The sequence below is a fragment of the Sunxiuqinia sp. A32 genome (assembly GCF_052690465.1).
Genome location: NZ_JBQYLI010000002.1, coordinates 1 through 57,671 on the forward strand (window position 1 = coordinate 1; position 57,671 = coordinate 57,671).

The following is a 57,671-nucleotide window of genomic DNA, read 5'->3' on the forward strand; positions in this document are numbered from 1 at the left end:
TGATAACTTTCAATCTTTTTCCCACTCTTCGCTGAAAATAAAAAGAGGCCATCTCTTTTGAGACAGCCTCTTTGTTGGTAGTGAATAAAAGTTCTATCATGCTATAGTAGCCACCAAAACCGCCTTGATGGTATGCATCCGATTTTCAGCTTCATCAAAGACAATGGAGGCGGGGCTTTCAAAAACTTCCTCCGTCACTTCCATAGATTCTATTCCAAATTTAATATAAATTTTTTCACCAACCGTTGTTTTTCTATTATGAAATGCAGGAAGGCAGTGCATGAATTTAACATCAGGATTGTTTGTGAGCTTCATTATTTCCTGGTTAACCTGATATGGCTTCAAGAGTTTAATGCGTTCTTCCCAAACTTCTTCTGCTTCTCCCATTGATACCCAAACATCGGTATACAAGAAATCACAATCTTTCACCGCTTCTGCAACTTTTTCAGTTATCAATATTTTCCCTCCTGACTGTTTTGCAATTTCGTTGCATGTTTCTACCAGTTTCCCATCAGGCTGGCAACTCGAGGGAGCTGCTGCCCTGAAGTCCATTCCTAGTTTTGCAGCACCGACCATTAATGAATTGCCCATGTTATTTTTGGCATCTCCCAAATAGCAAAATTTCACCTCTGAAAGAGGTTTCGCAGAGTGCTCTTTCATTGTCAAAAAATCCGCGAGAATCTGAGTAGGATGAAATTCATTGGTTAAGCCATTCCATACCGGAATGCCAGCATAGTTTGCTAATTCTTCAACAATATCCTGACCAAAACCCCGGTATTGTATTCCATCATACATCCTTCCTAAAACCCTGGCTGTATCTTTCATTGATTCTTTATGCCCTATTTGCGAACCACTGGGACCTAAATAGGTGACATTGGCTCCCTGATCATAGGCGGCAACCTCAAATGCACATCGGGTTCGGGTTGATGACTTTTCAAAAATCAGCGCGATATTTTTGCCTGTCAGGTTTCTTTGTTCTGCACCATTGTATTTATCCCTTTTTAACTTTTCGGAAAGTTCAATTAAATACAAAATTTCATTCTGGCTAAAATCAAGTAGCTTTAGAAAATGTCTATTTTTTAAGTTGATTGACATATTTATCGAATTTTATCTTCGTACTTCATGGTAATTTTAGACCCGAAAGATTTATCTTCCAGTTTTTTGGCTTCTGTAATGATACTTTTTTCGCCTCCTCTCGCTATGAATTTCAAACATGCTCTTATTTTTGGTGCCATACTACCTTCTCCAAAAACTCCTAAATTTAAATATTCCAAGGTGTCATTATAGTCTAGAAATTCAAGTTTTTCCTGAGAAGGAAGGCCAAAGTCCTTATAAACAAAAGGAACATCGGTAAGTATGTAAAATTCATTTGCTTCTATTTCTGAAGCCAGTAATGCAGATGACATATCTTTGTCAATTACTGCATCTGAGGTTCTAATATCGTTATTTTTATCAAAATAAACTGGGATTCCGCCACCTCCAGCAGTAATCACAATATTACCCGCCTGAACTAAATTTTTTATAACATTCTTATTTATGATATCGATTGGATCTGGTGAGGGGACAACTCGTCGCCATCCGCCATTTGTTTTACTTGAGGTCTTAAACAGCCATCCTTTTTTCTTTTGCAATTCTTCAGCTTCCTGTTTACTGTAAGTCTTCCCAATGCGTTTAGATGGATTATTAAAGGCAGGATCGTTTGGATTAACAGTTATCATACTTATCATGGAAATAATATTCTTTTGAATTCCATGTTTATTTAAAATGTTGCGCATCATCCTTTCAATCATGTATCCAATTCCTCCCTGGGAGTCGGCAACACATATATCTAAAGGCATTGGTGCAATATCGTAGACTTGTTCCCCAGCATCATTGCGCATCAAAATATTTCCAACTTGCGGACCATTCCCATGCGTAATAACTAATTCATATCCTTCATTAATTAAATGCACAAGGTTCTCTACTGTCTCCGTTGTATTTTTTTCCTGCTGCTCAATGGTTCCCTGCTCATCTCCCCGAAGAAGAGCGTTTCCGCCTAATGCAATAACTGCTAACTTTTTCATACATTATACAATTTAATGAAAACAGTTTATACAATATCGACTATAGACAAACATAAAAAAATGAAGTGAAAAATATCATGATCAATACGCAAATTGATATCAGTCTAAAATGCTATAAAACAGGTAAATATCGGTGTTTTGATGATTCGAATAAATTTAGATAAATAAAATGTGAATTTATAATATGTTTCGTGGCTTTGATTGTCGAATTAATATTTTTATGTCAGAATAACTAATAGTAGTTAATTTACGACTGATTCACCAAACAAATATTTTAATATAATAATGGTAAATATTTTTATTTTATACTTCCCTTATGACACACAATATCCTATATAAAATTCGTTAACTTTGCAGTCGCAATTAAAATTCCCTATGGCAAAAAAGACCAAAAAGAAACGAACATCAAGATTATCCAGCATATATACTGGCATAAATACGTTTATTAAAAGTGATAAATTCAGATACACACTTGGGTTATTTTTATTTGTATTCAGTCTTTACTTATTGATCGCTTTTGTGTCGTTTTTGATTTATGGACACGCAGATCACAGTAAGCTTGATATCTCATGGAGAAAATTGATTGCTGATTCCAATATCGTCGTTCAGAATAAAGCCGGAAAGACTGGTGCTTATCTTAGTGAAGTTATTATCAATCGCGGTTTTGGTTTATCTTCCTTTTTATTCATTTATGTACTGATAGTTTCAGCTTTTCAACTTTTTGGAAGACCTTTCGTACGCTTCAGCAGAACGATATTCTTTTCATTAGTCCTTTTGTTTTGGGGATCACTCGCCTTAGGATTAATATTCTCAAATATAAATCAAGACGGTTTTATCTATTTAGGAGGGGAAAATGGATATTTCATGGCTGTTTGGCTGAGCTCACTTATTGGCACAGTAGGAGCTTTCTTTTTACTTATTTGTAGCTTGTTTGTGATTTTGTTAGTGGCTTTTGATAATTTCATTAACTGGGTAAGTTCATTATTTAACTGGAACCGAAATGAACAGTCTGAATTGCAGGGAGAATTAGCGTCGGTTACAACCGATAATACAGTAGTTGAAGATGACAATATTTCAAAAGTCATAAATGAGGATGATTTAATAGAGACCATTTTTGATCCGGATGTAGATGGTGATGACACTGTTGATACCAAACAGGTTGAAAAAAGTATGCAACAAAAAGCCACCGAGTCTGATGTCGATGAAGAAGATCTGGAAATGACCGTCGAAAAAATTGAAGAAGAGGAATCTGATGGAGAGGTTCAGTCAGAAGGACAAGAAGATTATGATCCTACGTTGGATTTATCAAATTACCAGTTCCCGTCTGTAGATTTGCTTGATGATCATGCATCTGGAAATGCAGAAGTTAGTAATGAAGAATTGATTTCAAATAAGAACAAGATTGTTGAAACACTTCGTCACTATAAAATTGAAATTACCAAAATCAGGGCGACAATCGGGCCTACAATTACGTTATACGAGATTGTGCCAGCTCCCGGTATTCGTATTGCTAAAATTAAAAATCTGGAAGACGACATAGCATTGAGCCTGGCGGCTTTGGGTATTCGTATTATTGCGCCAATTCCGGGAAGAGGAACAATTGGTATTGAGGTTCCGAATCAAAATCCTGAGGTTGTTTCAATGCGATCGATTATTGCTTCCAAAAAATTTCAGGAAAGTACAGCGGAATTACCAGTGGTTATTGGGAAAACAATTTCCAATGAAACATTTTTGATTGACTTGGCAAAGATGCCACATATTTTGGTAGCAGGTGCGACCGGACAGGGTAAGTCTGTTGGCTTGAATGCCATTATCAGTTCATTGCTCTATAAGAAACATCCTTCTCAATTAAAATTGGTTTTAATTGATCCTAAGAAGGTGGAGTTGAGTCTTTACACAACCATTGAGAATCATTTTCTTGCAAAGCTTCCGGATGACGAAGAGCCTATCATTACTGACATTCAGAAGGTAAAATACACCTTGAATTCCCTTAATCTGGAAATGGATACGCGTTATGATTTACTAAAAAAAGCACACGCTCGGAATATTAAGGAATACAATAAGAAGTTTATTAGTCGACGACTAAATCCTGAAAAAGGACACAGATATCTCCCATATATTGTTGTAATAATCGATGAGTTTGCTGATTTAATTATGACAGCAGGTAAGGAAATTGAACTTCCGATTGCTCGAATTGCACAGCTTGCACGGGCCGTTGGTATTCATATGATTATTGCAACACAACGCCCATCAACCAATATTATTACTGGTGTTATTAAAGCAAACTTCCCAACTCGTATAGCTTTTAAAGTGGCCTCGATGATTGATTCCAGAACCATCTTGGATACTCCTGGAGCTAATCAGTTAATTGGAAAAGGCGATATGCTAATTGCGATGGGAAGTAACATGACTCGTTTGCAGTGTGCTTTTGTTGACACCCCGGAAGTAGAGCGTATTTGTGAACATATTGCCAACCAGCAGGGCTATCCAACAGCTTTCTTACTTCCTGAGTATGCAAGTGAAGAGGATGGGGGACCTTTGGGTACCGATTTAAACAATAGAGATGAATTATTTGATGATGCGGCTCGAATTGTTGTTATGAATCAGATGGGATCAACGTCTATGATCCAACGTAAGTTTTCGATTGGCTACAACAGAGCGGGGCGAATTATGGATCAATTGGAGGCTGCAGGTGTTGTAGGTCCTAGTGAAGGAAGTAAAGCACGTCAGGTCTTGCTGCAGGATGAATATAGTTTGGAACAATTATTGAATAGCTTGTAAAAAATAGAAAAATGAAGAGAATATTCTTTTTAGTGCTGATTGTTTTTTGTTGGAGTATCGTTTCTGCTCAGGAAGACATGAAAGCAAAATCGATATTGGAAAAGGTTAGTGAGACAACTCAATCGTACAGAAGTATCAAAGCTTCTTTCAATTATATTATGGATAATAAGGAAGAGGGTATCCATGATGAAAATAAGGGTGATATCCTTTTGAAGGGGAATAAATATCAGCTGAAATTACCTGTTCTCGGTTTGGAAATATACAGCAATGGACAAACTGTTTGGACATACATGAAAGATGCAAATGAAGTTAGTATTGCTGAGTTTGATGAGGAAATGAATGAAATGATGGATCCTTCTAAATTGTTTACTATTTATCAGCAAGGGTTCAACTATAAGTTTATTGAAGAAACTACAGCAAATGGGAAAGCGGTTTATGTTATCGATTTATTTCCAGATGATGAAGAGGTCGAATATTCTAAAATGCGAATTCAAATTGAAAAAGACCGTATGTTAATTAACAAAGCCACTATGGTGGGACGGGAAGGAAGTAATTACATTGTGCAGGTAAGCTCACTGACGACTGATATTCCCGCAGATGATTCGGAATTTGTTTTCAGTACCGAAAAGTATCCGGACATTGAGATAATTGATTTAAGATAAAAAATAGAAAAAGGAGTGAATATCACTCCTTTTTTTATACTTAGTCTTTCTTTTCTTTCATCGTTAGCTTCTCAACTGTGGATATCTCCATAAATGTCGATCCTCCGCCAATTCCAAAACTTCCTCCAATGTATATAACTACATCTTCTTTTTTGAGATTTCCATTGTCCTCCAATGCAAGCAATGCAGAACGAATCATTTTGTACTTATTCTTTTTGGGCTCAATAGTACTTGCTCTTACTCCATACGAAAGAGAAAGTTGACGAGCAACCCCCGGTTCATAGCATTTAGCATATACCGGATTTTTACCTCTAAAAGCAGCTAAATACCTGGCCGTTCTTCCTGTTTTTGTGTTTGTAACAATAGCGGTTGTATTAAGCTCAACGGACGCCTGAATCGCAGCTTCTGCCAAATAGGCAACAATCTCATTCTCCACAGCTGGGATTGTGATATCATTTCTCTTATCCTTGCTTTGTTCCACCTCTTTAGCGATGCGGCTCATGTACTTCACAGCTTCAACAGGATATTGTCCATAAGCTGTCTCTCCGCTAAGCATTATTGCATCCGCTCTTGAAAATATTGCATTGGCAACATCACTAACTTCAGCACGCGTTGGTCGAGGATTATCGATCATGCTGTGAAGCATTTGAGTTGCAATAATGACTGGTTTTTTACGCTGAACCGACTTTTTAATTAATTGACGTTGGATACCCGGAATCTTCTCAGCAGCAATCTCGATACCTAAATCGCCACGAGCAACCATAATACCATAGGCATGGTCCAGAATTTCATCAATATTATTAACACCATCAAGATTCTCAATTTTTGCGATAATCTTAATTGGACTATTTTGCTCATCGAGGATTTCCTGAACCTTTAGAACGTCGTCTTGATTTCTAACAAATGAGTGAGCAATAAAATCTAGTTTCTGTTCGATAGCAAATCGGATGAAATCCTTATCTTTTTCCGATATAGAAGGTAAGTTAACACTGAACCCAGGAGTGTTTATACTTTTCTTATTTTTGATTGTACCACTATTCTCTACTTTGCAGAGTACAAAATCTTCTTCCTTTTCTTGAACGCTTAACTCCAATTCACCATCATCAATCAAAATCTTCCCGTCAGCAGGAATTTCAATGTGAAATTTGTCGTAAGAAACTTTAAATGCTGCTCTTCCTTTTTCACTTACCCGGTCTAAACCTGATACTTCTACAAACTGTCCAGCTTCAACTTCAATTGATTGGTCCAGGTTTTGAGTTCTAATCTCAGGACCTTTCGTGTCGATTAAGATTCCGATTGACTCGGAAACTGATCGTATGTTATTGATCATCGTCAATGCAGTTCCCTCTGTAATGTGCGCAGTATTTAGGCGTGCGACATTCATGCCTGCATTAAATAGTGATTCGATAAACTCAATATCACAACGTTTATCTGAAATGGTAGCTACAATTTTAGTATGCTTCATAAATAACTTTTATACATTAACGGGCGGCAAAATTAGTTTTTTTCCTGTATGCTCGAACAAATGAAGCTTTCCTTTCCGTTAAATGATTTTAAAGTTAACTTTTGAGAAAACTCTCAATGCCCAACCTGTATGAATCCAGACCAAATCCCATTATACTTCCAACACAAACCGGTCCAATAATCGATTCATGTCTGAAATTTTCACGGGTCAGTATATTTGAAATATGCACCTCGATAACAGGTGCTGTAACAGCTGCAATAGCATCTCTTATGGCTACAGAAGTGTGTGTATATGCACCGGCATTTATTATGATTCCATCATATTCAAAACCTACCTGATGAATTTTATCAATTAATTCACCTTCAATATTTGATTGAAAATATGTGATGTTTATATTAGGATATTTTTCTTGTAATGTTGAATAGTAGTCGTCAAAAGATAAATCACCATAGATAGTTTTCTCTCTCTTTCCCAGTAGATTCAGGTTAGGACCATTAATTAACAATATTTTCATTTTTGTTGTGATTTAGTATTTAAAAATAGTAACTTTACCAAGTCCGGCACGTATTGATAATTATGTAATCTTGGGGAAGAAGCTAAATATCTCTATAAGTGCTGGGTTTTTAGATAATTACAAAACCAAAATTATTTAAAATTGTTGTATCACAAAATTAATCGTTTTAATTATGAAATGGGAAGATAGTAAAAAGGGATTTGAATCCTTCCTTCGGTTGGAAAAATCTTTATCCCAAAACTCAATTGCTGCTTACATCAACGATATTAATAAGTTGGTGGGATTTCTGGATGAAAACTTCAAAAGACTTACACCTGAGAAAGTTAAACTTAATCATCTGAAAAGTTTTGTTGAACACTTGAATGATCGCGGTGTTTCTCCGCGTACTCAAGCTCGTACAATTTCCGGTATAAAATCTTTTTTTAAGTATCTTCTGATGGAGGGTAAAGTTCAAAGTGACCCAACGACCTTGCTTGAGTCACCTAAAATTGGCCGTAAATTGCCAGATGTACTTACAATGGAGGAGATTGACACAATTATTGATGCTGTTGATTTGCAAAAGCCTGAGGGACAGCGCAACAAAGCAATGCTTGAAACTCTTTACAGCTGTGGATTAAGAGTGTCAGAGTTAGTTAATTTAAAAGTAACTAATTTGTTCTTTGAACAAGGATTTATAAAAGTTGAAGGTAAATCAGAAAAAGAAAGACTAGTGCCTGTTAGCGAAAAAGCTATTGAGGAAATTAGTAAATATTTAAGTGGTTACCGGAAAACTTTGAAAATTAGTCCTGAGAGTGAAAATATTCTTTTTCTTAACAGAAGAGGTAAGAAGTTAAGTAGAGTGATGATTTTTACCATTATAAAAAATCTTGCTCAAAAGATTGGAATGAATAAGAAAATTAGTCCTCATACATTCCGCCATTCATTTGCCACTCACTTGATATCTGGAGGAGCTGATTTACGTGCAGTACAGGAAATGTTAGGACATGAGTCAATCCTTACTACTGAAATCTACACACATTTGGATAGGGATTATTTAAAAACTACAATTCACCAATTTCATCCACGTTCATAACGTTCTTGAATTGTGATTAATAATTTCTTAACATGATAAGATTTTAATAATAAATACATCATTGAATTGATAGACAATCTGTTAGTGAACAGATTGTCTTTTTTTTTGTTATCATTTTTAAAAATAACCTTAAATTAAAAACGCTTGCCTGACCCAACGCCGAAAATATTTTATTTTTGTGTGCCGAGAAAAAATTGGTTTTGTTGGAAATATTAAATTTTAATTCTTGACTATGAAAAATTTAGATTTATCAAAGTACGGTATTGTAGATGTAAAAGAGATCGTACATAATCCTTCTTACGAGCAGTTATTTGAAGAAGAAATGAACCCAAACCTCGAAGGGTTCGAGAAAGGGCAATTAACTGAGCTCGATGCAGTAAATGTAATGACAGGTGTGTTTACTGGACGTTCTCCTAAAGACAAGTTCATTGTGATGGATGACGTTACAAAAGACACTATGTGGTGGACTTCAGAAGCTGCAAAAAACGATAATAAACCAATTACTCCAGAAGTTTGGACTGAATTGAAAAGTTTAGTAACAAAACAACTTTCTGACAAAAAACTATTTGTGGTTGATGCGTTCTGTGGTGCTAATGAGGATACTCGTTTGAAAATCCGCTTTATTATGGAAGTGGCTTGGCAAGCTCACTTTGTGACAAATATGTTCATCAAACCAACTGCTGAAGAATTAGCTAACTTTGGTGAACCTGATTTCGTAGTAATGAACGGTTCTAAAACTACCAACCCTAACTGGGAAGCTCAAGGTCTTAATTCTGAAAACTTTACTGTTTTCAATATGACTGAAAAAATGCAAGTTATTGGTGGTACATGGTACGGTGGTGAAATGAAAAAAGGTATGTTCGCAATGATGAACTACTACTTGCCATTGAAAGGTATGGCTTCGATGCACTGTTCTGCTAACGTTGGGGAAGCTGGTGATGTAGCTATTTTCTTTGGTCTTTCTGGTACGGGTAAAACAACTCTTTCAACAGACGCTTCTCGTAAACTTATTGGCGATGATGAGCACGGATGGGATGACGAAGGTATCTTCAACTTCGAAGGTGGATGTTATGCAAAAACTATCGATTTAGATAAAGATTCAGAACCAGAAATTTACGCTGCTATCAAACGTAACGCTTTGTTAGAAAACGTAACTGTTGATGCTGATGGTAAAATTGATTTCACTGACGGTTCTGTTACTCAGAATACTCGTGTATCGTACCCAATCAACCACATTGAGAATATCGCAGTTCCTTCAAAAGCTGGGCACGCGAAAAAAGTTATCTTCTTAAGCGCTGATGCATTTGGTGTATTGCCTCCAGTTTCTAAATTAACTCCAGAGCAAACTCAATACCATTTCTTATCAGGATTTACTGCGAAATTAGCAGGAACCGAGCGTGGAATTACAGAACCAACTCCAACATTCTCTGCTTGTTTTGGCGCTGCTTTCTTGACTTTGCACCCAACAAAATACGGACAAGAGTTAGTGAAAAAAATGGAAGCTAACGGAGCCGAAGCATACTTGGTTAACACAGGATGGAATGGTTCAGGTAAACGTATCTCTATTAAAGATACTCGTGGTATCATCAATGCTATTCTTGATGGTTCTATCGAAAAAGCAGAAACTAAAGTTGTTCCTGTATTCAATTTAGAAGTACCAACTGTATTGCCAGGGGTTGATTCAAATATCCTTGATCCACGTGATACTTACGCTGATGTTGCTGAATGGGAAGCTAAAGCTCAAGATCTTGGTGGTCGTTTTATCAAAAACTTCGTGAAATATACAGATAACGAAGAAGGTAAAGCATTGGTTGCTGCAGGCCCTCAATTGTAATCTAACTTACATTATATATTTAAGAACCTTCCGTCGATTGACGGGAGGTTTTTTTATGCAATTATCTGTCGAATAGCAGAGTCAATTTCTGGGAATTGATAGGAAAATCCCATGTCTTGCAATTGCTTCGGAATTACCTTGGGAGAGGTGACTATCATTTCAGCGGCTTCACCATATACTAATTCCAATGCTTTTGTGGGTACAGAAAAGAAGAGTGGCCTGTTTAGCGCATTTGCCAAACTTTTTGAAAAATCTTTGTTGGTGATCAACTGGGGTGCTACCAAATTAAAAATACCAGAATAGGCTTTTTCTTCAACGGCATCACAAAAAGCCTTTTTTACATCTTCAATATGAATGAATGCAAATGCTTGGAGTCCGTTACCGATCCATCCACCTAATCCCGCTTTGTAGATAGGAAGCAGATATTTCATTATTTGAGAATCTTTTCCGATCACCATGCCTGTCCTAAATATTACCCTGCGAACACTTTTATCCAATTGGAGCGATGCATCTTCCCAATCCATGACAACTCTTCCTGCAAAATTAATAGCAAAATTGGAGCTGGTTTCATCGTGTGTCGCTAATGCCTGATAGATGCCAACGGCTGAAGCTCCAATGTAAGTTTTGGGCCTTTCTTTTGGTGGTAATTGATTAATTGCTGCGCACAGGTTTTTTGTAGTAATGACCCGACTATTATAAATAATTACTTTATTGGTGGTTGTCCATCTTTGTAAGATAGGTGCACCTGCCAGGTTAATAACAACATCCGTATTCTTTATAAAATCTACCAACTCGGTTGGATCTCCATAGAGCATTTGTCGGGTGACTAATCGCAATTCATGGCCTCTCGCGGTTAGCTCATCGGTAATATGTTTACCAATAAATCCGGAACTACCTGTAATTGCAACTTTCATATCATGTTGATAAATAAATGTTTAATTTCATCTACTTATACATATAAACGGTGCAAAAAGTTTTATCGTTTAGATAAAATCAATTGTCTATTTTTGCGTTCTAGTATTATCAGTAAAAAAAAAGAGATTCATGGCCCCTCGAAATACGCCTAAAAAGAAACGCAAGTCAAAAAAGAAAACATCTGGAAAAAGAAATATAATCTTATTTCTACTTCGTTTTTCTGCGATTTGTATTATCCTGTTTTGCTTGTTCTTTCTTACGGTTTATTTAGGATTTACGGGGCATGTGCCAAGTTCAGCACAGCTTCATCAAATAAAGAATCCTCAGGCTTCAGAGGTTTTTTCTTCGGATGGAAAATTATTGGGGAGATATTATGTGGAAAATAGAAGCAATGTAGGCTTTGACGAAATTTCTCCAAACGTTATAAATGCTTTGATTGCAACAGAAGATGCCCGATTTTACGAACACCGGGGAATTGATGAAGTTGCCTTGTTACGAGTGTTGTTTAAAACGATTTTACTGCAGAATAAAAGTGCCGGAGGAGGGAGTACACTCAGTCAGCAGATAGCAAAAAACTTATTTCCTCGAAATGATTTATGGGTTTTTTCAATGCCCGTGAATAAACTACGTGAAGCAATAATTGCGTATCGTCTCGAGCGTATATATTCGAAAAATGAAGTTCTAACTCTCTATCTTAATACGGTTCCCTTTGGCGAAAATATATATGGAATAGAAGTTGCATCAGAACGATTTTTCAGTAAAAGCCCTCGTGATTTGACTGTTGATGAAGCTGCGGTACTGGTAGGTATGCTGAAAGCAAATTATACGTATAATCCACGAATTAATCCCGAGAAATCAAAAGAACGGAGAAATGTTGTTATTCAGCAAATGGTAGTAAATAACTTTCTCTCTTCGGATCAAGGGGAAGTATTTAAAGCAAAGCCACTAAAGCTAAAATACCGGAGGATTTCATACAACGAAGGTCCTGCTCCTTATTTTCTTGAAAAATTAAAGCCTGAATTGTTGAAATGGTGCGAGTCTCATACCAATCAAAAAGGAGATCCATACAATTTGTATACTGATGGTTTGAAAGTTGAAACAACATTGAATTATGATTTTCAATACTATGCTCAACAATCTGTAAAAGAATATATGAAAGACCTTCAAAAGGTTTTTGATGATCATTGGAAAAATAGAGATATATGGAAAGGGAAATCTGAAATTCTAAACCGTGCAATTAAAAGATCGGATCGCTATAAAAAGATGCTCCTCAATGGTAGTAATCATGAGCAAATCATGAAAAGATTTAATCAAAAGATATCAACTACTCTTTTCTCATGGAATGGATTAAAGCATGTTGAGACTACACCTCTAGACTCACTTAAATATCATTTAGCCTTGTTAAATGCAGGTTTTCTTGCAATAGAACCATCTACAGGGGAACTTAAAGCATGGGTTGGAGGAATCGATTATCGCTTTTTTCAGTATGATCACATTAATGCTGCCAGACAGGTCGGATCAACATTTAAGCCATTTGTATACCTGGCAGCTCTTGAAAATGGTCTGAGTCCTTTTGATTACTATACGAACGAGAAAAAAGTATACGAAGATTACCAAGACTGGTCTCCTCGCAACTCGCATGAAAACTATACTGGCTTTTATACGATGGAAGGAGCATTGTCAGAATCATTAAATACAGTTGCAGTTGAAGTGTTAATGGAAACTGGTATAGACGAGACTATTCAACTTTCAAGAGCAGTTGGTATTGAAGCTGATTTGCCAGAATTTCCGTCATTGGCGCTCGGAGTTGCTTCCATTAGTTTGAAGGAACTGATTTATGCATATGCAACCATCTTGAATGACGGGATTCGTGTTGAACCTCATTATTTAGTAGCTATTAAAAATAGCAAAGGTGAGTTGTTGGATCAATTCTTCAGACCACCATCTGCTCCAACCGGAGTGCAGTCGGAAAATTGCCGAATTATTACCCACATGCTGGAGGATGTTGTAAATAATGGTACAGGTGCGGGCATTAGAAATGTTTATAAAATTCCAGGCGACTTTGCTGGAAAAACTGGAACCACACAAGATCAATCAGATGGTTGGTTTGTTGGTATGAGCCCTGATTTGGTTACCGGATGTTGGGTGGGAGCTGATGATCCTGGTATCCACTTTCGAACAACTACCTATGGACAGGGAGCCTACATGGCGTTACCCATTGTCGCTAAATTCTTTAGCAAGGTATATTCAGACCCGAGATACCGCAAGTTAAAATATTCAGAGTTTGCGAAACCATCTTTTGAAACTTTAGCGAAGTTGAACATCCCGCCGTACCAGGAATATTGGGTTCCTGAAGGTGAAAGAACCTTCTTTGATCGCCTTTTCTCTAAGAAGGACGAACGTAAAGATCAGATTGAGAAGAAAAGGGAAACGTCTGATCAACCCAAAAAGAAAATTTGGGAAACAATCAAGGATATTTTCAAAAAGAAAAAATAGTTTCTTAAGCAATACTGTGCTGCTTTTATTAATTTTGCGGCCAGATGGCACAAAAACTACCTTTTATTGTTAGATTTCATCGTTGGCGTTTACGTAGATTGAGTGAACGCCAGTTTATTGTGATTCTAAGTATTATTATTGGAATCATATCCGGTATAGTTGCCACCGTTATTAAAAATGCAGTTTGGCTAACTCAGGGACTAATAAATCGTGCAACCAGCCAGGAAGTTCACAACTATATCTATTTTGGATTACCAATCGTAGGTATTTTTCTGGCGGTATTAGTTGTAAAATATCTTATTAAAAGTCCGGTTCGACATGGAATTCCAAACGTTTTGCATAGCATTTCTAAAAGAGAAGGTGAATTGAGTCGTCATAACATGTTCTCTTCAATTATAACCAGTGCCTTTACTGTTGGTTTTGGTGGATCTGTGGGGTTGGAGGGGCCAACTGTTGCAACGGGAGCTTCATATGGTTCTTGGCTGTCAAGTGTATTTCATCTGAATTACAGAAATACAATATTGATGCTTGCTTGCGCTTGCGCTGGAGCAATGGCCGCAATTTTTAAAGCACCAATTGCTGCAATTGTATTTGCTGTTGAAGTAATTATGATTGATTTAACAACCTTTTCATTGGTGCCATTATTATTATCATCCTCAACTGCAGTTGTTACTTCTTACCTGTTTATGGGGCAAAATGTACTATATCCTTTTGAATTACATACCAGATTCGAAATTGGTGATTTACCTTATTATATATTGCTTGGTATTGTTGCCGGATTAGTATCTGCATATTTCACCAAAATGTACATTTTCATAGAACGTATCTTCGATAACTTGGGAAGTGGAAGAGTGCGGTTACTGGTTGGAGGATTGACTTTAGGTGGGTTGATTTTTCTTTTTCCTGCGTTGTATGGAGAAGGTTATGAGTCCATTAATTCATGTCTTGAAGGTGATATTGATTATTTGTTTAATAATTCAATTTTCTATGGTCTTAAAGATGAGTTTTGGGCAGTGCTAGTATTGATGCTCGCAATAGTATTACTTAAAATTGTAGCGACATCGGTAACCTTTGGAAGTGGCGGTATTGGTGGGATATTCGCACCAACTCTATTTATGGGAGTAAACGTTGGAATGTTGTTTGCAACGGTTGTCAATTTTTCAGGAATACGACAATTGAATGCTCAAAACTTTGCGCTGATTGGTATGTCTGGATTGATAGCCGGGGTGCTTCAGGCGCCATTAACGGGAATCTTCTTAATTGCAGATATTTCCGGAGGCTATAAGTTGTTTGTGCCACTAATGATAACTGCAACTTTTGCATATCTTACGGTTCGAGTGTTTACACCGAACTCGGTCTATCATTTTCAGCTTGCCCGACGCAAAGAATTAATGACCCATGACAAGGATAAGAATGTCCTTCAAATGATGCGGGTAAGTAAATTGATTGAAACTGACTTTGAAATTCTACATCCTGAATCAACATTAGGAGATTTAACCGAAGCAATATCTAAAGCCCACAGAAATCTGTTCCCGATTGTTGATGAAAATGGATATTTAAAAGGAATGGTGAAGATGGACGATGTTCGCCACCTAATATTTAGAAAGGAACTTTACGATAAAGTGCATGTTAGCCATTTAATGTACCATCCGGAGCATTATATTTCAACGGAAGATTCGATGGAGCAGGTGGTGGAGAAGTTTGAAAGCAGTGGTAGGTATAATATTGCTGTTATAGATGATGGTAAATATGTTGGATTTATATCGAGAGCCCGGGTATTTTCGTTTTATCGAAAAACGATGCGGCATTTTTCACATGATTAACAAACAATGATGTCTGATTATTCAAAAACAATACAGCAATTTTCTCAGCACGTTCTAGGAAAGAAAAAATTGTACTGGCTTAGCTTTTTTGTTGGAATAATAAGTGGGGGAGCAGCTTTAATATTGAAAAACCTGATTCATTTTATTGGTGAATCACTGGTTGGGCATTATAAATCCTCTGATGAGAATTTTTGGTTTCTTGCCTTTCCGATCATAGGTATCCTGGCAACAATCTTAATTTTGAAATATATTATCAAAGACGATGTTAGTCACGGAGTTGCAAAAATTCTTTATTCTATTTCAAAGAAAAAAGGGAAAATTAAGAGTCATAATATGTTTTCTTCAATGATCACCAGTAGCTTTACCATTGGCTTTGGGGGATCGGTTGGAGCGGAGGCCCCTATCGTATTAACTGGTGCTTCTATTGGATCAAGCCTTGCACGTTTCTTTAAACTGGAACAGGCAGATGTAATGTTGATGATTGGATGTGGTGCGACTGGTGCCATCGCTGGTATTTTTAAAGCACCAATTGCTGGTATTGTTTTTACTCTGGAGGTGTTGATGTTGGATTTGACGATGGCATCTTTGGTTCCGCTGCTCATTTCAGCAATTACTGCTGCTGTTATGACCTATTTCTTTATGGGTGAAGCAGTTCTGTTTAAATTTAACCTTGTTAATCACTTCGACGCGTCAAATATTCCATTCTATATTTTACTAGGTATTTTTGCTGGATTTGTATCACTATATTTTACTCGAATGGCAATGTTTGTAGAAGGGAACCTTCACGGCATTAAGTCACAAGTGACAAAACTGATTTGGGGCGGAATAATACTCGGAGTACTGATCTTTATTTTTCCACCGCTTTGGGGGGAAGGTTATACATCAATTAATAAAGTTTTCAACGGATTAGGTGCAGAATTGCTGAATAATTCCTTCTTTTTTGATTTTAAATCAAATCCGTGGTTCATAATCGCATTCATGCTTTTATTGGTATTTTTCAAAGTGGTGGCAATGGCCGTTACAACTGCCAGTGGAGGAGTCGGAGGTATTTTTGCGCCTACGCTTTTTGTGGGGGCAATTGGAGGCTATTTTTTGGCTTTGGTAATAAATCAGGTAACAGGCCTGAATCTTCCATTAGATAATTTTGCACTTGCAGGAATGGGAGCCTTAATGGCGGGAGTAATGCATGCTCCATTGTTAGGTATTTTTCTTGCAGCCGAGATCACAGGTGGCTATGATTTGCTTTTCCCTTTAATTATTTCAGCAATTGCTGCCTATTTGACTATCATGCGTTTTGAACCCCATTCAATTTATACCAAACGTTTGGCTCAGAAAGGTGAATTAGTAACTCATCATAAAGATAAAGCAGTGCTTCATTTCATGGAAGTTGCTGGACTCATTGAAACAGACTTTGAAGTCGTTTCTCCAGACGCCAGTCTGGGGGATCTTACCAAAGCAATTTCACGCTCTAAACGAGACTTATTTCCTGTAGTTGATGAAAATGGAATATTGAAGGGAATGGTGAAAATGAATGATATCCGGGAAATTATTTTTGATCAGAGCCTCTATGAGACAAAGCATGTGAAAGAATTTATGTACATGCCAGAGCACTATATTTCGCCAAATGACGATATGCATAAAGTTGCCGAAAAGTTTGAAAATAGTGGTCGTTTCAATTTGGCCGTTATTGATGAGAATGGAAAATATTTTGGATTTATATCCAGAGCAAAAGTTTTCTCAAATTACCGTAAAACCATGCGTCATTTTTCACACGATTAATTCGTATCATTCATGCTGCATCTCTTTATTCTGATTATTTGATAATTAAGGACTATCTATTCTTTTAAAGTTTATTAATTTAGAGACTCATTTTCATCTAAACGACCGAACTATGAGAGGATTTATAGCCTTTTCTGCAATTGCTTCTGCATTTTGTACTTTACCACAAACCACTCAGGCAAAAGACGTAATTCATCCGAATGTTGTACTGATTATTACAGATGATCAGGGATATGGAGACCTTGGAGTAAACGGAAATCCACATGTTATTACGCCGGTTATCGATCATTTTGCCAGTGAAAGTATTCGATTTAATCAATTTTATGTTTCGCCGGTTTGTGCACCAACACGCTCCAGTTTAATGACAGGTAGGTTTTCCCTGAGAACAGGGGTGAGAGATACATACAATGGCGGAGCAACCATGGCATCTGAAGAAGTTACCATTGCTGAGATGCTGAAAGCAGCGGGCTATGCAACCGGTATGTTTGGTAAATGGCATTTGGGGGATAATTATCCTTCTCGCCCCAACGATCAGGGATTTGACGAGTCGTTGAATCACCTGTCGGGAGGAATGGGGCAGGTAGGTGATTTTACAACCTTTTTTAAGAAGGATCGAAGCTATTTTGATCCGGTGCTTTGGCATAATGGAAAACAAGAAGCTTACAATGGTTACTGCTCAGATATTTTTGCAGAAGCAGCTATTTCATTTATTGAAAAGAACAAGGACAACCCATTCTTTTGTTACCTCGCATTTAATGCTCCGCATACTCCTTTACAAGTGCCAGATGAATATTACCAACAGTTTAAAGATATTGATCCATCGTCTGGCTTTACTAATGATAACAGGCCATTCGCAGGGATGAGCGAAAAGGATAAGGAAGATGCACGGAAAGTTTATGCAATGGTGAAAAACATTGACGACAATCTTGAAACCCTTTTTGAAAAGCTTAAAGAACTTAAAATTGATAAGAATACAGTCGTCATCTTTATGACTGACAATGGCCCCCAACAAACCCGATACATTGCCGGTATGAGAGGAAAAAAAGGAGACGTTTACCGAGGTGGGGTAAGGGTGCCTTTTTACCTGAAATACCCTGCTGCATTTTCATCCGATAAAGATATTGAAACAACTGCTGCGCACATTGATATTTTACCCACACTGGCAGACATTTGTCATGCTGACATCCCTGCAGACCGAAAAATTGATGGACACAGCTTACTCCCTTTGATAAAAGGGAATCAAGTTGATTGGGCTGACCGTTCTTTATTTTTTTACTGGACCCGTCGCTATCCTGAATTATACAATAATATTGCCCTTCAAAATGGAAATTATAAGCTGGTAGGAAAGACTGACTATAATGCTCCAATCGAAGATTTTGAGTTGTATGATATACAAAGCGATCCTTACGAACTAAATAATTTGGTGTCCGATAAAGAAACAATAGCCACCCAATTAAAAGAAGAGTTGGATCAATATTATCACGAACTTATCCAATCAAAGAATATCCAAAATCCGCCTTTAGCTATAGTAGGTAGTGAAAATGAGAATCCAATCATTTTGAATCGGAATGATGCTGATGGAGAACGGGGTATTTGGGCTCAGGAAGAGATATATGGCAAATGGAACGTACATGTATTAAAAGGAAAATATAACATTCGCTATAAATTCATCAAACCGGTAGATCCCAACGGCCAACTATATCTGGAGGTAGGGCCAATAGTAAATAAAATGAAAGTTGATGGGGCCGAACCAGTTGATATTATTGAGATGAAAAATGTTGAATTTCCTGAGATGGATTGTGAAATCATTCCATTTTACCAGACGGGTGGAAAGCGTATATTTCCTTTCTGGATGGAGCTTGAAAGAATTGATTAAAGCATGGCTGCAAACCATTTAGAGTTGGAAATGTTTGGTTAGAAAACGTCAAGATTAAAGTATTGCTATGAGAATCGTCTATCTTTTTCTTTTTGCTGTATTGTTTACTTTGGGAACATCTGCATTTGGACAAAACATTGTGAATACGATGCAACTTGATAGCCTTAAAAGCTCTCCAAATGCACAAATAGACCAGGTAAGTTGGATACAGGGGCACTGGCGCGGTAATGCCTTTGGAGGTACGGTGGAAGAAATTTGGTCGCCACCATTAGGCGGTTCTATGATGTTTTCCTTTAAGTTGGTGGCTGATGATATCGTGCAATTTTATGAGTTAGGAGCCATTTCTGAGGAAAACAACACCTTAATATTGCGATTAAGGCATTTTCACGACAATCTTGGAGCGTGGGAAGAGAAAGACCACCCATTGGAATTCAGACTGGTTAAAATCACCGAAAACAAAGCTTATTTCGAAGGTTTCACTTTTGAAAAGGTCAATAACAATGAAATTAACCTGTATGTTCTGATCCACTCTGAAGGAAAAGAAGCCGAAGCCAGATTTAATTACCATCGCTTTCTTCCATAGTTTTAGCTGTTAGTAAACGTTTGACTAAGATTTAATTTCTTAATTGAATAATTAAGAAATTTCTGTTTGTTTGTGTTTTCCAACAAAAAGCTTTCAGCCATCGTATATCTACACACAACTGAGCTTGCCTGGAGAAATAGTTGAGAGCTATTTGATAGTTATTGAAGATGTATCTCTACTAGTTATAAAAACCAAAAATCATCTGTCATGAAACGAATTGCGATTATTTTACTACTAATGTTTTCGTGTTCCATGATAATTCAGGCACAGAAAACCTATTCACAGGAAAATCTGGAAAAACTCTCTCAGGAAGAACTCGATGTTTATTTGAACAAGGCAATGAAACTTCAAAAATCTGGAAAAACGGTCACAATTATTGGCGGCTCCATATTGGGTGCTACTGCATTAACTGCTGTTACTTTTGGTAGCAATATGGATCTGGGAGTAGTAGTTCTTGGTTTTTTCGGAGGGCTGGCAGGAGTTAGCACAATGGCTGTTGGCATCCCCATGAAGTCAACCGGTAAAAAGCGGGTGGAGCGCATAGAAGCAATAAAGGCCAATGCCTTTAATGAATTTAAGCTGGAAATAAAACCAAGCTTGCAGTACAATCCATATAATCAGAAATATACCCCGGGAGTAACCTTGTCTGTTCGTTTCTAAACCAATGAGATAATTATAACGGACAAAAAGAACATTTTTCTGAAATGACTGGTTATAAAACTATAGCTAATTATAAAATGAACATCATGGAAGGAAAAAAAGTAGGAACGATCATGCAGATAGTCAAATTTAAGACCAAATTATCAGAAGAAGAGTTGTTGAAAGTTGCAAAGGAGCGAGAGCCCCAGTTTCAGGCTATAAGCGGAATTGTTCAGAAGTATTATATAAAATTGGGGCCGGGAGAATATGGAGGTGTTTATATTTGGGATTCGGCTGAGTCACTGCAAGAATTCAGACAATCGGAGTTGGCAGCATCCATACCAACGGCTTACCAGGTGATTGGTGCTCCTTCCATCGAGATTGTAGATATTTTGTTTAAGCTGCGAGGCTAACTCGTAACTCTTGGTTGGGAATAGGTACTTTGTTAAGTCTGCCTCCAGATACGTTTTCTAAGTTTGATATTGGTTTAAATTACATTAATCAAAACAGGGAATAGATGAAACCTAAAAAACTTATCATAGGCGTTTTGGCAATGTTCTTTGTATTTCCCTCCTATGCACAGGAATTAAAAACGGAGCTACTTAATTTGAACGGCAACCATGAGAAATTCAGCATTTTACTGACTATCGGTGGTTCATTGTGGGGAACTACTGGGGCTATTGAATCGAATATGGTTTCGTCAGGTTTTGATGACCGAAGTGCTGGTGGCTGGTTTGGAGGCCCGAAAGACCATCCTTTTACGCAAAAATCACCTGTGGTAGATTTAGATGCAACCTACTATTTTAATGAGAGAAAAGGTGCTGGGCTAAACATCGCGATGGCTGAAAATATTGAAACGCACGGATATGAAAATGTTGGTATAGGTAACTATTTGTTTCTTCGAAGTGTCCTATGGTCTTTTTCTCCCTATTATAGCATTCGGTTGCATAATAATCTCAATCATTATGCCATTGGACTCTCGTTGAATATTCATTATGCACATGATTCCAGTGCTGGTGAAAACTCGCCCGACCAAACCAATATGATGCCAGGAGTATATGTCGCTTATTCGTATCGAATGCTTGACAGGAAACGATGGTTCCTGTCGCTAAAAACCAACTTTAGAATCTCTCCACCGTCTGAAATTGGGCCATTTATAGCAGAATACCCTGTAGATGCCCAGAAATCTGTTTTTACGCCTGTAAAGGTAAATACAGCTGTTATTAATATCGGTTTAGGAGTGGGACTGCATTCGCGGCGACAGCCTTAAGCATGATAACCAATTAAACGTGCCCAAATGAAAAAGAAACCAAAGAAATCACGTTTAGCTGAAAACCCGGCATGGGCATTAGCTATTATCGCTATACTTCCGTCATTGTTCTTTTTCCCTTTTATGGTTGATGAGTCTCCAACAGTGAAAAAGTACTCTTTGGCAATTGTTGCCATTTTGCATGATGCCTATATCGCTTTTGCCTGCTTTCTTCCAAATGGAGAAATGAGTTGTTTAAATACATTTCAGGAATTATTACCCAAAAGGGACAACAGTCAATTATTGTTAATGGTGCGGCAGATCATGTTCATGCGTTTATTGGGTTGAAACCATCCATGGCTATTGCCGATTTGGTAAGGGATATTAAAAACAATTCATCTAATTGCATCAATAAGAACAATTGGGTGACTGGAAGATTTTCAGTGCAGGAGGGCTACGGGGCTTTTTCCTATGCTCATTCGCAGATTGATAAGGTGTATCAATATATTTTGAACCAAGAGCAGCATCACAACACGAAATCGTTTAAAGAGGAGTATGTCGGGTTTTTGAGGAAATTCCAGGTGGATTATCATGAGAAATATTTGTTTGATTGGGTTGACAGTTAAATACCAATCCATTCACGGTTAAGGATTAATTAGGATATGATATTGTTAAAGTAGTTGCAACCCTCCAGATTTATCCTTCATTGTACAATTATTGGGAATAAAGTCCCGAAAGGTCTTGTGAATTGCTCATAACTTATAAATTATTTTAGGGCGATTAAACTGATCATAAGTTACAATAGAATATCTATTAAACAAAATTGTGAATAATATATTATTAATATATCAACTAATTAGATACATGAAAAAAGACGAGAGATTGAGCTGAGCTACGAAATACAGTAGTTAACTATATGATAAAATACTAATTTGTCCCCTTTACTTTGATATTGGAAATTACTAATTTTAATAGAAAATGAGGTGCCATGGAATCAAATGATAGTCAAGATTCTCACTTTGGTGACTTTCTACGAATCAATAAAGCGGAGGATATCTACAAACAGATGTTTAAGCTGTCCTTGCTACCAATAATTATTCATGATATGGAAATGAATATTATTGATGTGAATAAGGCAGCTCTCGATGAGTTTGGATACTCCTATGAGGAGATACGAGCTATAAAAGTTTATGATTTACATAGTGAGTCTGAAATAAAGCATTCTGAAGAAGTGTTGAATGTAATGAAACAGGAAAATATAGTAAGTACTGAAACATCTTTTAGGCGTAAAGACGGGAGTGAGTTTTTTGCAGAAGTAACGCCATGCAAATACCTGTTAGAGAATAAGCCTATTATCCATGTTTATATAAAAAACATCACCGAAAGAAAACATAACGAGGAAAAGCTCTTTGACGCTTTGGAAAAAGCGAAAGAAAATGAGAGACTAAAAGCAGCATTTCTTGCTAACATGAGTCATGAAATTAGAACTCCACTAAACTCGGTATTTGGTTTTTCTACACTATTAAATGAGGAAAATATAACAGATAGTGATAAGAAGAGATATGCTTCTATCATTGCTAGCAGCAGCAGTCATCTTCTTTACCTGATAAATGATCTAATAGATATCTCTAAAATTGATGCCGGACAAATTAAAGTTGTTAACACGACTTTTGAGTTACACAGCGTACTGAAATCATTATATAGTATTTATCACTCTTTACTAATTTCAAAAAACAAATACGATATTCACCTGAAGCTTAATTTGCCTGGTGAAGAGAATTATATTATTTCTGACGAAACCAGGTTACGGCAAATACTATTTAACCTGCTGGGTAATGCTCTTAAATTTACGGAAACAGGCTCAATCGAATTTGGATATGCCATTGAAGATGATAATCTCAATTTTTTTGTGAAAGATACGGGAATCGGGATTCCGGAAGATAGTAAAGAAAGTATATTTAATCGCTTTGAACAAGGTCGCAAATCCATTGGGAAAATATACGGAGGAACCGGACTGGGTTTGGCTATTGCTAAATCATGTGTACAGCTATTGGATGGCAAAATATGGTTCGAATCTGAAGTAAATGTAGGAACTTCATTTTTTTTCAAAATTAAGTATAAGCAAGGGGAACCGGTACCGGGAAATAACAAAACAAACACTAATGGTAGGATTGGTTTTAATAATGAATTGATTTTAGTTGCAGAAGACGACGAGTTCAATTACGATTATTTAGATACGCTCTTAAAAGGATTTAATTTGCGTGTTGTCAGAACAATCACGGGAAAAGACACCATAAAAGAAGCCCTGTCCAACGACGATTTGTCTCTCATTTTGATGGATATACAAATGCCTGAAAAGAACGGACTTGAAGCAACCGAAGAAATATTAAAGCATAAACCCAAACTGCCAATAATTGCTCAAACGGCTTATGCATTTCAGGGTGACAGGGAAAAATGTTTACGAGCCGGTTGTGTAGATTATATTTCGAAGCCAATTGAAAGGTCAGAACTCCTAAAGCTAATACGCAAGAATATTTATATTCGATAACACGCACTCAGCTATTAGTAATTTGACTATTCGAACAAAGAAAAAGCTGCAACAGCAGTGACCCTATTGTCATACTGCCCATACCTGCTTAATTTTCTTAAAAAAACGACCATTATCTACCTAATTATTGACATCCTTCATACAAAAAGTTACTATTATTAATTTTCTTTGCATTTAGCACTTAAAAAGTTGATAATACTGTATTAACAGATAAGAAATAAAACGAATCCATTCATTAAAACATAAAGAAATTGAAAAAGTACCTATTTTACCTGCTGCTGTCACTGCTATTCGCATGTGGACAAACCAACACTAAAAAAACTGATTATTGCCAATATGTTGATCCTTTTATAGGGACGGGAGGGCATGGACATACTTATCCGGGGGCTTCGGTGCCTTTTGGAATGGTGAAATTAAGCCCTGATACCCGTTTAACCGGATGGGATGGTTGTGGTGGTTATCATTACTCGGATAGCATTGTATACGGCTTCTCGCATACCCATTTGAGTGGAACTGGGGTGTCCGATTATGGCGATATTCTGTTTATGCCTACTGTTGGTGAAATTTCACTTTCAAATAAGGAGTACAGCTCAAAATTTAGTCATGAAAACGAAACTTCGGAGCCAGGTTACTATTCCGTTTTGTTGGATGATAGCGATGTGAAAGTAGAATTATCAGCAAGTGAAAGGGTAGGAGTCCACCAATATACATTTCCTAAATCAGATGCTGCTAACCTGATCATTGACTTAACTCACCGCGATACGGTATTAAATGCAGAATTGAAGATTGTTAGTGATACCGAAATCGAAGGGTTTAGAAAATCGACGAACTGGGCTTTAAACATGCAATGGTATTTTGTGGCACAGTTCTCAAAACCCTTTAAGAATTATGGGCTTGCAAAAAATAATGTGATTGATAAGGATCTAACGATGGCAGAAGGTCGGAATATAAAAGGCTACCTGCAGTTCGATACCAACACTGATGAAGTTGTGCTCGTGAAAGTGGGTATTTCGGCAGTTAGCATAGAAGGAGCCCGCAAAAACTTACAAGAAGTTGACGGTTTATCCTTTGATGAAATCAGGGCAAATTCGAAACAGGAATGGAATCGGAATTTAGCAAAAATTCATGTCGAAGGAGGAACGTTGGCTCAAAGGCGAAATTTCTACACAGCCTTATATCATTCCATGTTGACACCTGATTTGTATATGGATATTGATGGCCAATATCGCGGAATGGATGATCAGGTTCATACGGCAGATGGCTTCGAAAATTATACCGTTTTCTCCCTGTGGGACACCTACCGAGCTTTGCATCCGTTATTGACGATCATCGATAAAGAACGAACAAATGATATTGTCAATACATTAATCCATAAATACAAAGAGAGTGGCGAATTGCCAATGTGGGAACTGGCTGCAAACGATACCCGATGTATGATTGGCTATCATGCTGTTTCAGTAATTGCAGATGCGTATCAAAAAGGAATTCGTGATTACGATGCTGATGCTGCCTGGGAAGCGATGAATACCAGCGCTAATGTTAGTAAGCGAGGTATTCAATACTATAAAGAATTAGGCTTTGTTCCATCAAATAAAAGTAGTCAGTCGGTTTCTAAAACGTTAGAATATGCTTACGATGATTGGTGTATTGCGCAGTTTGCGAAGCTTACCGGAAGGGAAGAGGCATACAAGCAGTATGCTCAGCGCTCACAGTTCTACGAGAATGTATTCGATGCTTCATCCGGTTTTATGAGGGGTAAAAATGCCAACAGAAGCTGGCGAGAACCGTTTAATCCACAGTCGGTAAATTACGATTTCACGGAAGGAAATTCCTATCAATACATATACGTTCCTCACCATGTGAACCGGTTGATTGAGTTAAGTGGAGGAGATGAGAAATTCACCAACTGGCTCAACGACCTTTTCGAAACTTCTATGGAAGTCGAATTGGAAGATGGAACTGACGTGACGGGTTTAATTGGACAATATGCACATGGTAATGAACCAAGTCATCATATTGCATACATGTATAACTATGTGGGAAAACCATGGAAAACACAGGCCATTATTCGAAAGATAATGGATGATTTGTACCAGGATACCCCTGATGGTTTGTGTGGAAATGAAGATTGCGGACAAATGTCAGCATGGTATGTAATGAGTGCGATGGGCATGTACCCAATGGCACCTGGCGATGGTAAATATATATTTGGCAGCCCTATTTTTGATAAAGTAGTTATTAGCCTTGAATCAGGTGAAACATTTACGATCACAGCAAAAAATCAAGGTACTGAAAACAAGTATATCCAAAGTGCAAAATTGAACGGTAAGGAGTACGATTTATCTTATATACTACATTCGGATATTGAACAGGGCGGCGAGATTGTCTTTGAAATGGGACCGGAACCCAATAAGGTATATGGACAGAAGGAAAGCTCGAGGCCAGTGTCAGTTAAAGAAATGGAGTTTGTTAGCATCCCTTATTTGTATGACAGGACCGATTATTTTATCGATCAGTATACCGTGAACTTGGGATGTGACACGTATGGGGCTGATATTTACTATACAACTGACGGAACCACCCCTGATAATACCAGTACGAAATTCACAAAGCCTTTTGTGATTAATGAAACTACTGAGCTGAAATTTGTTGCTTACAAAGAAGGCGTTGAACCAAGCTTTGTAGCAGAAAAGACCATTAAAAAAGCAAAACCATCAACTGGTAATTTTAAGAAAGGTGTTCAATATGAGTATTTTGAAGGAGTTTATCGGTCAGCGAGAGATTTTGCTCACGAAACACCGGTGAAAACCGGAATAACCGATTCATTTGATTTATCTAAAATTGATAGGGACGAGTGGATTGCTGTTGGTTTCAAATCGTATATAAATATTCCAAAAGACGGGACTTATACCATTTATATGAATGCTAATGATGGGGGACAGCTGATTTTTGACGGGACAGAACTATTTGAAAGTGACGGACGGAAATCATTTGCCTTTGAGCAAAAGGCATCGCTGAATCTGAAAAAAGGGAAGTATCCTCTCGATGTGAACTTCTTCCAGTGTTCGGATGCAATTAAGTTGGAGTTGAGCTGGGAAGGCCCCGGCTTTTCAAAACAACTGATTCCAGCTAAAAATTTGTTTCATTGATAGGCCGATTATTTCATACTATAATATTTAGAAAGCACCTCGAAATTGAGGTGCTTTTTTTTGGTATTGATGCGAGTGCTTTCTTAGAAGCTTAACAAGGCTGCACCTTCTTTTACTCTTTCGTGGATGAATACCGATCCTACAATTTGCACACCTTCCAGCAGGCTATCCTGATCGTAACCGCGAACTTTGGCACATGGTGGGCATACGCCTATTTCGCAACCGTTTTCAACTACAAACTGAATCATGTCTTTCATGGTTGGATCTTCCGGATTTGGGCGGGCGCGTTCTGCCGCTCCTTTGCGTACCCAGTCAATTCCAGAACTTACCAGGAAGATTGATACATCTAAACCATTTTTGATTCCGCCATTGGCGATACTCCATGCTACTGATGAGCGTTCATTGTCAAGACCTTGTGTAATAACTACGACTAATTTTTTCTTAGTTTCCATGATGTTTGTTTTTAAATGATTAATAATTAATTATTTGAGTTTGATAATTTGACTGTTTTATTTTCCGGGTGTGTAAACGTGCAGGCTGATTACCGATATTCCATAAGGATTTCCAACCTGGTGATATCCAATGCGGTCATCGATGTAAGTCATGGCACCGGTTTTATAGCTGCTTGTTGATAAGAGTTTCGGCGAATGGGTTGGTGTGAAGCGAAGTTCTTCCAATTTTCCTTGTAGTATTTTAAAAATACATCCGCCTTTTGGATGTCCGTGAATGGCGCTTACCGTTCCTGGTTTCCAGTGAATAAGTACTACTTTCAATAATTCATGGTCAATTAATACATGTCTGTGCTCCCGGTTCTTAAGGAATCGTTTTACCTGCTGTTGATCCAGAGAATAGATTTGTTCCAATACCGGTACAAACTGTATAGCAGAAAGGGGAGCCGTACAGGCTTTTAGTGTATTATATAGATTAAGACATACTTCCCAAAGATCTGGCACCTGTCCGGTTGCCATTTGAAAAATTGCGTTTGACGTTAGAATTTGTTCCCGGCTAAAGTTGCTTGTAGTTTTAACTTCACTTTGAGAACTGTTCTTTTCATTTTTTGAAAGTCCTTGAAAAGAATGGAAATAATTGATCCCTCTTAGGGTATTTCTTTCATTTGTTGTGTTTGAAATAAAGCTTTTCATAGTTCTCGTTGTTTTTGTACAGTACAAAGTTGAGAACTATCTGAGCGTCATGTTTTGCTGAAAAGTTCGTTGTGTTGACTAATTAGTCCAAACAGCACAAAATGGTCAAAAAGCAAGCGATTTCTTATAGTCTGAGGGTGCTTTACCAATCACTTTTTTAAATACCCGGCTAAAATGTGAGACATCTTCAAAGCCGGTTTCAAAGGCAACCTGTGTTATATTCTGATTGGAATTAGCAAGGATGTTTGCTGCATGTTTCACACGTCTTTTCATAATCCATTTACCAGGTGGCTCATGATATATTTGTTGAAAATCCCGCTTAAAGGTGGAAAGGCTGCGATGACTTAACTCTGCATAATCTTCCAATCTCAGCTTAAAACAATAGTTTTTCTCCATGATCTGTTGTAGAGAAGGCCTGTCCGTTTCAGTCATACTATTAAAATAGGCTGTTAGCAATGGATCACAGTTAATAATGTTGATCAGTAATTCTTTCAGCTTTAAAACAAGAATATGGTCGGGAGGCCTGTTGATGCCCCTGAAATAGGTTAACATGGAGTTGAAATAACCTTCCAGATAATCCGATTTCTGTACCATCTTTGCCGTGAATTCTTCCGGATCTTGTTCGCAGTTCAGCACTACTTTCCCTTTCATTTCTGCCATCACTTCCTTAATAAGTTCATCAGAAAGGAAAAAACCAAGCATGCAATATTCATCATCAAAATACTGGTGAATAACTTCTGCCCCCTTCTTTAAGTATAACGTTTGACCGGGAACAAGTGTCCATTCTCCATTGATGGTTTTATAAGTCTTTTTACCTGAAAGCACATAAACCAGGTAATCATTTCTGGAGAAGATGCCGATTTGCTCAGCATCAATAGGGCAAGTGTATTCAAGGCAAACTGTCTCTTTAAATTCAAAACGGTTAAAACTCAGATTTTCTTTGACGATTTTATAGAAGTTAAGCATAGACGATTGATTTACAGGGTATCCAATTAAAAATAAAACAACTTAAATCGGAAAATGGTTTAACTGATGTCAATTGCTTAGAATGCATGCATTCAGCGAGTTGAAAATGAATAGATCGGTATTCTCAATAGTAGTTTTATCCGTAACGAAAACATTATTTATTGCGTTGTATTGAATAGGTGCAAACTAAATATGAAAACAGAAGATGTACATAATAAACAGGTTGAACAAGCTCAGCTACACTTGTATTATCATAAGCTTTTGGATGAATTTTTTCTCAGACTTGGAAATTGTAAGGAGCAACACGAGGTTAACGATATTCACAAGTTGAGACTGAATCTTAAAAGAATGAGGGCGCTATGGTCATTTGTTGATGATATTAGTAATGGCGAATGGAGTATGGCTGATCTTAATATGCTGGTGAAGAAGCTTTTTTCCGAGGCTGGAAAAGTAAGAGAAGCACAATTGAACCAAAGGCTGATTGAAAAATACAGTGAGATACAGATCCTACCATATTTAAATTACCTTAAGAGCAGACAAATCCTGGCAGATAAAAAGCTGGGAACTCAAATCCGTAATTTCAATATCAGGAAGCTAGAAAAATTGAACGGACATTTATTTGAGTATATCAATCGCTTACCCAAGAGAATGATCCTAGAGGAATCGTCTCATTTTATTCAACAGAAAATTGAAACTATCAACCAAATAAAACAAGAATTGCCAGATAATCATAAACTCCATGAAATTCGGATTCACCTGAAAGCTATCCAGGAGATAGTTGCCATTTTGAATGAACTTGGTGCCGAACATGAAGGGAAAATGAATATAGATCAGGCAGACCTAAAAGCTTTGATTAATAGTATTGGGAGTTGGCATGATTATATTGTGGCGGCTGATTCTTTACACGAATTTAGTCTGAAGACGAGAAACCTGCGCGTTAAAGCACAGATCGAAATTCTGCTCGAAGAGTTTCAAAACAAGCAAATAGAGAAACAAGATAAAATATTACAGATGCTTGTTCATTCTATCCATCTTATCACCAATAATAATTTGAAAAAAACGTAGTGAATACGCCGATGTTTGTTAATTTGCTAATTGTTGGTTTTTAAACTTTGCATTGCAATTGAACTGTCTAATAACGAAATGAATCCGCTAAATGAAACTTTTAAACATGCGGCAATTAAAGGGGAACGCTATACGGCAGCGTTTATGAAAATGGTAGCGTCATAAATACAAAAGCACCTCATTTTAGAGGTGCTTTTGTATTACAATTAGGTAAAGAAGCTGTCTGTTAGAATACAACTTCTTTATCAATCGTCTACTGGTTGGTTTTCCTTTGCTAAAATAAAGGTAGTAGTAGTTTATTCTACTGTAATAGGTAAAATAACCGCATCAATTACGTGCACGATACCGTTTGATGCTGAAACATTTGCTGCTACAATATTTGCCATATTTCCAACTGCTTCGATGGACAAATCAGGGTGTACCATAAAAGTTGCTCCCAACAACGTTTCTATATCTCGTGTTCCATTCTTGGGCACTACGCTATTGGCAGCTCTTCTTCCATCAGTTACATGATATAGTAAAACATCATAGACCAAAGCTGCAGGTAAGTCTGATATCTTTTCAGCTCCTAAAGCATCATATAAAGCAAAAAATGCGTCATTGGTTGGTGCAAATACCGTGTATTGGTCAGTACCGTTCATAAACATGTCGACTAAACCGGTTCCCATTTCTCCGTCAACATATGCCAAAGCACCAACCAACTCACTGAAACCTCCATTAATCGCAACCATTGCAATAGAACTATCGGTTTTCTTAATAGCTTTAGCACTTTTAAGGGAAACATCTTGTGATGCAGGGGCTACAAAATCATCACCTTCTTTTTCACAAGCTACAAATACTACAGATAATAAAATAATTCCTACGAGGGTCAAACTTCTAAAATTTGTCATCCTTTTTTCAAAAAGCTTCTTCATCCTGTTTATTGTTTTAAATTAATAGTTAAACATTTAAACAGAAATATCTCAAATAATGTTTAATTATATGGTCATAAATATTAAACACAAATGATTTCAATGATTGTTTGTGAGGCGAAATAGCTTATTTATCTGACTTTCTTGCCAAATGTTAAAAAATGTTAATGTATTGCAAGCGGAGGCAATTTGTTTGCACTGTTAATTTGAAATTTCAGTAAAAAGCTACTGCATTAACCAATAAACATTTTCGTGTTTATTTATTGTGCATGTAGTTCTCTTTGATAAGGTAGGAGAAGTGATTCTATATTCTTTTGTGGAGTAGGATCATGATTCAATTTCAATAACCACCATATTTTTCATGATACGTTCAAGAAGATCATCAAACTTATCGTGCCATTTGTTTGCGAAAATCAAACATTGAAGCTTTTTGGAACTGTCAGCAATACGATAAACAACCGGATGATAACGATTTGGGAAGATAGTTTCAGCATCGTCAACCACCAATAGCTTAAGATTACTACACGGTATCCCAGTAACACTTAAAAGTTCATCAATTCGTCTGGGGGTTCCAATTAAAATATCCAGGCCTTCATAAATACTATCTTTTTGATATTGAATGTTGCCTTGGTCAAATACCGTAAAGGTTCGGAGATTGGTATCTTTCCCCAGAATTTTAAACTGCTCTTCCAGCTCAAACGCTTTTTCTCTGGTTTCAACCATTACAATAGCTCGTGGCGCTTCTTCAAAAGCTTCTTTCAGTTGTTGAATTACACCAATAACAATTGCTGTTGATTTTCCAGATCCCGCTGGTGCAATGGCAAACAAGTCTGCTCCCGATTTAATTTTAGGAACACAATTCGTTTGAATTTCCTTCGGCTCTTTATCAAATCCTGCATCTACAATTCCAGATACTAGCTCAGAGTGTAATTTCTTTAGTTTCATTTATATTCCGATACTTATATGATTGCAATTTTTTCGCAAAATACTATTTATTTATGGATCTTAACGGACTTTACAAATGAAGTTTGGAAAGTATTTATTCCATAAACTCTCTTGAATGAATTGAAAAGTTTAGGTCTGTAATAATTCTTTTAAAAGAAAACTCAGTTTGTGACTATTGACAAACTGATACTTGCTGCTAAAACCCAACAGCTTATTTTAACATAAAATGGTAAAAATAGACCGTTCATCATTTTAAAACGGGTGTTTAATACAAATACAGGGGTGTTCCTGTATTTGCGTTTCATTTTATTGAATATTTAGTTCAATAGCCTTAACTTTTCCCTGTTATTTGAAAGGGCCACCCTCAATCAATTAAATGAATAAACGCAATGAATTTCAGCCATGAACGATTTGCATGGTCGTAAATCAAATGACCGATCTGCTCACATACCATTGCGGTGGTATGTACACTTAAGGTTTAAGAACCGGGTGAAAAACAGGCCGCCCTCGCCATGGAAAGCTTTCAGGCGGCCCGATGTCAATAAATTTATTTATTAACTTTTTAAATGTAGAAAAAATGTCTAACATTAATGATTAAAATGAAAAATTAGCCACCATTCAGGCGATCCCAAACGAAGAAGTTAAAGTGCTCAGCATTCCTGTTGATGTTGCACTACAGGAAGCCGAAAATCTGCATCACTGGAGTCTGGACGATGCGGAACAGTTACAGGTCGTAGGTATCACTGAGGAAATGATTGCAGAACTGCCTGTACGCGCAGGAGCTTGTCGTGAGGCACAATCCATTTGGAACAAAGATTACCGTTCGCAGCAGGAAGCACAAAAAGAATGGGCTATACAGTCGCCGCAAGCCTATGACTTACGGAACGACCTGTTACAGAGTTTGCGTTTTGCCTATCGGCGCAACGAAGCGCTTTTAAGTCGTGTAAGTGCCATTACCGATGGTAGCGGACATGCCGATATGATCCAGGACTTAAATGATATCGCTGTCTTAGAGAATCCGGCCCCGCTTACTGCTATTGGTTTCGATCTTACTCAGCTCGACCTGGCCGCCACCCGTGCTGATGAGTTGGCCGATTTGCTGGCCGAAGCCAATGGTGACAAGGCTGACTATAACGAATCGAAACTTATTCGTGATAAAGCCTACACTTATTTGAAGGAGTTGGTTGATGAAATTCGTGAGGCCGGGAAATATGTATTCCGCAAAAACAAAAACCGGTTAAAAGGATACTCAAGCCAGTATCGTCGCAAGCACAGACAGTCTGATGTCGAGAATATTAACTAGTAAGTCTTGCACAAAAAGCCAATCTAAAAACACAGTTGCAAATTCTTTTAAAAGTATGGAAAGTCTGGCAGATGTGTTGGAAAGATTGGCTTTTTTGATGGAAAGGATCTGAAAAATGTTGGAAAAACTCAAAAAAAAGCTGCAAATGCCCCTCAAGTTGCTGGAAAAACTCGATTTTTTGCTGGAATGACTAGTGTTTTCGGGGGATAGATTATTTGCCAAAAGCATATTGATAACCTTATTAGAATCATTATTAGCAAATGTTATGTTCTATAACATTGCTGGTTTTTAGATTTTTCGATTAGGTTTTTGTTCTTGATTGTTGTAGTTTGTAAGTACTTCTGAAGATTTATTCTACATCTGGTTAGAACAGTGAACAAGTATGAGCTAAATAAGGGATTAATAAATGGGGATCCAAAAGCTTTTGAGGGAATCTTCAAACTGGCTCATGCGCGTTTATTAAGTTACTGCAAACTCTTTATTCCAGACCCGGCTCAAGCTGATGATCTTGTACAAGAGTGTTTTGTTGGTTTATGGGAAAAACGAAGCAGTATAAAACCCAATCAGTCTATTGAAAGCTTTTTATTTGTTATGCTAAGACACAAATGCCTGAATTATTTGCGCGACAATAAATTTCTTCACGCTGAAACCAACATAAAGAATATAAAGGAAATAGAACTACAGCACTTATTCGAACTGGATTTTACAGGATTAGAGAAAAAATCAATCGAAGAGGAATTAATTGATGCCATAAAAAAAGAAGTTGAGAAACTTCCTAAAAAAAGGAAAGAAGTATTTATTAAATCCAACATCCAGGGATTAAAGAACAAAGAAGTGGCAGAGCAACTAAACATATCCATCAAGACGGTGGAAAAGCATTTAAAGCAGGCAAAGGAACAAATTAGAAAAGAGTTACTCGCCAAATACCCCATGCTAACCGCTTTAATTGTTCTGATTCTAAAATAATTTCTTTTTTTTTAATAAAATAGGTAGGGCAAGATAATTTTCTCGTGTACTCCTCTTGAAAAACCCAAGAGATGAAAACACGAATTTTAAAATACTTATCGGGAAAAGATTCATCAAATGAGTCTGGAGAATTGCTCAAATGGTTAAGAACCGGAGATCACCTGAATGAATTTAAAGAAGTAAAACAGGCATGGGAAGTAGAAAGGCTTCAGAATGATATGCCTGCTGATTCTGAAAAAAGTTGGAATTCAGTACAATTCCAATTGATAAAGCAATCAAATCAAAAACTTCAAACGACAACCCGCTATTTGCAGTTTTATAAATATGCAGCAATAATAGTGGTTGCAGCATTTATAGGTTCACTTGCATATAATATGATGGGACTTTCTTCAGATGTTGAAAACAGGTTCAGCATTGTTAAAGCAGACAATGGGCAGATTGCAAATATTGTTTTACCTGATCAAACAGAAGTCTGGTTGAATTCGGGTTCGTATATAAAATACAATAATGAATTTGCCGCTTCTAACCGCGAAATTGAGCTGGTTGGTGAAGCTTATTTTGATGTTACCAAGAATCCCGATTTGCCATTAGTCGTTACTGGTTCCAAAATTCGCGTAAAGGTATTGGGTACAAAATTCAATGTTTCTGCTTATGAGGACGACAATATATTTAATGTAGCACTTGAAGAAGGAAGCATTGAATTAGGATCGAATGTCCTAAAAAACTTCTCTAAAATGCTTAAGCCTGGGGAAATGGCAACCTTTGACAAACAGGAAAATTCATTGTCAATACGAAAAGTTAATGTAGATCTATTTACCTCATGGAAAGATGGTATGATCAACTTATATAATCTTCCTTTGGAAGAAGTGGTGCTGAAATTATCTAAAAGGTATAATCAGAAATTTGAGATGGACGACGATGTCCGGAAGATACGATATACGTATACGATCAAAAATGAATCCCTTTCAGATGTTCTGAAATTGATGGAGACGATTACTCCTGTCTATGTTGTACAAGAAGGAGATGTAATTCACCTAAAAAGTAAACGAAACTAAGAGAAAAAAGAAACCGGAAAGTGTTGGTCGCACTCCCCGGCAGTCATTTAAATCATCTTGGTCGGATGAATATTTTAAATAACAAATCAAACAAAATTATGAAAAAAAAATTTAGTAACAGGGGGGTGTTGCCTCCTATCTGGAACAAAAAATGTTTTAGGATTATGCGTTTAACGATTCTTTTCATATTTGTAGGGCTTATGCAGGTATCTGCGAGTCTGTACAGTCAGAACACCAAACTAAACCTGACCATGCAAAATTCACGTTTAGAAGATGTGTTACAGGAGATTGAAAGACAAAGTGAATTTCGCTTTGCTTATAGTGCAGAGTATATTGACCTGGACAGGGAAGTTAACGTTGATATTAAGAATGAACGAATTCAAGAGGTATTAAACGATTTGTTTGAAGGAACAAATGTGAGATACAACATACAGGAACGACATATCATGTTGTATACTGAAAGTCAATCAAACAAACCAACCGTGCAGCAAAAAGCAGTAACTGGTCAGGTTGTTGATTCTTCAGGAGCTCCGCTTCCCGGGGTTACAGTCCTTATTAAGGGCACTACCAATGGAACAATTACAAACATCGACGGTAATTTTATATTGCAGGATGTTTCTTCAAATGCGACCTTGGTTTTCTCTTTTATTGGGATGGAAACAACTGAAGTAGAGATTGGAGAACAAACTATTATTAATCTTACCATGATAGAAGAGTCGATCGGTGTTGATGAAGTTGTCGTGGTTGGTTATGGTACCCAATCAAAACGTAAGGTAACGGCAGCGATTAGCAGTGTTGACTCAGAAGAGTTGACAAGATCGTCCTCTACTACGACAGCAGGTGCACTTGCAGGTAAGATGCCGGGGCTTTCGACCAGAGCCAAAGACGCACGTCCGGGACGAGGTATCGACCTTGAAATCCGTAATATGGGAAATCCATTATATGTAGTTGACGGAATCCCTTATGGAGGTGATGCTTCCCGTGACTGGTTGGGAGTGACTCGGGTCTCCGGTAATGATGTGTTTAACTCCTTAAGTTTGGAAGATATTGAAAGTATTTCTATCCTGAAAGATGCTTCAGCAGCCATTTATGGTTTACGTGCATCCAATGGTGTTGTACTGATAACTACCAAAAAAGGTAGAAGTGGTGAAAACGTAACCGTAAATGTGAACGGTTATTATGGGTGGCAAAACCTAACACGTTTCCCTGAATTAGCGAATGCAGGACAATATGTTCGTGGACAGGTTGAAGCGGCGCAGAATGCAGGAATTGACCCAAACACAATCTATTCAAAAGAAGAGTTGGCAAAATGGGAAGCTGGAAACCAGCTTGGTTATAAGAGCTATGACTATTATGACCTTATTATGAGAAAAAATGTTCCTCAATATAACTTGAATGCGAATGTAAATGGGGGATCAAATAAAACAAAATATTACATGTCGCTTTCACGAGTTGGACAAGAAGCCTTGATGAAAGATTTTGACTACAACCGGACCAATTTTCAGGTCAATCTATCAAGTAATATTTTCAAAGGCCTAACGCTTGGTACGCAAACCTCAATAAAACTGGAAAATACACAAGATGTTGGTTTGCAGGGTGGAGACGGATATTTCTCCTCAATTCTGGCTATTATGGCAAATCGTCCTACAGTAGGGCCTTATGCTCATGATAATCCGGAGTATGTTAATAACACGCCAAACAGACCGGATTTGAACCCTGGCCTATTTAGCCGTGATGTTGTTGGTTATAAAGACACACAAATTAAGACCGTAAATGTTAACCTATTTGCTGAATATAAATTTGAATTCGGCTTATCTGCTAAGTATACATATTCACAAAACTATACCAATGTTTTCTTCGACGGATTCCAATATACATATGATCTGTTCAGTTATGATGAAGCAAATGATGCGTATAAAAGGACCGGAGGACAAAGTGCAAGATGGAGGTTCCAAAATAAAATTGAATCGATGTCGCACTATCACCAGTTTCAATTAAACTACTCAACGACATTGGGCGAAGACCACACCATTTCTGCTGTTTTAGGTTATGAAAGAAGTGATTGGGACCGGAATTTAACATGGCTTGCAGCAGCACCAACCAATGACTATATTCCATTGAATAGTTTACCAATTCTTACCGGTTATGGCGATGAATGGACCTACCAATCAAGAGCCGGTTACCTGGGTAGGATCAACTATTCATACAAGGATAAATACTTACTTGAAGTACTAGGTCGCTATGATGCATCTTACTTGTATGCTCCCGGACATCGTTGGGGATTTTTCCCTGGAGTTTCTGCCGGATGGCGTATTTCGGAAGAGGGATTCTTCAGTAAGTTGAAAAGCACAGTTAGTGATTTAAAATTGAGAGTTTCTGTTGGTCAGACCGGACAGGAAGCAGGAGTAGGGGTGTTCGGATATCTTCCTGGTTATAGCTTTGGCCGGTTTGATAATACCGCAGTGGTTCCTGGATCAGTTCTTGATGGGCAATACGTAACCGGTATGCAGCCACAAGGTCTTCCGGTAACCAACCTTTCATGGGAGAAACACACCATGTACGATGCTGGTGTAGATGTGTCATTTTTAGAGAGTAAGCTGTCATTAACTGCAGATGTCTTCAGAAAAGTAATTTCAGGAATTCCTGCAGGACGCTACGATGTTCTTGTGCCAAGTGAAGTTGGTTATAGCTTGCCAAACGAAAACCTGAACAAGAATGAGTATCGTGGTGCGGAAGGAATGGTCACATATAAAAGCCACGTTGGTGAATTGAAATATAATTTAAGCGCCAATGTAACTTACTCGCGATTCCGAAATGTTGAAACATACAAGCCTCGTTTTGGTAATGCATACAACGAATGGCGCTACTCAAGCGAAGATCGTTGGGGAGGCATCTGGTGGGGATATCAGGCAGTTGGACGTTTCCAGTCGGAAGTAGAAATTAGAAATTATGCCATTGACAATGATGGACAGAACAACAGAACACAACTTCCGGGTGATATCATTTACAAAGATGTAAACAACGATGGTGTTATAAACTGGCTGGACGAAGGTCCTATTGGTTATCCTGACGGTTGGGCTCCAATGCTAAGTTTTGGGGGAAACATTGGGTTACAGTGGAAAGATTTTGACCTTAACCTGGACTTCTCAGGAGCAGGGATGCAATCCTGGTACCAAAGTTATGAATTGAGGAATCCTTTCCATGCAGGCGGAAACTCACCAGCCTATATACTTACAGACAGGTGGCATCAAGCTGATCCTTATGATCCGGATAGCGAATGGATTTCTGGTTATTATCCGGCGATACGGAACAATACAAGTGTGAATAATGGCCGAAACTCAGATTTTTGGTTGCATAAAGTTCGGTTTTTAAGACTCCGAAATGCAGAATTCGGCTATAATCTGCCCAAAGTACTTTTTGGAAAGACTGGTATATCTAAGGCCCGCGTTTATGTCAGCGGATCTAATTTATTTTCCATCGATAATGTTCATCAATTTGGGATAGACCCGGAAATTCAGGCGAATGCCGCTGTGGTTTATCCACAACAACGAACAATATTGGTGGGTTTCAATTTAACATTTTAAAAGGCAGAAATGATGAAAACTAAGATATTCACCAAAATAAATTTGTTGCTGGCTTTAGTGGCCATTATAACATTCGTGAGTTGTAACGACGATGCCTGGCTGGAAAGGCAGCCAAAAAACCGCATCAACGATGAACAATTGTGGGACGATCCGGGATTGATATTAAGCCTGCTGTCCAATTACTACGACAGAGTACCTGGTGACGTTTTTAATACCCAGGCAGATTGTCAAATTGACGATGCTATGTGGTCGGGACATAATGACGCCAATTGGTTGAACGACTTTCAGTTTGGGGATGATTATGGACGGTATTGGGACTATGGCTTTATTCGGGATATTAATTTAGCTATTGAAAACCTTGAACAGTATTCCACGCTTTCCGAACTTGAAATCAATCAGTACAATGCAGAGCTTCGGTTTATTCGTGCATTGGTATATTTCAATATGGTCAAGCGAATGGGAGGAGTTCCAATTGTAACCCAACAGTTAATATACGATGGAAGTGGCGACGTTTCGTCTTTGCAGGTTCCTCGCGCCACAGAGGAAGAAGTTTACGACTTTATCTATAATGAAATTCAGGATATTAAAGATAATTTTCTTGAGACAGAGGATAGCAAAACACGCGGGAACAAGTACATCGCGTTGGCGTTACAAAGTAGGGCCATGCTTTATGCAGGCTCCCTTGCCAAGTACAATAATTCAATGAGCTCACCAATCACCCTGCCAGGTGGCGAAGTTGGCATTTCGGCTAGTAGGGCAAATGAATATTATCAGAAATCACTTGATGCATCAAAAGAAATTATTGAAAGTGGAAAATATAGTCTTGATGATGATTTCTACGATGTGTTTATGGATAAATCTTCACCTGAAGTAATTTTCGCTAAAGATTATTCCAGGGATGCAGAAAAGCTGAATTATTTCACCTACGACAACGTTGTAAGAAGTCTTCGTACTGATATTGAAGGATCATCCATGGTTTCACCATCTTTGGGCTTGGTTGAAAGCTTTGATTATCTGAATGGAAACGAAGGAACACTGGCAGATAAAGATGCAAGCGGCAACTATAAAGTATACTCCAGTATTGATGGCATTTTTGCCAATAAAGATAAGCGTCTTTATGCTACTGTAGTTTACCCTGGCAGTCAATTCCGTTCTCAAAATGTAGACATCCAGGCTGGTATTGCTGTTTGGAATGGCTCTGATTATGATTTAAGCACCGGAGGATTGGGTAGTACGCAAGACGATGGAGATAAGCTAACCGGCTTGGACGGTCCACAAAATGATGCTCAGTTTGTTAGTAACACTGGCTTCTATCTGCGTAAGTTTGTATCTGAAGACCCAGATGCTGGTATTCGTCCAACGCTGGGCGAAAACTGGTGGACCTGGTTCCGCTTAGGGGAAATCTATTTAAATGCTGCTGAAGCAGCTTTCGAACTGGGTGACGCAAACGCTGTCAGCTACATCAACAAGGTGAGACAAGTACATGGAGGATTCTCTGCAAACAGCCTGAGCTCTCTCTCAAACGATATCATTCGAAAAGAACGCCGTGTTGAATTGGCGTTTGAAGATCAGCGCTACTTCGATATGAAACGTTGGAGAATAGCGGATCAGGTGTGGGATGGAGATCAAGCCAATCCAAATGCGATGGTTGAAGGTTTGTACCCTTACCGTATTTCAAGTAACGACGGCAATAATGGCAAATACATCTTTGTTAGAACTGCACCAATTAGGTTTAGACAAGCCCGGTTTTTTAGGATGGGCAATTATTATTCTTCGATTGATCAAGGTGTATTGAATAATAACCCAAAACTTGTTAAGAACCCATTCCATTAGGATGAATTGGGGTAATGACTTGCCAATTATCGAGTTGACTTTTAGAAATGAGGTAAGTTTTTCAAAACATTTAAAAAGAACAGAAATGAAAAAAATAATCATATTAATAGCTGCTATAAGCATGATTTTTTCGAGCTGCGAAATTGACAATTTCGAAGCACCTGCTGCAATGCTTAGCGGTACCGTGACATATAACGGGAATCCTGTTGGCGTTAGAACCAATGGAGCCCAGTTTGAACTGTGGCAGGATGGTTATGCCCTTCGCGAGAAAATAGCGGTGCATATTGCACAAGATGGTACTTATTCGGCACGATTGTTCAATGGAGAGTACAAGCTTGTACGGTTGGCCGGAGCTCCCTGGGATGCACAATCGAGCGATACGATTGTAATCAATGTTAGCGGAAATACCGAGAAGAACGTCGAAGTAAAACCATTTTTTACCATTAGTGATGAGTCTTTTGAAGTGAAAGGTAATGCGGTTGTTGCAAAGTTCAAAGTGAACCAGGTCGATCCGGATGCAGCCCTGCAGGATGTGAAACTGTATCTCAGCAAAAACGTCCTTGTGGATGAAAACCAAAAAGATTTTGCATTAAAAGCGGATGTTTCTACCATCATCTCCGGACAAGAGGTGACCATGATAGCAACCTTGCCTCAAAGCCTGGATGGTGAATTCTATTATTTTACCAGGGTAGGAGTTCGCTCCGACAAGTCAAATGAATTCTATTATACTCAGGTGCAGGAATTACAAGGCGATCCAAATGGGCCGAAAAATCCAACAGCTGATTTTACATCGTTAGTAGATGGCAGGGATGTTGCATTTGCAACTACTTCAAAATATGTTGAAACGTTTATGTGGGATTTTGGTGATGGTGAAACTTCAACAGAAGAGAATCCGAGCCATACTTATGCCCAAGGTGGGGACTACACAATTACATTGACAGCAATGGGAGGAGAAGGAACGATATCAGCTATTGCTACACATACGGTGAACGTTGGATATGTTCTTATTCCTGTAACGAATGGGGATTTCCAACTTTCTGGTACTGACAACAGAATAGTAAATTGGGGAGATGTCCAAGGATGGAATAGTGACTCACCAACAACTGATTCCGGAGTGGAGAATTTAGGTACATGGTGGTCAGCCGGAAACGATAGTTATAAAGGCGTTTTGTTTAATGTTGATGCATCTGGATATAATATCACTGATCACATTATTTTAGAAGGTGAAGTATTCAAATTGAATTTGGAAGCCATTAATATATGGAATGGTCCAAAAATCACGGTTTCAATCGTATATCTGGCAGATAACGGTTCCAGAAATGAAATAAGCTCTAAGACTTTTGATGTTGTTTCAAATGAATGGACAGCCATTGAACTAGTTGCTACGGCTACTGCAGAATCAATTGGTGGAAAATTAGGGATTGAATTTAAAGGCGTTTCAGGTGACGGTGCTGATAGTTGGACAAGTTTTGACAATGTTGAATTATTTGCGAAGTAGATCTTAATCTTTTAATTGAATTAAAATGAAATATTTGAATATATATAATTTGAGATTTTTAGCGGTTGCATTGTTTCTCTCATTATTTGTTGCATGTGCTGAAGATCCGATTGATCCGACTGGCGATTTTACCTATGAAGTAAAATCAGACAATACTTTATCAGTAGCTTTCGCTGCTTCAGGAGCAGATGCTGTTTCTGTGGAGTGGAACTTTGGAGATGGTGGAACATCAACCTCATTGCACCCGGTACATACCTATGATGTAGGTGGAGATTATACGGTGGTATTGACCATATTGGGGGAAAGTGGTTCTTCTTCTGCCGTTATTACTAAAATGGTTACGTTAATAGATAGTCCTGTCGGGGGGTTTACTTACGAATCTAATTACCTAACAGTATCGTTTACCAACACGACTGAATTCGGTGTTTCCTATACCTGGGATTTTGGTGATGGTGAAACATCTACAGACGAAAATCCTGTTCACACTTTTGCCGAATCGGGCGATTATATAGTATCGTTAACAGCATCAGGTGCCCAAGGATCTGTACCTTCAACAGTTTCTGAAGCGGTTAGTGCCGCAGAGGGGGTCATTGCTGTCTTTAATGGCGACTTTACCTTACCTGGAACCGCAGATATAATCCAAAACTGGGATTCTAATCCGGAATTCGGTGATATACCTGGATGGACTAGCGAAGGTGATCAATATGATTGTGGAGTGCTCCTTTATAGTACAGATGGAGCGGTAGCGGATAATGGAACAGAGTACTTTGGAAAGTTAAGACACACAGATGGACCTCTTTACAACTTAACAGATCATGTGATATCAGCAGGTGAAACATTTAGATTGAGCCTTGACTTATGTGACCTGTATTGGGGAGCTGCATCATATAGATTGTATTATAATACCGGAGACGGGATTCGACACATTCTCGATAGTAAAAATGTTGAACCATGGATAGATGCTGGTAATTCTTCTAATTGGGTCTCATATGAATTGGTTGTAGTTGCACCAGAAGAGTCCGTTGGTGCGCGGCTTGGAATTGAACTCGAAACAATTGGCACAGAGTGGGGTGATCCAAATCGAGATGGCTGGTCAGGTGCTGACAATGTTCAATTGTTTATCCGATAAATACTCTTTGCTTGAGAAAATAAAAAATGCACAGGCTGAAAATGCCTGTGCATTTTACACCAAAACCAACAAATTGGATAACAGGCATTAGTGGTGGTTATAAATGCCACTTTGATGTAGGTCTGTTCATCCCTGAATATTTCAAATACCAATGAAACGACATTTAAACAATATCAGACTGAAAAGGAGTTCTATACTATTGGTATTGATAGCAATAGCCCTTCATGTCAATTCTCAATCTTTAATTTGGACCAGTAGTACCGAAAACAATACATGGATAGAGTCCACAATAAAACTTGAAAAGACAGCAATAATAACTCCGGTATTGGAGGTGAGCGGAAATGAAGACTTGCTGACTTTTAAAGCCTGGGGAACTTGTTTTAACGAACGTGGCTGGGATGCACTGAATATGCTTCCTCGTAATCAAAAAGAAACAATTTTAAACCAACTATTTTCAGCAGACGGTGATTTGCGTTTCACGATGGGACGTTTTTCAATGAATGCCAATGACTATGCCCGCGACTGGTATAGCTGTGATGAAGTAAGTGGCGATTTTCAGTTAAAATATTTTAATATTGACAGGGACAAAACAACATTAATCCCTTTCATCAAAGCAGCGCAGGAGTATAATCCCGATTTAACGTTTTGGATTTCTCCGTGGTCACCTCCTTCGTGGATGAAAATCAATCACTACTATTCAGTGGTGAGTAACCGTGATTTTAATAAGTTAGATCCCAAATTAGATTTCATTTTATTTGAAGATAGCGAGAAAAAATACGATAATCTATTTCCACAAAAGCTAGCTGTAAATGATTATTTTATCCAGGATCCTCGGTATTTAAGCACTTATGCGAACTACTTTTGTAAGTTCATTTCAGCATATGAAGAAGAAGGTATACCTGTCAGGATGGTCATGTTTCAAAATGAATCCTGGAGCTATACCCCATACCCAGGTTGTGCCTGGACACCTGAAGGGATTATTCGCTTTAATTTAGAGTATCTGGCACCGGCTTTGAAAAAACAACACCCGGAAATCGATCTTTACCTGGGTACAATCAATACAAACCATTACGAAGTGATTGACGAAGTGCTTTCCGATCCTCGTATGCCTGAAACCATTAAAGGTTTGGGCTTCCAATGGGAGGGAGGGCAAATTCTTCCACGCCTTCGTGAGAAATACCCCAACTATAAATATGTACAAACAGAAAGTGAATGTGGCTGGGGCTCATTCGACTGGGGAGCAGCGGAGCATACTTTTAACCTTATTAACCACTACCTGGGAAACGGTTGCGATGAATATACTTTCTGGAATGCCATTTTAGCCGATGATGGTATCAGCGGCTGGGGATGGAGACAAAACGCGTTGATTCGTGTTGATTCTAAAACAAAAACAGCAATCTACACGCCGGAATATTATGCAGTGAAACATTATACTCACTTTATGCTAGCGGGAAGTAAAATTCTGGCAACTAAAAATGGGAAAGAGGATAAAATGCCTGTAATGGTAATTAAAAATCCGGAAGGCCAATTTGTGGCTTTTGCCGGTAATTTCAATGATGATAGCAAAGAGCTATGTGTGAGTTTGAGTGACCGCTTTTTAAATGTCAAGCTTCAGCCTCACTCGATTAATACATTCCAACTAAAATAAAAAAGGCTAGATGGCTTAAAACAGAAACTATAAAACGTCATGAAAAAAATCTTTAAATACTTTGTGGTTATTTTGTTCTTTGGTGCTGTTTCACTTGCTTGTACTTCCCGGTACAATCAGCAATCCGGAACTATTGAAAGGAAGCATAACTTCGATTTTAACTGGCAATTTGCATTAGGGGATTATCCGAATGCAGAACAAGTTAGTTTTGAAGACACCTTCTGGAGGAATTTGGATTTACCCCATGATTGGAGTATTGAAGGTGAAATAGCACCTGACAATCCGACGGGCAACGATGGTGGCTATTTCCCCGCTGGTATTGGATGGTACCGAAAGAGTTTTGATGTGCCAAAAGAATGGGAAGACAAAAAGATATCCATTTATTTCGAAGGCGTTTACATGAATTCAGAGGTGTTTGTCAATGGTGTTTCTCTTGGGGATCATCCTTATGGTTATACTTCGTTTAATTATGACCTTACGCCCTACATCAACTATGGAAAAAAGAATTTAATTGCAGTACGAGTTGATAACTCTCAACAAAAAAATTGCCGTTGGTACAGTGGCTCCGGGATCTACCGGCATGTGTGGCTTATCGTCAATTCACCTGTTTGTTTTGATCATTGGGGGATCGCGATTTCAACACCCAAAATAACAGAGGAAAGTGCAACAGTTGAAGTAAAAACACTTGTAAAAAATGAGACAAATCAAAAACAAAATATTGATGTTGTTACAGTTATCTCAAACGCCAGCAATGAGAGTGTCGAGAAATATCAGTTTAACGTAGATTTAGAGCCTAATAGCGAAAAAGAATTAACCCACGATATTCTTGTTGAACGTCCGTTGCTTTGGAGTCCTGAAGCGCCCAATTTGTATTCAGCGAAATCTATCATTAAACAAGAAACACGTATTACCGATGAAGTTGTAACTACTTTTGGTATTCGCTCTATAAATTATTCAGCAGAAGGTGGTTTTAAGTTGAATGGCAAAACGATAAAACTAAATGGAGGTTGCGTTCATCACGACAATGGAATTTTGGGAGCAGCGGCATACGACCGTGCAGAAGAACGAAAAGTTGAATTATTGAAAGCGGCAGGTTTTAATGCCGTGAGAACTTCTCATAATCCACCATCTGAAGCATTTTTGGATGCATGCGACCGCCTGGGACTTTTGGTTATTGATGAATCTTTTGATGGATGGAGAGTCGCAAAAGACCCGACACCACATGATTACTCGACTATTTTTGATGAGTGGTGGCAACGTGATCTGGAAGCAATGGTTTTACGCGATCGAAACCACCCATCGATTGTCATGTGGAGTAGTGGTAACGAAATTATGGAACGAACTTCTCCGGAAGCCGTTGAAACAGCCCATATGCTAAACAGCTACATTCGAAAGTTGGATCCAACACGACCTGTAACTTCGGCCATGACTTCATGGGGGCAAGGATGGGAAATATTCGATCCGTTAATGGCCGAACACGATATTTGTGGATACAATTACATGATGCATGAATCCGTGTCGGATCACGAGCGGGTCCCTTCACGCGTGATCGTTCAGACTGAATCGTACCCGAAAGATGCTTTCTATAACTGGAAAATGGTCAAAGAGCATGATTACATTATTGGCGACTTTGTTTGGACGGCAATGGATTATCTGGGCGAATCGAGCATTGGCAGATATTACTATCCCGGTGATCCTGAAGATCAGCATTGGGAACGTGATCACTATCCATGGCATGGAGCCTATTGTGGCGACATTGATCTGATTGGTTGGAGGAAACCGGTTTCGCATTATCGTAATCTGCTATGGAATGATTCTGAAAAAATTTACATGGCTGTTCGTGAGCCTAATCCTGAAAGTGGTGCCATTAAAACAACCATGTGGGCAGTTTGGCCAACCTGGGAAAGTTGGAACTGGCCTGGCTTTGAAGGAAAAGAAATACAAGTTGAAGTATACTCTAAATACCCGAAAGTTCAACTATATCTGAATGATAAATTGATTGGTGAAAAGCCAACGGGGATCGAACAGGAATATATGGCAACCTTTTCATTGCCATATTCTCGGGGAGCTTTAAAAGCCATAGGTGTTGATGGGAAAAAGGAAATGGAATCAACTGTTTTAAAAACTGCAGGTGAACCGTCCAAAATAAGGCTGATTGCAGACCGGACAGAAATAAACGCAAATGGTCAGGATTTATCCTTTGTAACTATTGAGATTATAGATTCAGAAGGAAACCGTGTACCTGATGCAAGCAATGAATTGAAATTTTCAATTGAAGGAGAAGGAGTTATTGTTGGAGTAGGGAATGCAAATCTAAAGGATGAAAATCCTTATGTGGGTGATCACTGCAAGGTGTGGAAAGGACGTGCACAGGTTGTAGTTAAAAGTACCAGAAAATCTGGTGAAATTAATCTTACCGTAAATTCTTCCGAACTACCTGCCTCAAAGCAGTTAATTCGAACGGTGGAAGGTGGTATGTGACAGTTAGTGAGTTATCTCTATGAATATTTGAACCCTTAACTTTGAACTTATGACTAAGATCGACAATTTAGATTTTATCCATTGGACCAATACCCAGAACGGCATTATAACTATTCCGGATCGACTAGCTGAAAGATACATGGAACATATGCAATATGAGAACTCTGATAATGCCGGAGATATCCAGACTTTAAATAGATATGAAAAAAGAGGAAGAATTTGTTATCCTTTTAAATGCCATTGCCCTTGGTGTAATACTGATTTTATGAGTGATGAAGAACACGTACGTGATACAGTAAGATGAATTTATTTGTCATACAGAATAAATACCATTTCCCAGATTGGGACGTAACAAGAGCCGGCATGTGCGAGTAGAGATAATCAAAGACACTAGGATAAAGCTAATACCATAAAAGCTATGAATAAATCGATTATTTTATCAGTAATACTGTTTTTTGCAGGACTTGGGACTTCCCAAATTTGTGCACAAACAGGAAGCTCCAGCGATAACCTGGTCGCCAAGCCAGTTGCAGACAGAAACGTAGTTTATAGTCTTAGTGACGAGGGTGTTTCAAAGCCAATAATCTGGGGATTGGATTTGGCATGGCTTGATGAAGCCAACATTATTCGTGGAAGCAGATTTATGGGAAAAGATATTGTGGACGTTGTGCGCTCGTCATTTATGCCAACGGATCTAATCGTTGATGGGAAATTAACTGGAGGGGCACTTACCAATACCAATAAGCGGATCGATATTATTAACACCTGGCTTGATCCTTCGACTCAAGTGGTGTTGAATTCAGACCACCCTTCAATAGGTGATATGTTTGCTCCGTCAAACCCTGACCAGGATAAAAACTGGGCAGAGCTACTTGATATCACCAGGGCGATGCATGTAGCTGCCGGACGAACCGTTATTACTGTTTCTCCATTTAATGAGCCTGATTTTGGTTGGGGACAAGGAACAAGAGATGATTTTTATGATATTATTGTTGAATTGAGAAAAAATCCCAACTTCAACAATATTCGTATTTCCGGTGGTAATACGCTTAACAATGACGTAGCTCTGGAATTGTACAACTTTTTAAAACCAGCCGGATTAGATGAAGGAAATACACATCAGCTTGCGGGAGATTTCGATCATTATGCTGAATTTTTTAAGGCAGTGAGAGATAGTGGTGACCATGCAACGGCTGACGAATTGCACAATGTGATGGAAGCAATGGTTGGTGTTGAATATGGCATGCAAACAGGCATCTGGTGGGGCTGGGCAGAGTATGCCCGCGGAGAGTTTTGCAAAGCCAGTAGATCCGGTGGCGCACGATTAGGGTATGCCGAACATCGCCCTAACTGGACGGCTGCATCGGTTTACCGGGCTCCTGATGGAAAAGTACAGGCCTTTGGTGGAACTTCAGAAAGACAGGCTGTAACTACCTCTTATAACTTCATTTCAGAAGACCGTGGTGTTTATTACGATGGGGTAGGTCCGCAGCGGGTTTTCAATTTAGTAATGCCTGGAGGTACCGGATATCAAAATGGCCAGACAAATGCTGAAAGAGTAATCAATATCACCTATGGGGAAGATGTTCAACCTGAGATTAATGGTCGATATATTCTGGTTAATAAAAACAGTGGTATGTTATTAGCTGATGCATCCGGCAATCTTGTTCAGGAAAGTAAAAGTAGCTCTGCTTCCCAGCAATGGGATATTAGTCCGGTTAATTCTCGTATTGGAGGAGATTTCAGCTATTACAAAATAGCCAACGCGTCGAGTGGTAAATCTCCCGATGTTTTAAACTGGTCATTGGATAATGGAGGAAATATTATTCCTTATGATTTCGGCTCTGCGAATCAACAATGGTTTCTTGAGTATGCTGGGGATGGTTGGTTTTATATTCGTCACAGAAATAGTTCACTGTGCATGGAGGTGGCCGATAATAGCAGCTCAGATGGCGCAAATATCCAGCAATGGGAAAAGGATGGTGGAACTAACCAGCAATGGCGTTTTTTGCCGGTTGATGCTCCAATTGAATTTGAAACACCAAGCGAACCTGAAAATCTCACAGCTAACGGAAACGCTGTGTCTATAAAGTTACAATGGAATGCCAATACCGAAACTGATATTGCAGGTTATGATATTTTACGTGCTGAATCAGCAGTTGGCGAATACAACACAATTGGAAGGAATGTAAATGCAACTTCTTTTGTGGATAATACATCGTTAGCTGGCGTTCAATATTCCTACAAAATCAGGGCAGTTGATCACTCATTAAATCGCTCGGCATACTCAAACGAGGCTTCAGCAACTGCTTCAGGCGAGGATGATATGGTAGAATACCTAACATTTGATGATGAAGATCTAAAAGATAACACTGTGAACCTAAATCATGCATCTGCCAGTGGCGGAACTTTTGTGCAGGGTAAACAGGGAGCAGGCGCACTATCCCTTAACGGTTCAAGTGATTTTGTTCAGCTGCCTGAAAGTGTTGCCAATCATCAGGAGCTTTCAATTGCAACATGGGCAAATTGGGCAGGTTTTAACGTGGGACAGCATCTATTCAATTTTAGTTCAGGCGATGGTGATTACATTTATTTATCTCCATCAATTTCAGGGCAAATGGAATTTGCTGTTAAAAAAGACGATGTGGAACAAAAATTGAATACGTCAGCATTGCCTGCAAATAAATGGGCATATCTGGTTGTCACCCTTGGCAGTAATGGTGCAGTGATCTATCTTGATGGTCAACAGATTGCTGAGTCCGCAGGTGTCACCATCATGCCATCGGATATTAAACCCCTGATGAACTACATTGGAGTAAATCCATCTACCAAAAAAATGTTTGAAGGTTCAATTGATGATTTTCGGGTATATAATTACCAATTGTCAGGAACTGAAGTAACTGAACTTTATGATGATATGACCACTGATGTGTTTGATAGGATTATGGAAGACACGGATTTGTCTGTATACCCAAATCCGGCAGATGATATTTTGTACATAAGCTACTCCGAATATAGTAAAAGTGAATATTCCACACTCTACCTGTTAAGCATAAGTGGTAGTGTCGTGATGAACATTGATATAAAATCAAACGGTAGCTCCAAACTTAATGTATCAAAACTACAGTCTGGGATTTACCTGCTAAAACTTACAACAAGCGAAGGAACTATAACAAAAAAAATAATCATAAAGCACTAGTAAACAACTGATAGTAATTGTCAATGGGATAATAGGTTATTGCAATTATTGCTTTCAAATAAATGTGATTAAAAATGAAAAGAATTTTCTTTAGAAATTCAGTAGTCTTACTATTTGTTCTGCTCTTGCTCGTATCCTGTCAAGATCGTACAAAAAATGAAATCTCCTTTCATCAATGGGCAGCAACGCCACCAATGGGTTGGAACAGTTGGGATTGTTTTGGTCCATCAGTAGTGGAAGATGAAGTAAAAGCCAATGCTGATTATATGGCAGCAAACCTGAAAGATTTTGGTTGGGAGTATGTTGTGGTTGATATTCGCTGGTATGTGGATAATCAAACTACCGGGCATTACAATGCCTACGATAACTCAACTTTTATTTTCGACGAACACGGACGTTACATGCCATCTCCCAGACGTTTTCCATCAGCGGCAAATGGAGCTGGATTTAAACCACTGGCCGATTACATTCATAATTTAGGTTTAAAGTTTGGCATCCACATTATGCGGGGTGTACCTAAAGAAGCGGTTTTTAATAAACTGCCAATTAAGGGAACGGATAAAACCGCTGCGGATATCTATTCAACAGACTCCGAGTGTACCTGGCTTCAGGATAACTATACTATTGTTGCTGAAAAAGAAGGATCGCAGGAATATTACAACTCAATTTTTGACCTGTATGCCTCCTGGGGAGTTGATTATGTGAAAGTTGATGACTTGTCTCGTCCGTATCATGCCGATGAAATTGAAATGATCCGTAAAGCGATTGATCAAACCGGAAGGCCAATGGTTTTTAGCATGTCGCCGGGAGCTACTCCTATTGACGAACACGAACATGCAGCAGCACATGCCAATATGTGGCGAACCATTGATGATTTTTGGGATAACTGGGCGCAATTAAATTATTCATTTAGCAAGTGTGCCGAGTGGGCTCCTTACATTCAGCCCGGAGCATGGCCTGATGCTGATATGCTTCCATTGGGGAAATTTATTCGTGGTGAACGTGCTACCGATCGATATACCAAGTTTACCAAAGATGAACAATATACCCTGATGACACTTTGGACGATGTTTAAGTCGCCATTAATGTTTGGAGGTAATATGCCGGATAATGATGAGTTTACCAATTCACTGTTAATCAATAGCGAGGTGCTCGATGTGCATGCTCATTCAATCAACAATAAGCAGTGGTTTAATGAAAATAATGTGATTGGCTGGACAGCAGATGATTCGAAGACAGGGGACAAATTCATTGCACTTTTCAATAGTGCTGGAGATGGTTTTGTGACGACAAAAAATTTGCTTTATCGGAGCGGTACTGTGTCACAGTTGACAGATGGATATGGAGAAGAAATCGACATCGAACTTCCCAAAGAAAGTGAGAATTTATACTTGATTGTTAATGATGGAGGTGATGGCTTTACCTATGATCATGCGAATTGGATCAGTCCAACTGTATATCTTGCAAATGGAGATTCAATTAAACTGACGGATTTGAAATGGAAGGATGCAAAAGCAGGCTGGGGGACTGTTGCTGTAAATAAAAGCATATCGGGAGGAGAATTAAATGTAAAGGGAACATCGTATGAAAATGGTATCGGAACTCATTCACAATCAATTATCGTATATGAACTTCCTGAAAACTGTGTTCGCTTTAAAGCTTTTGCAGGATTAGACATCGGAGGCACAAGTAATCCGGGCGGTTCCACAGTGGAGTTTATGATTTCAACTGACGATCCCACTCCTAATGAAGAAGATAAAAACAGTACTGTTTCTATTCCAGTGAATTTAAATAAATTAGGCTTTTCATCAGCGTGTACAATTAGGGATTTATGGAAGAAGAAAGATGTTGGAACTTTTTCTGATTCTGAATTCGCTCCAATGATCAAGTATCATGGAGCTGGGTTGTTTCGTATTACGCCGATTTCAAAATAATAGTGTTAGCATAAATCAAATTGTCAATATATTAAATCAAAAAAATGCGAAACAAAAAGACCAATATAAAAATAATGAAATGGTTGTTTGTGGGTGCTGCAATACTTACAATGATCTCTTGTGCATACAGTCAAAGTTTGCGGAATATAACAGAGGAACCTAAAGAAAAAGGTGCTTATTTGTTCGCATATTTCATAGGAAATAAACCAAACGAAGAAACTGTTCGTTTTGCAGTAAGCTTCGATGGCTTTAAATACCGGGCGCTCAATAATAATGAACCCGTTCTGGATTCCAAAGAAATCAGTTCAACAGGTGGTGTGCGTGATCCACATATTTTGCGAGGAGTTGACGGCAATTCATTTTATATGGTTCTTACAGATATGACTTCAAATAAAGGTTGGGATTCAAACCGTGCGATGGTACTACTCAAATCCAACGATTTGACAAACTGGACATCCTCAGTTGTCAATATCCAAAATGAATATGAGGGGCAGGAAAATCTAAAGCGAGTTTGGGCACCTCAAACCGTTTATGATCCTGCTGTAAATAAGTATATGATTTACTGGTCAATGCAACATGGTAACGGCCCGGATATTATTTATTATGCTTATGCAAATGATGATTTTACGGGATTGGAGGGTGACCCAAAAGTACTTTTCATGCCGAGAAATGGTAAAGCTTGCATCGATGGTGATATCGTTTTAAAAAATGGGATCTATCATTTGTTCTATAAAACAGAAGGACATGGCAATGGAATTCGGGTTGCATTAACAGATTCCCTTGGATCGGACAGGTGGATTGAACAGCCCGGGTATAAACAGCAAACCACAGAAGCGGTGGAGGGGTCATCAATCTTCAAACTAAATGATAGCAATAGTTATATCATGATGTATGATGTGTATATGAAAGGAGGCTATGAGTTTTGTGAAAGCGTCGATCTTGATGAATTTAGCGTGGTTGATCAAAAGGTTGATATGAATTTTCATCCACGCCATGGATCAGTCATTCACATTTCACATGACGAATTTCAAATTTTGATAGATAAATGGGGAATGCCGGAAGATTTATAATGAACTATTCAACTATAATTTGTTGGCTGGGATTTTTCCTGTTTATGGGATTACACTCCTATGCGCAAAAGGATGCTGACCTGTATCATGGTGTTATAGATACAAGATGTCGGGTAATTATTGATAATGATTTTGGAGGTGATCCCGATGGACTATTCCAGTTAGCGCATCATTTGTTATCGCCAACCGTGGAGGTAAAAGCAATAATTGGTTCAAAACACTATCCGAACGGGTTTTATGGGTATCCCGGAGATGCAACTTATTCTAGTAAAATGGCCAATGAGCTATTATTAGTGATGAACTTGAGCAATCAATATACGGTCAATGAAGGTTCCAACTCAGAATTGACGGATACGCTTACGCCAGTTGAATCAGAAGCCGCAAAAGCCATCATCCGCGAAGCTATGCGCTACGATACTAAAAAGCCATTGTATGTAGTATGTGGTGCTGGTTTATCCAATATTGCCAGTGCTTATTTAATGGAACCTGAAATCGCAAATCGAATTACTTTGATTTGGATTGGGGGAACAGAATATGAAGGTTTGGCCTGGTCACCTCCGGGAGCAAGCAAGCATTGGGAGTACAATACCGGAATTGACGCTAAAGCGTGCCAGGTTATTTTTAATCAATCCCAAATTCCAATCTGGCAGGTTCCTCGAGATGCTTATCGACAGTGCTTAACGTCTTATAGTGAACTTCGCTATAAAATGAAAGACAAGGGACAAACTGGTGAATATCTCCTTCATCGATTGGAAGATTTAATGAAACGGGCAGATGGAAGTTTGGGTGAAGCGTATGTCTTGGGCGATAGTCCATTAGTGCTTTTAACAGCATTGCAGTCGTCATGGGAGGTAGATCCTTCATCCAGCAAATACATCTGGAAGCCGGCACCGATAGTTGACAAATCCGGGCAGTTCTATGAAAATTCCGATGGGCGAAAGATCAGAGTTTATTACGATTTGGATACTCGGTTGATGTTCGAGGATTTCTTTGCTAAGGTGGAATTATTTAAAGAAACAGAACAGAAATAAATACAAAATAGAACTTCAAAATAATATCATGAAAACTAAATTAATATTCCCTCTTCTTATAAGTCTTTTCTATGTGAGTAGTCTCTTTGCTCAACCTGGGTTTGGCGAAGCGATACTCACAAACAAAGGTTGGAGATTTGTGTTGACAGATGTCGAAAACGGCCAGCAATCTGGTTTGGATGACAGCCGTTGGCAAGATATTGATTTGCCTCACGACTGGAGTGTAAAAGGACAGTTAAGTCCAACATTGGCAAGTGCAACAGGCTATTTACCTGGTGGAATTGGCTGGTATCGAAAGCACCTGCAAGTTCCTGCAGATAAAAAAGGAGAAAAAATATACCTGTATTTTGAAGGCGTTTATAATAGAAGTGAAGTCTTTATTAATGGAATATCTCTTGGGAAACGGCCAAACGGATACATTTCATTTATGTATGATGCGACGCCTTACATTAAACAAGGAGAGGAAAACCTAATTGCCGTTCGGGTTGACCACAGCCAGTCTGCTGATTCGCGCTGGTACACCGGCTCAGGAATTTACCGCGATGTTTGGGTGGTGTATGCCAACCCGATTCACATTGCACAATGGGGAGTCTATGCTTACCCTGAACCACTGAAGAAAGGGTATCAGCTTCAAATTAAAGTTAATATTGAAAACAGCCAAAGTAAACTATCAACACTAACTGTCAAAAACGAATTGTTTGATACAGCTAATAAACTAATTGCAAAGTCTTCGGAGAAAATAAATATTGAAGCAAATGGAGTAGGTAAATTGCAAGCTGGACTGAAAGTCAGTAATCCTAATTTGTGGTCGCTTGATTCACCGAATTTGTATACACTGAAAACTTCGGTTTACAACAGGGGTGAACTGGTCGATGAAACTAGTACCATTACTGGTTTCCGCCAGTTCACTTTCGATCCCAATAAAGGTTTTGCGTTAAATGGTGAATGGATGAAAGTGAAAGGGGTATGCCTCCATCACGATGGTGGTGTGTTGGGATCAGCAGTTCCCCGCGAAGTGTGGAAAAGAAGATTGATCACTTTAAAGGAAATTGGCGTAAATGCTATACGCACGAGCCATAATCCTCAAGCGTCTGATTTATATGAATTATGCGACGAACTTGGTTTGTTGGTGATGGATGAAGCGTTTGATGAGTGGGAATTTCCAAAACGTAAATGGCTACAGGGCTGGAATGTTGGTACTCCCGGATTTCAGGGCTCATATGATTTTTTTGAAGATTGGGGAGAAAAGGATTTAGCGGATCAAGTTAAGAGAGATAGAAACCACCTGTCTATTTTTGCCTGGAGTATCGGTAATGAGGTAGATTATCCGAACGATCCGTATTCACACCCAGTGTTGGATGGTGGGGCTGCAACAGGTTTCACTCAGCCAATTTTCGGTGGCTACAAAAAAGATGCACCTGATGCAATGCGTCTGGGGGATATTGCAAAGCGCCTGGTGAAAGTGGTTAAACAATACGACAAATCCAGGCCAACCACAGCAGGTTTAGCAGGTGTTGCCATGTCAAATCAAACAGAATATCCTTTTTCGATCGATATTACCGGTTACAACTATACCGAAAGTTTATACGATCACGATCATCAAAAGTATCCTGAACGGGTTCTCTTTGGTAGCGAAAATCGTCACGATATAGAAGCATGGAAGGCCGTCACCATTCGTGATTTTGTTTTTGGACAATTCCTGTGGACCGGCATTGATTATCTGGGGGAATCTGGTCGATGGCCTTCCCGTGGCTTCTATTCAGGCTTACTTGATTTTGGTGGATTTATCAAACCACGTGGGTATTTCCGTCAATCGTTGTGGTCGGATAAGCCCATGGCTTACCTGGGAACCTATCCTTCACCTGGAAAAGGAAGCAAGAGCCAAATGAAAGATGTTTGGTCGCAGTTAGATGCCGAAAATGCAAGCGGTAATTACGAAGAAAAAGTACCTTCGATGGATGCATGGCCAATCTGGAACTACGAAGAAGGTCAGTTAATTCGAGTGGTTTGCTATACAAATGCCGAACAGGCAGAACTACAGCTAAACGGAAAAGTAGTAGGAGAGAAGAAGCCCTACAGCGACCAAACCGGAATTATCTATTGGGATATTCCTTACCAGAACGGAAAGCTGGAAGTAATTGGTCTGGATGCCAATGGCAAACAAGTGAGTAGTTATACGCTTCAATCTTCAGGCAGACCTTTCGCCATTGACGTAATAGAAGAAGAAACTTCTGTTTCTAAAAATGGAGTTGCACAGCTTGCCATCCAAGTTGTCGATGAGAATGGTGTCCCAGTGATGCTATCGGATGACGACGTCACTTGCCAGGTTATAGGTGATGCCAAACTCTTAGGCCTGGAGGCCAGCAACAACGAAGATATGGGCGACTATACCGATAATAAACAACGGGTATTTCACGGTAGGTTGATTGCCTATATACGAGCCGGGGAACAACCGGGTGAAGT

At 38.5% G+C, this 57,671-nt stretch carries 42 protein-coding genes (1 of these 42 running past the window's edge); 32 read left to right on the forward strand and 10 right to left on the reverse strand.

All coding sequences use genetic code 11. From position 1 onward, the window contains the following. Positions 1–96 precede the first annotated feature (96 nt). Together argF and ACUNWD_RS02020 are read right to left on the reverse strand one after the other, a co-directional pair. Positions 97–1,095, reverse strand: coding sequence for an ornithine carbamoyltransferase (gene argF / locus ACUNWD_RS02015; RefSeq protein ID WP_445586088.1), 999 nt, complete (start codon positions 1,093–1,095; stop codon positions 97–99). A gap of 2 nt (positions 1,096–1,097) precedes the next feature. Beyond that, the gene (locus ACUNWD_RS02020) at positions 1,098–2,063 is read right to left on the reverse strand and encodes a carbamate kinase (protein WP_445586089.1); all 966 of its coding nucleotides are present in this window, start codon (positions 2,061–2,063) and stop codon (positions 1,098–1,100) included. Between the two features lie 375 nt (positions 2,064–2,438). Here ACUNWD_RS02020 and ACUNWD_RS02025 point away from each other — a divergent pair, with 375 nt between their 5' ends. Then, positions 2,439–4,844, forward strand: coding sequence for a DNA translocase FtsK 4TM domain-containing protein (locus tag ACUNWD_RS02025; RefSeq protein WP_445586090.1), 2,406 nt, complete (start codon positions 2,439–2,441; stop codon positions 4,842–4,844). Between the two features lie 11 nt (positions 4,845–4,855). Further along, on the forward strand, positions 4,856–5,506 hold the full coding sequence (locus tag ACUNWD_RS02030; RefSeq protein ID WP_445586091.1) for a LolA family protein: 651 nt from the start codon (positions 4,856–4,858) through the stop codon (positions 5,504–5,506). Positions 5,507–5,546: 40 nt separating this feature from the next. Here the strand turns inward: ACUNWD_RS02030 and pyk are convergent, their stop codons facing one another. Together pyk and aroQ are read right to left on the reverse strand one after the other, a co-directional pair. Continuing rightward, positions 5,547–6,971, reverse strand: coding sequence for a pyruvate kinase (gene pyk / locus ACUNWD_RS02035; protein WP_445586092.1), 1,425 nt, complete (start codon positions 6,969–6,971; stop codon positions 5,547–5,549). 94 nt (positions 6,972–7,065) lie between these two features. Further along, positions 7,066–7,485: a type II 3-dehydroquinate dehydratase gene (aroQ, locus tag ACUNWD_RS02040; protein ID WP_445586093.1), complete on the reverse strand. Its 420-nt coding sequence runs from the start codon at positions 7,483–7,485 to the stop codon at positions 7,066–7,068. Between the two features lie 172 nt (positions 7,486–7,657). Here aroQ and xerD point away from each other — a divergent pair, with 172 nt between their 5' ends. Together xerD and pckA are read left to right on the forward strand one after the other, a co-directional pair. Then, on the forward strand, positions 7,658–8,557 hold the full coding sequence (gene xerD, locus ACUNWD_RS02045) for a site-specific tyrosine recombinase XerD (RefSeq protein WP_445586094.1): 900 nt from the start codon (positions 7,658–7,660) through the stop codon (positions 8,555–8,557). 232 nt (positions 8,558–8,789) lie between these two features. Beyond that, positions 8,790–10,391 (forward strand): phosphoenolpyruvate carboxykinase (ATP), encoded by a 1,602-nt coding sequence (pckA, locus tag ACUNWD_RS02050; RefSeq protein ID WP_445586348.1) that lies wholly within the window; start codon positions 8,790–8,792, stop codon positions 10,389–10,391. 53 nt (positions 10,392–10,444) lie between these two features. Here pckA and ACUNWD_RS02055 read toward each other — a convergent pair whose 3' ends face one another. Continuing rightward, positions 10,445–11,305: a TIGR01777 family oxidoreductase gene (locus tag ACUNWD_RS02055; RefSeq protein WP_445586095.1), complete on the reverse strand. Its 861-nt coding sequence runs from the start codon at positions 11,303–11,305 to the stop codon at positions 10,445–10,447. 130 nt (positions 11,306–11,435) lie between these two features. Between ACUNWD_RS02055 and ACUNWD_RS02060 the strand changes: the two genes are divergently transcribed. The 12 genes from ACUNWD_RS02060 (at position 11,436) to ACUNWD_RS02115 (ending at position 27,448) form a co-directional block, all read left to right on the forward strand. After that, positions 11,436–13,802 carry a penicillin-binding protein 1A gene (locus tag ACUNWD_RS02060; protein ID WP_445586096.1) on the forward strand — a complete coding sequence of 789 codons (2,367 nt, stop codon included), beginning with the start codon at positions 11,436–11,438 and terminating at the stop codon, positions 13,800–13,802. Positions 13,803–13,846: 44 nt separating this feature from the next. Beyond that, positions 13,847–15,625, forward strand: a complete 1,779-nt coding sequence (locus ACUNWD_RS02065) for a chloride channel protein (protein ID WP_445586097.1) — start codon at positions 13,847–13,849, stop codon at positions 15,623–15,625. Between the two features lie 9 nt (positions 15,626–15,634). Continuing rightward, a complete protein-coding gene (locus ACUNWD_RS02070) occupies positions 15,635–17,404 on the forward strand; it encodes a chloride channel protein (protein ID WP_445586098.1) in 1,770 nt (589 codons plus the stop codon). Between the two features lie 112 nt (positions 17,405–17,516). Beyond that, entirely contained in the window at positions 17,517–19,280 is a 1,764-nt protein-coding gene (locus ACUNWD_RS02075; RefSeq protein WP_445586099.1) for an arylsulfatase, read from the forward strand. 67 nt (positions 19,281–19,347) lie between these two features. Next, positions 19,348–19,863: a DUF6265 family protein gene (locus tag ACUNWD_RS02080; RefSeq protein WP_445586100.1), complete on the forward strand. Its 516-nt coding sequence runs from the start codon at positions 19,348–19,350 to the stop codon at positions 19,861–19,863. 207 nt (positions 19,864–20,070) lie between these two features. Continuing rightward, positions 20,071–20,523, forward strand: a complete 453-nt coding sequence (locus ACUNWD_RS02085) for a hypothetical protein (protein WP_445586101.1) — start codon at positions 20,071–20,073, stop codon at positions 20,521–20,523. An 86-nt stretch (positions 20,524–20,609) separates the two neighbouring features. Then, a complete protein-coding gene (locus tag ACUNWD_RS02090; RefSeq protein WP_445586102.1) occupies positions 20,610–20,915 on the forward strand; it encodes a hypothetical protein in 306 nt (101 codons plus the stop codon). Between the two features lie 104 nt (positions 20,916–21,019). Continuing rightward, positions 21,020–21,772 (forward strand): hypothetical protein, encoded by a 753-nt coding sequence (locus tag ACUNWD_RS02095; RefSeq protein WP_445586103.1) that lies wholly within the window; start codon positions 21,020–21,022, stop codon positions 21,770–21,772. Positions 21,773–21,799: 27 nt separating this feature from the next. Next, positions 21,800–22,099, forward strand: coding sequence for a hypothetical protein (locus ACUNWD_RS02100; RefSeq protein WP_445586104.1), 300 nt, complete (start codon positions 21,800–21,802; stop codon positions 22,097–22,099). Continuing rightward, entirely contained in the window at positions 22,003–22,377 is a 375-nt protein-coding gene (locus tag ACUNWD_RS02105) for an IS200/IS605 family transposase (protein WP_445586105.1), read from the forward strand. Before ACUNWD_RS02100 ends, ACUNWD_RS02105 begins: the two co-directional genes overlap by 97 nt. 362 nt (positions 22,378–22,739) lie before the next feature. Next, positions 22,740–24,299, forward strand: a complete 1,560-nt coding sequence (locus tag ACUNWD_RS02110; protein WP_445586106.1) for an ATP-binding protein — start codon at positions 22,740–22,742, stop codon at positions 24,297–24,299. 251 nt (positions 24,300–24,550) lie between these two features. Further along, a complete protein-coding gene (locus ACUNWD_RS02115; protein WP_445586107.1) occupies positions 24,551–27,448 on the forward strand; it encodes a GH92 family glycosyl hydrolase in 2,898 nt (965 codons plus the stop codon). Positions 27,449–27,531: 83 nt separating this feature from the next. Here ACUNWD_RS02115 and ACUNWD_RS02120 read toward each other — a convergent pair whose 3' ends face one another. The 3 genes from ACUNWD_RS02120 to ACUNWD_RS02130 form a co-directional block, all read right to left on the reverse strand. After that, positions 27,532–27,900, reverse strand: a complete 369-nt coding sequence (locus ACUNWD_RS02120) for a DsrE family protein (RefSeq protein WP_445586108.1) — start codon at positions 27,898–27,900, stop codon at positions 27,532–27,534. A gap of 57 nt (positions 27,901–27,957) precedes the next feature. Further along, a complete protein-coding gene (locus tag ACUNWD_RS02125) occupies positions 27,958–28,590 on the reverse strand; it encodes a cysteine dioxygenase (protein ID WP_445586109.1) in 633 nt (210 codons plus the stop codon). A gap of 105 nt (positions 28,591–28,695) precedes the next feature. Further along, complete coding sequence (locus tag ACUNWD_RS02130) at positions 28,696–29,556, reverse strand: helix-turn-helix domain-containing protein (protein WP_445586110.1); 861 nt, start codon at positions 29,554–29,556, stop codon at positions 28,696–28,698. A 192-nt stretch (positions 29,557–29,748) separates the two neighbouring features. On the opposite strand from ACUNWD_RS02130, the gene ACUNWD_RS02135 reads away from it, so the two are divergent. Beyond that, entirely contained in the window at positions 29,749–30,621 is an 873-nt protein-coding gene (locus ACUNWD_RS02135; RefSeq protein WP_445586111.1) for a CHAD domain-containing protein, read from the forward strand. Between the two features lie 296 nt (positions 30,622–30,917). Here ACUNWD_RS02135 and ACUNWD_RS02140 read toward each other — a convergent pair whose 3' ends face one another. After that, the gene (locus ACUNWD_RS02140) at positions 30,918–31,535 is read right to left on the reverse strand and encodes a fasciclin domain-containing protein (RefSeq protein ID WP_445586112.1); all 618 of its coding nucleotides are present in this window, start codon (positions 31,533–31,535) and stop codon (positions 30,918–30,920) included. A gap of 324 nt (positions 31,536–31,859) precedes the next feature. Next, positions 31,860–32,477 (reverse strand): DEAD/DEAH box helicase, encoded by a 618-nt coding sequence (locus tag ACUNWD_RS02145; RefSeq protein ID WP_445586113.1) that lies wholly within the window; start codon positions 32,475–32,477, stop codon positions 31,860–31,862. 646 nt (positions 32,478–33,123) lie between these two features. Between ACUNWD_RS02145 and ACUNWD_RS02150 the strand changes: the two genes are divergently transcribed. The 15 genes from ACUNWD_RS02150 to ACUNWD_RS02220 form a co-directional block, all read left to right on the forward strand. Beyond that, positions 33,124–33,780, forward strand: coding sequence for a hypothetical protein (locus ACUNWD_RS02150; RefSeq protein ID WP_445586114.1), 657 nt, complete (start codon positions 33,124–33,126; stop codon positions 33,778–33,780). Between the two features lie 372 nt (positions 33,781–34,152). Beyond that, positions 34,153–34,746, forward strand: coding sequence for an RNA polymerase sigma-70 factor (locus ACUNWD_RS02155; RefSeq protein WP_445586115.1), 594 nt, complete (start codon positions 34,153–34,155; stop codon positions 34,744–34,746). A gap of 71 nt (positions 34,747–34,817) precedes the next feature. Next, on the forward strand, positions 34,818–35,801 hold the full coding sequence (locus tag ACUNWD_RS02160) for a FecR family protein (protein ID WP_445586116.1): 984 nt from the start codon (positions 34,818–34,820) through the stop codon (positions 35,799–35,801). Positions 35,802–35,899: 98 nt separating this feature from the next. Next, entirely contained in the window at positions 35,900–39,385 is a 3,486-nt protein-coding gene (locus ACUNWD_RS02165) for a TonB-dependent receptor (RefSeq protein ID WP_445586117.1), read from the forward strand. Between the two features lie 12 nt (positions 39,386–39,397). Further along, positions 39,398–41,218: a RagB/SusD family nutrient uptake outer membrane protein gene (locus tag ACUNWD_RS02170; RefSeq protein ID WP_445586118.1), complete on the forward strand. Its 1,821-nt coding sequence runs from the start codon at positions 39,398–39,400 to the stop codon at positions 41,216–41,218. A gap of 85 nt (positions 41,219–41,303) precedes the next feature. Further along, entirely contained in the window at positions 41,304–42,716 is a 1,413-nt protein-coding gene (locus ACUNWD_RS02175) for a DUF3823 domain-containing protein (protein ID WP_445586119.1), read from the forward strand. Between the two features lie 25 nt (positions 42,717–42,741). Next, positions 42,742–43,845 carry a PKD domain-containing protein gene (locus ACUNWD_RS02180; RefSeq protein ID WP_445586120.1) on the forward strand — a complete coding sequence of 368 codons (1,104 nt, stop codon included), beginning with the start codon at positions 42,742–42,744 and terminating at the stop codon, positions 43,843–43,845. Between the two features lie 151 nt (positions 43,846–43,996). After that, positions 43,997–45,493, forward strand: a complete 1,497-nt coding sequence (locus ACUNWD_RS02185) for a glycoside hydrolase family 30 protein (protein WP_445586121.1) — start codon at positions 43,997–43,999, stop codon at positions 45,491–45,493. A 39-nt stretch (positions 45,494–45,532) separates the two neighbouring features. Then, positions 45,533–47,974, forward strand: a complete 2,442-nt coding sequence (locus ACUNWD_RS02190) for a sugar-binding domain-containing protein (protein ID WP_445586122.1) — start codon at positions 45,533–45,535, stop codon at positions 47,972–47,974. A 49-nt stretch (positions 47,975–48,023) separates the two neighbouring features. Beyond that, positions 48,024–48,278 carry a hypothetical protein gene (locus ACUNWD_RS02195; RefSeq protein ID WP_445586123.1) on the forward strand — a complete coding sequence of 85 codons (255 nt, stop codon included), beginning with the start codon at positions 48,024–48,026 and terminating at the stop codon, positions 48,276–48,278. Positions 48,279–48,392: 114 nt separating this feature from the next. After that, positions 48,393–51,173 carry an RICIN domain-containing protein gene (locus tag ACUNWD_RS02200; protein ID WP_445586124.1) on the forward strand — a complete coding sequence of 927 codons (2,781 nt, stop codon included), beginning with the start codon at positions 48,393–48,395 and terminating at the stop codon, positions 51,171–51,173. A gap of 74 nt (positions 51,174–51,247) precedes the next feature. Then, positions 51,248–53,107, forward strand: coding sequence for an NPCBM/NEW2 domain-containing protein (locus ACUNWD_RS02205; protein ID WP_445586125.1), 1,860 nt, complete (start codon positions 51,248–51,250; stop codon positions 53,105–53,107). 44 nt (positions 53,108–53,151) lie between these two features. Then, positions 53,152–54,177: a glycoside hydrolase family 43 protein gene (locus ACUNWD_RS02210; protein WP_445586126.1), complete on the forward strand. Its 1,026-nt coding sequence runs from the start codon at positions 53,152–53,154 to the stop codon at positions 54,175–54,177. Then, positions 54,177–55,208, forward strand: a complete 1,032-nt coding sequence (locus ACUNWD_RS02215; RefSeq protein ID WP_445586127.1) for a nucleoside hydrolase — start codon at positions 54,177–54,179, stop codon at positions 55,206–55,208. Before ACUNWD_RS02210 ends, ACUNWD_RS02215 begins: the two co-directional genes overlap by 1 nt. 28 nt (positions 55,209–55,236) lie before the next feature. Beyond that, positions 55,237–57,671, forward strand: the 5' portion of a protein-coding gene (locus tag ACUNWD_RS02220) for a sugar-binding domain-containing protein (RefSeq protein ID WP_445586128.1). The gene runs 61 nt beyond the window's last position; the window shows 2,435 of its 2,496 coding nt (coding positions 1–2,435); its start codon is at positions 55,237–55,239; its stop codon lies beyond the right edge, outside the window.

Excerpts from the sequence above, each read along its gene's own strand:
- ACUNWD_RS02130 (WP_445586110.1), bottom strand. The coding sequence starts at position 29,556 with ATGCTTAACTTCTATAAAATCGTCAAAGAAAATCTGAGTTTTAACCGT.
- ACUNWD_RS02070 (WP_445586098.1), top strand. The coding sequence starts at position 15,635 with ATGTCTGATTATTCAAAAACAATACAGCAATTTTCTCAGCACGTTCTA.
- ACUNWD_RS02185 (WP_445586121.1), top strand. The coding sequence starts at position 43,997 with ATGAAACGACATTTAAACAATATCAGACTGAAAAGGAGTTCTATACTA.
- xerD (WP_445586094.1), top strand. The coding sequence starts at position 7,658 with ATGAAATGGGAAGATAGTAAAAAGGGATTTGAATCCTTCCTTCGGTTG.
- ACUNWD_RS02080 (WP_445586100.1), top strand. The coding sequence starts at position 19,348 with ATGAGAATCGTCTATCTTTTTCTTTTTGCTGTATTGTTTACTTTGGGA.
- pckA (WP_445586348.1), top strand. The coding sequence starts at position 8,790 with ATGAAAAATTTAGATTTATCAAAGTACGGTATTGTAGATGTAAAAGAG.
- ACUNWD_RS02165 (WP_445586117.1), top strand. The coding sequence starts at position 35,900 with ATGAAAAAAAAATTTAGTAACAGGGGGGTGTTGCCTCCTATCTGGAAC.
- argF (WP_445586088.1), bottom strand. The coding sequence starts at position 1,095 with ATGTCAATCAACTTAAAAAATAGACATTTTCTAAAGCTACTTGATTTT.
- ACUNWD_RS02065 (WP_445586097.1), top strand. The coding sequence starts at position 13,847 with ATGGCACAAAAACTACCTTTTATTGTTAGATTTCATCGTTGGCGTTTA.
- ACUNWD_RS02125 (WP_445586109.1), bottom strand. The coding sequence starts at position 28,590 with ATGAAAAGCTTTATTTCAAACACAACAAATGAAAGAAATACCCTAAGA.
- ACUNWD_RS02030 (WP_445586091.1), top strand. The coding sequence starts at position 4,856 with ATGAAGAGAATATTCTTTTTAGTGCTGATTGTTTTTTGTTGGAGTATC.
- ACUNWD_RS02060 (WP_445586096.1), top strand. The coding sequence starts at position 11,436 with ATGGCCCCTCGAAATACGCCTAAAAAGAAACGCAAGTCAAAAAAGAAA.
- ACUNWD_RS02090 (WP_445586102.1), top strand. The coding sequence starts at position 20,610 with ATGGAAGGAAAAAAAGTAGGAACGATCATGCAGATAGTCAAATTTAAG.
- ACUNWD_RS02215 (WP_445586127.1), top strand. The coding sequence starts at position 54,177 with ATGAACTATTCAACTATAATTTGTTGGCTGGGATTTTTCCTGTTTATG.
- ACUNWD_RS02120 (WP_445586108.1), bottom strand. The coding sequence starts at position 27,900 with ATGGAAACTAAGAAAAAATTAGTCGTAGTTATTACACAAGGTCTTGAC.
- ACUNWD_RS02210 (WP_445586126.1), top strand. The coding sequence starts at position 53,152 with ATGCGAAACAAAAAGACCAATATAAAAATAATGAAATGGTTGTTTGTG.
- ACUNWD_RS02205 (WP_445586125.1), top strand. The coding sequence starts at position 51,248 with ATGAAAAGAATTTTCTTTAGAAATTCAGTAGTCTTACTATTTGTTCTG.
- ACUNWD_RS02170 (WP_445586118.1), top strand. The coding sequence starts at position 39,398 with ATGAAAACTAAGATATTCACCAAAATAAATTTGTTGCTGGCTTTAGTG.
- ACUNWD_RS02195 (WP_445586123.1), top strand. The coding sequence starts at position 48,024 with ATGACTAAGATCGACAATTTAGATTTTATCCATTGGACCAATACCCAG.
- ACUNWD_RS02135 (WP_445586111.1), top strand. The coding sequence starts at position 29,749 with ATGAAAACAGAAGATGTACATAATAAACAGGTTGAACAAGCTCAGCTA.
- ACUNWD_RS02180 (WP_445586120.1), top strand. The coding sequence starts at position 42,742 with ATGAAATATTTGAATATATATAATTTGAGATTTTTAGCGGTTGCATTG.
- ACUNWD_RS02085 (WP_445586101.1), top strand. The coding sequence starts at position 20,071 with ATGAAACGAATTGCGATTATTTTACTACTAATGTTTTCGTGTTCCATG.
- ACUNWD_RS02140 (WP_445586112.1), bottom strand. The coding sequence starts at position 31,535 with ATGAAGAAGCTTTTTGAAAAAAGGATGACAAATTTTAGAAGTTTGACC.
- ACUNWD_RS02200 (WP_445586124.1), top strand. The coding sequence starts at position 48,393 with ATGAATAAATCGATTATTTTATCAGTAATACTGTTTTTTGCAGGACTT.
- ACUNWD_RS02110 (WP_445586106.1), top strand. The coding sequence starts at position 22,740 with ATGGAATCAAATGATAGTCAAGATTCTCACTTTGGTGACTTTCTACGA.
- ACUNWD_RS02095 (WP_445586103.1), top strand. The coding sequence starts at position 21,020 with ATGAAACCTAAAAAACTTATCATAGGCGTTTTGGCAATGTTCTTTGTA.
- ACUNWD_RS02145 (WP_445586113.1), bottom strand. The coding sequence starts at position 32,477 with ATGAAACTAAAGAAATTACACTCTGAGCTAGTATCTGGAATTGTAGAT.
- ACUNWD_RS02160 (WP_445586116.1), top strand. The coding sequence starts at position 34,818 with ATGAAAACACGAATTTTAAAATACTTATCGGGAAAAGATTCATCAAAT.
- ACUNWD_RS02025 (WP_445586090.1), top strand. The coding sequence starts at position 2,439 with ATGGCAAAAAAGACCAAAAAGAAACGAACATCAAGATTATCCAGCATA.
- aroQ (WP_445586093.1), bottom strand. The coding sequence starts at position 7,485 with ATGAAAATATTGTTAATTAATGGTCCTAACCTGAATCTACTGGGAAAG.
- ACUNWD_RS02100 (WP_445586104.1), top strand. The coding sequence starts at position 21,800 with ATGAAAAAGAAACCAAAGAAATCACGTTTAGCTGAAAACCCGGCATGG.
- ACUNWD_RS02075 (WP_445586099.1), top strand. The coding sequence starts at position 17,517 with ATGAGAGGATTTATAGCCTTTTCTGCAATTGCTTCTGCATTTTGTACT.
- ACUNWD_RS02020 (WP_445586089.1), bottom strand. The coding sequence starts at position 2,063 with ATGAAAAAGTTAGCAGTTATTGCATTAGGCGGAAACGCTCTTCTTCGG.
- ACUNWD_RS02175 (WP_445586119.1), top strand. The coding sequence starts at position 41,304 with ATGAAAAAAATAATCATATTAATAGCTGCTATAAGCATGATTTTTTCG.
- ACUNWD_RS02190 (WP_445586122.1), top strand. The coding sequence starts at position 45,533 with ATGAAAAAAATCTTTAAATACTTTGTGGTTATTTTGTTCTTTGGTGCT.
- ACUNWD_RS02055 (WP_445586095.1), bottom strand. The coding sequence starts at position 11,305 with ATGAAAGTTGCAATTACAGGTAGTTCCGGATTTATTGGTAAACATATT.
- pyk (WP_445586092.1), bottom strand. The coding sequence starts at position 6,971 with ATGAAGCATACTAAAATTGTAGCTACCATTTCAGATAAACGTTGTGAT.